Below are 43,755 nucleotides of genomic sequence, written 5' to 3' on the forward strand. Positions count from 1 at the left end.
GCAGAAGACGGCATACGCGGTTACTACGCGTCTCGTGGGCTCGGAGATGTGTATAAGAGAACGGTACCAGCCGGAGTTGCCGGCGCCCTGGGTGATCTGGAAGCCGCCGCCCACGCAGTTGTGCATCGGGTTGCTCTGCGCGATGTTGGTGGCCCGTACGTTGGTGAACGACACCTGGCTGGGTGCCTGCACCTGGAGCGCGTACGTGCCGGCGCCGTCGATCCGCACGTTGTTGAGGTTGATGCCGTTGGTCTGGCCCTCGATCCAGTGCAGCGCCGCGTACGAGCTGTCCAGGATGTCGGTGTCGGTGATGTTGATGGTCGGGTTCTGGAACGCCTCGTTGAGCGCGGAGAACCAGATCGCCCCGACACCGAAGTTCCAGTTGTAGTCCGAGTTGCCGTTGCGGATCAGCGTGTTCCGGGCGATCGTCCAGGTGCCCTGGACGCCGGTGGCGCCCTGCACGCCGGGATAGCGGTTGGCGACGTGGATGCCGCCGCCGTTGGTCAGCGAGTCGGCCGTCACGTTGTCAGTGATCTTGATGTCCCGGCCGCCGTAGCTGACCAGGTGGTTCGCCAGCAGGGTCACGCCGATGGTGTTGCGCGTGAAGGAGTTGTTGACGTTCGGCACGTTCTGCGCCCACATCGCCAGCGCGTCGTCGCCGGTGTTCCGGACGAAGGTGTTGGTCACCGTCGAGTTGGTGACTCCGGTGTGGAAGTTCACCCCGTCGGCGGTCTGGTCGAGGATCCGGCTGTTGCGGATGGTGAAGTTGTCCATCGGGCCGTCCATCCACGCCCCGACCTTGGTGTTCTCCAGCCAGAGGTTGTCCACCACCGAGTTGGTCATCGCCCCGCCCAGGGCGTTGACCTGGTCCTCGTCGACCCGTTCCCGGATGTCGCCGATGATGGCGAAGTCCCGCAGCGTGACGTTCCGGCTCGGCCCGCCGGCCTCGTGCGGGCGGACCCCGCCGGTGTAGCCGCCGCCGGGGACGTACTTGCCGTAGATGCCGGCGGCCCGCTTACGGTCGGTGGGGTGCCGGCCGCCGAGCACCGAATACCACGGGCCGGCGCCGCGCAGGGTCACCCCGTCGACCACCACGTGGTCCCAGAGGGTGAAGGTGCCGGTCGGGATCCAGACCGCCCGACCCTGGGCCCTGCCGGCGTCGACCGCCGCCTGGAACTTCGCGGTCGAGTCGGTCGCGCCGCTCGGGTCGGCGCCGAAGTCGGTGACCACGTCGAGCACACCGGCGGGCTTGTCGATCGGCGCGCCGACCAGCTCGAAGTCGGCCAGGTCGATGGTGAAGCTGGGCGACTGGGCGGTCGAGGAGACCTGCAACCGGATCTTCGTGCCGGCCGGGTAGGTGCCGCCGAACATCGCCCGCGTCTCGTCGTAGAAGTGGTGCGGGTTGGTGTCGCCCGGGTTGTTGTTGAACGGGTAGCCGCCGTAGTACCAGCCGTACCTCGACGTCACCGGGACCGACCTCAGCACGGTCCCGTTGGCCCGCAGGTCGATGGCGGCGTCCCGGCCGGTGCCGGCCGGGCTGTCCGGCAGGCTGATTCGGAAGGTGACCGCGTTGGCCGGGGCGGTGAGGGTGAACTCGACGTACTCGCCGACGGAGTCGAGGGTGACCGCCTCCCGGCCGGACGCCTCGGACGGCAACGTGCCGTATCGCCGGTCGGGGCCGATCTTCGTGCCGTTGTGGGCGGCCTTCTCCGCCTCCTGCTCCACGAACGGGACGGTCGCGCCCCGGCCCGGGATGTCGAAGGGGGACAGCCCGGCCGCCTCGGCAGGGGTCGCGGTGCCGGTGACCGCCAGGGCGGTCAGTGATGTCGCGGCCAGCAGGGTGGCGGCGATCGCGGCCAACCCTGCCCGGGCCGGGTGTCGAAGGTGGTGCGGGGTGCCGGTGGTGTGGTTGGCCATGAGCTGTGCTCTCCCTTTCGTCAGGCAGGCCAGATCCCCCCGTGTCCGTGCGGCGTGGCGTATCCCCCTCGTTCCTCCTTCCTCTGGCGGCCCCACGCAGGGCCGGGGTGGGTGGCGTGGCGCCGGCGGCCGGGACGGGCCGCCGGCGCCACGGCGGTCAGGTCAGGCGCGGTCCGTCCGCCGCGCGCGGCGCGTGCGCCGGTTCGGCGGTACGCAGCCAGACGGCGGTGTCCGATGGCAGCAGACCCTCGTCGAGTGGCCCGCTGGCCAGCAGCAGGTCCCCGTCGCCGGGCAGCGGCACCGGCCCGTCGGTGAGGTTGACCAGGCAGCGGAAGCCACCGCCACGGCTGAAGGCGAGCACGCCGTCGGGGGCGGGCAGCCAGCTCATCTCGCCGTCGCCGAGCGCCGGGTCGGCCCGCCGGATCTGGATCGCCGCCCGGTACAGCTCCAGCATCGAGGCGGCGTCGCCGGTCTGCGCCCGGACGGTCCGGTCCTTCCAGTCGGCCGGCTGGGGCAGCCAGGGCGTTGCGGCGCCGTCGGGGCTGAACTCGAACGGGGGTTCGTCACCGGCCCAGGGCAGCGGCACCCGGCAGCCGTCCCGACCGGGGTCGACCCGGCCGGAGCGTTCCCACATCGGGTCCTGGCGCAGCGCGTACGGGATGTCCTCGACCTCGTAGAGGCCCAGCTCCTCGCCCTGGTAGACGTAGGCGGCGCCGGGCAGCGACAGCGACAGCAGCGCGGCGGCCCGGGCACGGCGGGTGCCCAACTCCAGGTCGGTGGGGGTTCCCTCGCGCTTCGCGGCGAAGCTGAACGTGGTGTCCGCCCGACCGTAGCGGGTGACGTGCCGGGTGACGTCGTGGTTGGAGAGCACCCAGGTGGCCGGCGCGCCGACCGGCGCGTGCGCGCTCAGCGTCCCGTCGATGCTCTCGCGCAGGGCCGAGGCGTCCCAGGCGCAGCCGAGGAAGTCGAAGTTGAACGCGGCGTGCAACTCGTCCGGGCGCAGGTAGTTGGCGAACCGCTGCCGGTCCGGCAGCCACACCTCACCGATCAGGGCCCGCTCGCCGGCGTACTCGTCGGCGACCCGCCGCCAGCCCCGGTAGATGTCGTGCACCCCGTCGAGGTCGTGGAACGGGTGCGGCTGGCCCGGGTGGACCTCGGGCAGCGTCCCGTCCTTGACCAGCAGCCCGGCCGAGTCGATCCGGATGCCGTCCACCCCGCGGTCGAACCAGAACCGCAGGATGTCCTCGAATTCCGCCCGCACCCGGGGGTGGTCCCAGTTGAAGTCCGGCTGCTGCGGGGCGAACAGGTGCAGGTACCAGTCGCCGGGTGTGCCGTCCGGGTTGGTGGTGCGCGTCCAGGTCTCGCCGCCGAACTCGCCGACCCAGTCGGTGGGCCGCTGGTCACCGTTCGGGCCCCGGCCGGGGCGGAACCAGAACAGGTCCCGTTCGGGCGCGCCGGGCCCGCCGGCGAGCGCGGCCTGGAACCACGGGTGCTCGTCGGAGCAGTGGTTGGGCACCACGTCGACGATGGTCCGGATGCCGAGCGCGTGTGCCTCCGAGATCAGCGCCTCCGCCTCGGCGAGACTGCCGAAGACCGGGTCGATGTCGCGGTAGTCGGACACGTCGTAGCCCGCGTCGGCCATCGGTGAGGGATACCACGGACTGAACCAGATCGCGTCGATGCCGAGCGCGGACAGGTGATTCAGCCGGGACCGGATGCCGGCGATGTCGCCGATGCCGTCGCCGTTGCCGTCGGCGAAGCTACGCGGATACACCTGGTAGATCACCGCTCCACGCCACCACGGACTGCTGTCTGCTGTGGACACGAGCACCTGCTTTCTGGGTCAGTACGTCGGCGGGTTCGCCGGACCTGGAGGTGTGTCGGGCGAACGGCCGTTGTCCGCCACGGGAGGTTGCGCTGGTGGCTACCCCTTGAGGCTGCCGGTGGTCAGTCCGGACATGATGTTCCGTTGGAAGATCAGGAAGACGATGACGGTCGGGATCGCCGCGATGACCGACGCGGCGATGACCACGTTCATGGGCGTGCCACCCGCGAAGGCGTAGATGCCGACGCTGACGGTCCGGGTCTCGGGCGACGGCATGACCAGCTTCGGCCACAGGAAGTCCTTCCAGACCGCCGTCACGGCGAAGATCGACACTACGCCGAGGATGGGGCGCGACATCGGCAGGATGATCGACCACAGCGTGCGCAGCGGCGTCGCCCCGTCCACCAGGGCCGCCGACATCAGCTCCTCGGGAATCGAGTCGAAGAACCGCTTCAGCAGGAAGATGTTGAACGCGTTCGCGACCAGGGGCAGCCAGATCGCGAACGGCGAGTCGAGCAGGTTGATGTGCAGGATCGGCAGGTCGATCACCGTCACGTACTGCGGGACGATGAGCACCATCGCCGGGATCATCAGCGTTGCCAGCATCAGCGCGAGGATCACGTTGCCGAACATCGGCCGGAGCTTGGACAGGGAGTACGCGGCGGCGGTGTCGAGGACGAGCTGGAACACCACCGCGCCGGCCGCGTAGTAGAACGTGTTGAACAGCAGCTTGGCGAGGTCGAGGTTGTTCCACGCGTCGACGTAGTTCTGCGGCTGCGGGTCCTTCGGGAACAGCGACGGCGGCGTCTGCGCGATCTCCTGACCGGACTTGAGCGCGCCGGTGACCATCCAGTAGAGCGGCCCGAGGAAGACGAGCGTGAAGCCCACGACGACGACGGTGAGCAGAGCCCAGTAGATGAACCTGCCGCGCCCACGGCGGAGCTGCGCGTGAGAGATGAGGGTCCGGGTGCCGGAGTCCTGTGCCATGTCTCGCCCGTCCTAGTCCTGTTTCGCGCTCAGCCGCAGGTAGGCGGCGGAGAAGCCGGCCAGCACCACGAGCATGATCACGCCGAGCGCCGCAGCGCCGTTGAGGTCGTTCTGGAAGAAGCCGTGCTGGTAGATGAGGTACGCCACGGAGGTCGCGGAGTCCTCCGCGCCCGCGCCGTTGGCGAGGATCAGTGGCTCGATGAAGAGCTGCATCGTGGCGACGATCTGGATCATCGCCAGGAGCGCGAGGATCAGCCGGGTCTGCGGGATCGTCACGTGGCGGATCCGCTTCCAGATCCCGGCGCCGTCGAGCTCGGCAGCCTCGTAGAGTTCGCCCGGGATGTTCTGCAGCGACGCCAGGTAGATCAGCACGGCGCCGCCCATGTTCATCCAGGTCGACGCGATCACCATCGCCGGCATCGTCATCTCGGGGGACTGCATCCACTGCGACGTGGGCAGGTGCAGCGCCTTGAGGATCGCGTTGAAGAGACCCGCCTCGCTGGGGTCGTACGCGTAGAACTTGAAGAGGTACAGCGCCGAGGCCGGCGGCAGCATCACCGGCAGGTAGACCAGGATCCGCAGGTACCCCTTGGCGTGGCGGAACTCGTTGAGCAGGATCGCCACGAAGAACGGCACCGCGTAGCCGAGGGCGAGCGCGAGCACCGTGAAGTAGAGCGTGTTCTGCCAGGCCGGCCAGAAGCTGGGGTCGGCGATGATGCGGGAGTAGTTGTCCCAGCCCACCCAGGTGGTCTCACCGCGTCGTGTGCGCTGGAAGCTCATCACGATGCCGCGGATCATCGGGTACCAGGAGAAGACGACGAAGCAGAGCACCGCCCCGATCAGGAACGCGTGACCGGTGAGGTTGTCCCGTACCTTGCGGCCGAGGCTCGTGCGTTGCGGCCCCGTGTGGGGCGGCGTGGGACGTCCCGGCTTTCTGGTGGTACCCGGGACGGTGGTGATCGCCAAGGCAACTCCTGGGTGAGTCAGTGACCGGACGGTGCGGCGCGGACGGGGGTGGGGGCCGGCTCGGCGTACCGGCCCCCACCTGACCGGATCAGCTCTCGGCGGCCAGGAGCTGGTTGACCTTTTCCTCGGCCGTCTTGAGCAGCGCGTCGATGTTCGAGTTCGGGTTCGTCAGAACCCCGGACATCGCCGCGTCGAGCACCGCGTAGACCGCCTGCGCGTTGCGCGGCTCACCCTTGATCGGAACCGGGGTCGCCTCGAAGATCGCGAAGTTCGCGGTGTCGACGTTCGCGTTCGCCTTGCGCAGTTCGAGTTCCTGCTTCTGCGCCTCGCTGCCGTTGGCGAAGAGCAGCGGCTGGGGCAGACCCACCGGGTAGTTCTGCGGCTTGGCCCGGACGTAGTCGAACTGACCCTTGCCCGGCGTCAGCTTCTGGTACGCGATCCACTTCAGACCGGCCTTGACCTGCTCGGGGGTTAGGTCCTTCTTGAAGAAGTAACCCTCGCCACCACCGAGCGTGCCCTTCGCAAGGCCGTCCTGGCCGGGCAGCGGGCTCATCGCCCAGTCCTGGAACTTGCCCTGGAACTGGCTCACGATCGCCTGGGTGGCGTCCGGCGCGCCGATGAACATGCCGACCTTGCCCGCACCCGCGTTGGTCAGCAGGTCGCCCCACTGCAGCAGCTGCCGCGAGCCCATGCTGTTGTCGCCGTACCGCATGTCCTTGAGGTTCTGCAGGACCTGCTTGCCCATCGGGTTGTTGAAGTCGGCCTTCTTGCCGTCGGCACTCAGCACCTGGCCGCCCTGCGAGTAGAGCAGGGAGGTGAAGTGCCAACCGCCGGTGTTGCCGGCGCTGTACTCCGAGTAGCCGGCGATGCCGTTGCCGAGCGCGGAGATCTTCTTGGCGGCGGCCCGCACCTCGCCCCAGGTCTTGGGCGGGTTGTTGACGTCGAGCCCGGCCTGCTGGAACAGGGCCTTGTTGTAGACCAGGCCCATCGAGTAGTTCTTCACCGGGACGGCGTAGAGCTTGCCGCCGTCGGTGAAGACCTCCTTGAGCGCCGGGTCGACGCTGTCCCAGGTCGGGATCGTGTTCTTGTTGACGTGCTGGGAGATGTCCATCGCCTGGCCGGAGTCGAGCACCTGCTGGAGATCGGTCATGTACCCGTAGAACACGTCGGTCACGGTGCCGCCGGCGAGGCGGGCGGTGAAGTCCGGCGGGTTGTTGCACTGCTCGCCGACGCTCACGCTCTTGATGACGATGTCCGGGTTCTGCCGCTGGAACTCGGCGACATCGTCGTTCCAGTTCTTCAACAGCTCTTTCTGCGCGCCGACCGGCTGGCAGTCGACCGTGATGGTGACCTTGCCGCCTGCGTTCGTGTCCTTGTCATCGCTCTTCGTGGAGCATGCCGTGAGGCTGAACCCCAGGCCGGCCACGAGCGCTAACGCCGCAGCCTTTCGGTATTGCGGTACGGACATCTGTCCATCCCTTCGGGAACGGGTGTCTCCATGACCTTCGCTGATCTGCGTGATGCGACCTGACGGCCAGTAGCTGCGCCGGAGCCAGGTGTGAGTGGAGTCACTGTAACGAGGCCGACTCATTTCGGCAAGGTATCGATGCGGCTGTGAAAGGACACGACTTCTTAACGGCAAATGTAGACAGGATCTTGAAACACGCCCGGGATGGTGGCCTTTAGTCCCTTATGGCCCATCGGCAGATCAGGTCCGCCCTGCCCGACCGGAGCAACGACGAAAACGGCCGCCGACCGCGCGAAGCGGTCGACGGCCAGAGCGTCGTTTCAGTGACCTGGGGGCGGTCCGGCGGCGGGGACGGCCGCGTCAGCGGCGCGGGGCGGGGGCCGTGGAACCCCGCACCACCAGCTCGGGCTCGAACAGCAGCTCGTCCTGCAGCACGCCGACACCCTCGATCTGCGTGACCAGCAGATCGACGGCGGCCTGCCCCATCGTCTCGATCGGCTGCCGCACGGTCGTCAACGGCGGGTCGGTGCACGTCATGAACGCGGAGTCGTCGAAGCCCACCACCGACACGTCCGTCGGCACCACACGACCCAGCCGGCGCGCCGCCCGGATGGTGCCCAGGGCCAGCACGTCGCTGGCGCAGATGATCCCGGTGACGCCACGCTCGACCAGCTTCGTGGCGGCGACCCGCGCCCCCTCCATGGAGAAGCTGGAGCGCTCGACGCAGTCGCTGTCGTCGGTCCAGCCCGCGGCCCGGACCATCGCGTCCAGCTTGCGCCGGGACGGCACGTGACCTTCCGGGCCGAGCACCATCCCGATCCGGTCGTGCCCGAGCGAGCGCAGGTGCCCGTACGCCTGCTCCACGGCCACCGCGTCGTCGGTGGACACCCGGGGGAAGCCCAACTCGTCGACACCCGCGTTGACCAGTACCACCGGCAGGCCCCGGTCGGTCAGCCGGCGGTAGTGGTCGTGCCGCGCGTCGGCGAGCGCGTACGAGCCACCGGCGAAGATCACCCCGGAGACCTGGTGATCGAGGAGCATCTCCACGTAGTCCATCTCGGAGACGCCACCGATGGTGCGGGCGCAGAGCGCCGGGGTGTAGCCGCGCTGGGCGAGGGACCCGGTGACCACCTCGGCGAGCGCCGGGAAGATCGGGTTCTGCAACTCGGGCAGCACCAGCCCGACCAGCCGGGCCCGCTCGCCGCGCAACTTGGTCGGCCGCTCGTAGCCGAGCACGTCCAACGCGGTCAGCACTGCCGTCCGGGTCGCCTCGGAGACGCCGTCCCGACCGTTGAGCACCCGGCTGACGGTGGCCTCGCTGACGCCCGCCTTCTTCGCAACTTCAGTCAACCGCTTGGTCACGGTCGCAATCCTACGTCAGTCTGCTGCAAGAAATGAACAGCCAAAAGTCGCGCCTCGACCGCTTCCCGTCACCGCTCGACCGTCACCTGAGGTTGCGCAGCGCGTCCTCGATGGCCCGGTGGAAGGTCGGGTACGCGTAGATCATGTGCCGGAGCTGGCTCAGCGGCACCGCGGCGTGCACCGCCACCACCAGCGCGGAGAGCACCTCGCCGCCGGCCGGGCCGACCGAGGTCGCGCCGATCAGCACGCCCTGGTCGGCGTCCGCGATCAGCTTGATGAACCCCTCGTCGCCGACCTGGTGGATCCAGCCCCGGGTCGAGCTGCCCAGCTTGGTGAAGCCGACCTGCACGTTGATGCCGCGATCCCGGGCCTGCCGCTCGGTCAGCCCGACCGCGCCGACCTCGGGGTCGGTGAAGGTCACCCGGGGCAGCGCCCGGTAGTCGGCGCGCGGGACGCTGCCGGCCGACCCACTCGACCCGCTGGCACCCAGCGAGCTGGCCGCGCCCATCGCGCCGCCGACCACGCTGGCGGTGCCGCTGGCGTCCGGTCCCGCGTTCGTCTGCCGGGCCTGGGCGAGCACGTCCGCGATCACGATGGCCGCCTGGTACATGGCGATGTGGGTGAACGCCCCCTCGCCGGTCACGTCGCCGACCGCCCAGATGCCGTCCGTGACGCGCAGCCGGTCGTCCACCGGCAGAAAGCGCTGGGCGGCGTCCACGCCGACCGAGTTCAGTCCCAGCTCCTCCAGGTGTGCCCGCCGCCCGGTCACCACCAGCAGGCGCTCGGCGGTGAACTCCGCGCCGCCGTCGCCGTGCAGGGTGAACCGGGTCCCGTCGTGTTCGACCCGTTCGGCGCGTACCCCGGTGTGGATCTGCACGCCGTCGGCGCGCAGCGCCGCGGCGGCGACCTCGGACGCCTCCGGTTCCTCGACGGCCAGCACCCGGTCCAGTGCCTCCACCACCGTGACCCGCACGCCGAACCGGGCGAAGACCTGGGCCAGCTCCAACCCGATGGCGCCGCCGCCGAGCACCAGCAGCGACTCGGGCAGCTGCTCGACCTCGATCGCCTGGTGGTTCGTCCAGTACGGGGTGTCGGCCAGCCCGTCGATCGGCGGCACCGAGGGCCGGGTGCCGGTACCCAGGACGATCCCGTGTCGGGCCTGGAACACCTGGTCGCCGACCCGGACCCGGCCGGGGCCGTCGAGCCGGCCGCTGCCCCGCACGAACCGGCCGCCCCGATCCGTGAACCGGCGAACCGCGACCGTGTCGTCCCAGGTGTCGGTGGCCTCCTCGCGGATCCGCTTGGCAACCGGCGCCCAGTCCGGCTGGACCTGCGCCGTCCCGGCCAGCCCGTCGACCCGGCGCGCCTCGGCGAGCGCGTTGGCCGCCCTGATCATCATCTTGCTCGGGATGCAACCCCAGTACGGGCACTCACCGCCGACCAGGTCCCGTTCGACGCCGACGACGCTCAGGCCGGCCTCGGCGAGCCGGCCGGCAACCTCCTCGCCACCGACCCCGAGCCCGACCACGACCACATCCACCAGCTCCGGCTCCGTCACCTGGACAGCATCCTCCAGCGACCCCGACCCGAGCACCGAGGTCCGGGAAAAGTCGGCGCGCTCACCGGGCCGGGCCGCTTACGGTGGCCGGATGCAGACACGCTTCACCCCGGTCCGGGACTGCTTCCACGACCTGTTCGCCGCCGGTCGGGAGACCGGCGCCAGCCTGACCGTCTGGTACGACGGCCACCCGGTGGTCGACATGGTGGGCGGGAATGCCAATGCCGGGGCCGACGCCGGGCCGGCGGGCGGCGACCCGTGGCGACCCGACACCCTGGTCAACGTCTACTCGGTCGGCAAGCCCGTGGCCGCGCTCTGCCTGTTGGTGCTGGTCGACCGGGGACAGGTCGACCTCGACGCGCCGGTCGCCCGGTACTGGCCGGAGTTCCGCACGCCGGCCACCGTGCGTCAGGTGCTGTCGCACACCGCCGGACTGCCGGCCTTCCCGGTGCCCCGACCGGCCACCGCGATCAGCGACTGGGCGCTGCTCGCCGGCGACCTGGCCACCGCCGAACCCGAGTGGACGCCGGGCTCGGTGGCCGGAGAGCACGCCTGGACGTACGGGCACCTGGTGGGTGAGCTGGTCCGCCGGGTCGACGGTCGGTCGATGGGCCGGTTCCTGGCCGAGGAGATCGCCGACCGGTGGCAGCTCGACCTCGGCTTCGGGCTGGCCGCAGCCGACCAGCATCGCTGCGCGGACCTGCGCTACGGCGACCCCGGGTGGCCGACCCGGGCGCTCGGCGAGCCGGGCTCACTGCGGGCCCGCGCGATGGGCAACCCGGCCGGCGGGCAGGACCTGGCCGTCCTGAACAGTCCGCTCTGGCGGGGAGCCGAGATGCCCGCGGTCAACCTGCACGCCACCGCGCCCGCCCTGGCCCGGCTCTACGCCGGTCTGCTGGCCGGCGGGGTCCTGGACGGCGTCCGGCTGGTCAGCCCGGAGCTGGTGGCCGAGGCCACCCGGGTCCAGTACGACGGGCCGGACCTGGTGCTGGACCGGCAGGTCCGGTGGACGCTGGGCATGCAGTGGGAGCCGGACGGCAGCTGGGGCATGGGCGGCCTCGGCGGCAGCAGCGCGTGGGCGGACCCGGAGCGCGGGTACGTCTTCGCGTACACCACGGCCCAGCTGGCCGAGCACGACCGGGTGGACGAGCTGGTCGAGGCGCTGAACTCCTGCCTGTGACCGGGTCCGTCGGGCGGGCACGCAGCGGGGGTGCTCGCGGTCACCGGGCCAGCGGGTGGACCGTCGGCCCGGGGATGGTGACCGGGGTACCGGTCGACGTGAGCAGCGCACGGGCGGCCACCGCCATCCGGCGCCGTTGCGGCACCAGTGCCCGCCGGGCGAACACGTCGTAGCCCTGCGCGGCAACCTCGTCGAGGATGCCGCCGTAGAGCGCGTACGCGGTGCGCATGCAGGCCTGCGAGGCCGGCGCGAGCATGGTGATGCCCGGCGCGGCAGCGGCGTAGTGCGCCTGGGCGCGGGTCACCTCGTACTCGATCAGCTCGCGGATCCGGGGCGTGCCGCGCCGCCGGGCGCGGGCCTGGGCCAGCTCGTCGTGGGTGACTCCGAACTTCGCCAGGTCCTCGTCCGGGAGGTAGGTGCGGCCCCGGTCGAGGTCCTCGGCGACGTCCCGGATGAAGTTGGTGAGCTGGAAGGCGAAGCCGAGCTGCCGGGCCGGCTCCCGGGCCGCGGCCGGGTCGGAGCTGCCGAGGATCGGCAGCATCATGGTGCCGATGGCCGCCGCCGAGCCCTCCATGTAGTCGAGCAGGTGGTCGTAGGTCGGGTACGCGGTGACCGTGAGGTCCATCGCCATGCTCCTGAGGAACGACGCGAAGTCATCCCGGTCGAGATCGAAGATGGCGATCGTGTGGAGCACGGCCGGCAGCAGCGGGTCCTCGACCGGCGCGCCGTGCAGGCCGGCGACGAACCGGCTGGCCCAGTCGTCGAGCCGGGCGGCCCGCTCGGCCGTTGGCAGGTCCTCGGTGCGGTCCACGATCTCGTCGGCGTACCGGGTGAAGCCGTAGAGGGCGTGAACGTGCCGCCGTTTCCAGGCGGGGAGCAGCCTTGTGGCGAGATAGTAGGTGCGGCCGTGACGTCTGTGCAGCTCGCGACACCGGTCGTAGGCAGCGGTGAGATCCGTGTCCACCGGCCCTCCTCGTTTATCGACGCACCAATCGACGCAACTCGTCACCCTAGGGTACGCTCGGCCGCATGGCCAACGACGCAGTTGCGGGTAACGCGATCCGCGTGGCGACGGCACGGCCAGGCGACGGGGACGATCCGGTCCGCGCCGTGCTGGCCGCGTACACCCAGGACCTGATCACCTCGTTGGACGACGCCCTGGCCACCTTCCTCGACGCCGAGGTCGACTCGCTCGCCGGGATCGACGCGGCGATGGGCGACTTCGCCGCCTCCGCGCGGGCGGCGGTCATGGCGGGCGGCAAGCGGATCCGGCCCACCTTCGCGTACTGGGGCTGGCGCGGGGCGATCGGCGGCAACGAGCCTCTGGCGCCGGTGCTGCCCGCGTTGGCCGCCCTCGAACTGCTGCACACCTTCGCGCTCGTGCACGACGACGTGATGGACTCCTCCGCCACCCGGCGCGGCCGGCCCACCGTGCACGTCGCCCTCGCCGCGCAGCACGTCGCCGCCGGCCACCGGGGCGACCCCGACCGGTTCGGCGAGGCGGCCGCTGTGCTCGTCGGCGACCTCTGCATGGTCTGGGCCGACCGCCTGCTGGCCCACGCCACCGTGTCGCCGGCCCGGCTGTTCGAGGTCCGCCGCTGCTACGACCAGATGCGGGTGGAGACGATCGCCGGGCAGTATCTCGACGTGCTCGGCGAGAACGACGCGGCCAACTGGTCGGTCGACCGTGCGCTGCGGGTGGCGCGCTACAAGACGGCGAGCTACACCGTCCAGCGACCGCTGCTCTTCGGCGCCCGCCTGGCCGGGGTGCCGGCCGACGCGCCGTTGGTCTCCGCGTACACCCGCTACGGCCTGGCCGTCGGCGAGGCGTTCCAGCTCCGCGACGACCTGCTCGGCGTGTACGGCGATCCCGCCGCAACCGGCAAGCCGGCCGGTGACGACCTGCGCAGCGGCAAACCGACCGTGCTACTCATGCTGGCCCGACAGTTGGCCACGCGGTCCCAGCTCAGGGCGCTGGAACGGGCCGACGCGGGGCCGGCCGACCGGCTCGCCGAGCTGGTCGCCGACACCGGGGCGGCGGCCCGGGTGGAGCGGATGATCGCTGAGCGCGTGGGTGACGCCCTGGCGGCGCTCGACGCCGCACCCGTGGACCGGACGGCGCGGACCGCGCTGACCGGACTGGCCACCGCCGCCACCAACCGGCGGGCCTGATGGACGGATCTTTCGAGGAGGTGGGCGCGTGCGGACGGTGACGGGACGGACGGACCGGGTGGTGGTCGTCGGCGCCGGGCTGGGCGGGCTGGCCTGCGCGCTGCACCTGGCGGGCAGCGGCCGGCAGGTGACCGTGCTGGAGCGCGAACCGGTGCCCGGCGGGCGGGCCGGCCGACTCGCCGTGGACGGCTACGACTTCGACACCGGCCCGACCGTGCTCACGATGCCCGAGCTGATCGCCGAGGCGCTCGGCGCCGTCGGCGAGGAGCTGCGGGACTGGCTCGACCTGACCCCCCTCGACCCGGCCTACCGGGCGTACTACCCGGACGGCTCGACCCTCGACGTGCTCACGGACACCACCCGGATGGCGGCGGAGATCTCCCGGGTCTGCGGGCCGCGCGAAGCCGACGGCTACCTGCGCTTCGTCGACTACGCACGGGAGCTGTGGCGGCTGGAACGAGCCGACTTCATCGAGCGCAACCTGGACGCGCCGACCGACCTGCTCACCGGCAACCTGCTCAAGCTGCTCGCCGGCGGGGCCTTCCGCCGCCTCCAGACGAAGATCAACCAGTTCTTCCGGGACCCGCGCACCCAGCGCGTCTTCTCCTTCCAGGCGATGTACGCCGGGCTCGCCCCACACGACGCGCTCGCCATCTACACGGTCATCGCGTACCTCGACTCGGTGGCCGGGGTCTACTTCCCCCGCGGCGGCATCCACGCGGTCTCCCGGGCGATGGCCGGCGCCGCCGAGAAGCACGGCGTGCAGATCCGGTACGACACCACGGTGACCCGGGTGGAGACCGCGAACGGTCGAGCCACCGGAGTGCTCACCGCCGACGGCGAACTGGTGCCGGCGGACGTGGTGGTGCTCAACCCCGACCTGCCGGTCGCGTACCGGGATCTGCTCCCCGCGGCCCGCCAGCGCCGGCTCACCTACTCGCCGTCCTGCGTCGTCCTGCACGTCGGCTCCCGCCAGGGATATGCGAAGATCGCCCACCACAACATCCACTTCGGACGCGCGTGGAAGGGCACCTTCGATGAGGTCATCCGTCGGGGCGAGCTGATGACCGACCCGTCGCTGCTGGTCACCAACCCGAGCCGCACCGACCCCTCGGTGGCCCCACCGGACCGGCACACCTACTACGTGCTCGCCCCGGTGCCCAACCTCGACCGGGCCCCGTTCGAGTGGCGCGGCGACCTGACCCGGCGCTACGGCGACCAGCTGATCGGCACCCTGGAGGAACGCGGCTACGTCGGCTTCGGTGCCGGCGTGGAGGTGCTGCGGGCGATCACCCCCGCCGAGTGGGCGGAGCAGGGGATGGCCGCCGGCACCCCGTTCGCCGCCGCGCACAGCCTCTTCCAGACCGGTCCGTTCCGCCCGTCGAACCTGCACCGCGACCTGGCCAACGTGGTCTTCGTCGGCTCCGGCACCCAGCCCGGGGTCGGCGTACCGATGGTGCTGATCTCCGGCAAGCTGGCCGCCGGCCGGATCACCGGGGAGGGCCGATGAGCAGTCGCGAGGAGCATCTCGTCGAACTGGTCGACGACGCCGGCCGGGTCCGCGGGGAGACCACCGTCGCAGCGGCCCACCAGCCGCCGGGCCAGCTGCACCGGGCCTTCTCCGTGCTGCTGATGGACCCGGACGGCCAGGTGCTGCTCCAGCGGCGGGCAGCGGTCAAGACGAGGTTCCCGCTACGCTGGGCCAACTCCTGCTGCGGGCACCCCCGGCCGGGCGAACCGCTCGCCGACGCGGCCAACCGACGGCTGCGCGAGGAACTGGGCACCGGCCCGGTCGAGCTGACCGAGGTGGGCGTCTACGTCTACTACGCCGAGGACCCCGCCACCGGGCGGGTCGAGTTCGAGTACGACCACGTGCTGCGCGGCGAGTTCCGCCCCGCCGCCCCGCTGCTGCCCGACCCGGACGAGGTGGCCGAGCTGCGCTGGGCCGACCCCGCCGCCCTCGAGGACGAGCTCAACCGGGACTCCCTGTCGTACGCACCCTGGCTGGGCGGGGTGGTGAACCGGCTGCTGCGCCCCTCGGGGTCGACGTCGGGCGCACCCGGTCGGGCCGTGACCCCGTCCGGATCGTCGGCGGATGACGCGGCGGAGCGGTCGGGTGGTCGATGAGGCGCTGAGCGCGGGCGCCGTGGCGCGCCGGCTGGGGGTGGCGGTCACCACGCTGCGCACCTGGCACCAGCGCTACGGGCTCGGGCCCAGCGAACACGTCCCGGGCCACCACCGCCGGTACACGCCGGCCGACCTGGCCCGCCTCGAGATCATGCGACGGCTCACCGCCGAGGGGGTGAGCCCCGCCGAGGCGGCACGGTGGGCCGGCCAGGCGCCGGATCCGCAGCCCGCCGACGCCGCCCGGAGCGGGGTCCGCCCCCCGCCGGGCCGGGACGGTGGCGGAACCATCCCGGTGGGCCGCGCCGGACCGGCCGCCAGAGGGCTGGCCCGGGCCGCCATGCGACTGGACGCGGCGGCGATCAGCGAGACGATCGCGCACGCCGTGGCCGCTGGCGGGGTGGTGGCGACCTGGGACAGTCTGCTGCGCCCGGTGCTCGCCGGCATCGGCGAACGGCACGCCACCACCGGCGCCCTGATCGAGGTGGAACACCTCCTCTCCCGCTGTGTCTCGGAGGCGTTCGCGGCGGCCGGCCGCGCCGGCGCGCCCACCGGACCTGCCCGGATCCTGCTCTCCTGCGCCGACGAGGAGCAGCACACCCTGCCGCTGGAGGCGTTGGCCGCCGCACTCGCCGAGCGCGGGGTCGGTTACCGGATGCTCGGCGCCAGGGTGCCGGTGGCCGCCCTCGTCGAGGCCGTGATCCGGACCGGGCCGGCCGCGGTGGTGCTCTGGTCGCACATCCGGGCCACCGCCGACCCGGCCCAGCTCAGCGCGGTGCTCGCCGCGCCCCGCCGCCCGCTGCTGGTGCTCGCCGCGGGCCCCGGCTGGCAGGCCGACACGCTGCCCGCCGGGGTGGTACGCCCGATCGACCTGGCCGAGGCGGTCTCGCTCGCCGTCGCGGTCCGCGACTCCCTGGACCAGTCGAGGGAGGGCTGACCGGGGCTGTTGGTCCCCGGAGACGTCCACTAGCGTCGGGGCGTCCGCCTGCCCCGACCCCCCCGGGAGCGAACAGATGCAAGCCCGCGCCGTCCTGGCGTCCGTTCTCGCCGTGGTGCTGACCCTGGCCGGCTGCGCCCAACCGGGCACCATCGCTCCCGTCCAGGCGCCCCAGCCGGTGGAGTCGACGGCGCCGCCCACCCCGAAACCCTCGCCGCTCCCGACCCGCACCAAGCCGCCAAAGCCCACCCTTCGGCCGCTGCCGGCCAAGCTGCCGGCCGGCCTGCGACGCAGCACCGGCGTACGCCCGGTGGCCCTGACCTTCGACGACGGCCCCAGCCCGGCCTGGACGCCCAAGGTGCTCGACCAACTGCGCGCGGCCCGGGTGACCGCCACCTTCTGCCTGGTCGGCCGGGAGGTGCAGCGACACCCGGAGCTGGTCCGGCGGATCGTCCGGGAGGGGCACCAGCTCTGCAATCACAGCTGGCGGCACGACCTCGAGCTGGCCCGGCGACCGGTCGCCGAGATCCGGGCCGACCTGATCCGGACCAACAAGGCCATCCAGGCTGCCGCCCCGGGCGCACCGGTGCCCTTCTACCGGCAGCCGGGCGGCCGGTGGACGCCGGAGGTGCTGGAGGTGGCGAAGGACCTCCGCATGCGCCCGCTGCACTGGAACGTCGACCCGCAGGACTGGGACAAGCCGACCGCTGCCACGATCGCCAAGCGGGTCCACTCCGCCGCCCGTCCCGGCGCTGTCGTGCTGCTGCACGACGGCGGCGGCAACCGGGCCGCGACACTCGCCGCCTGCCCGCACGTGATCGCCGACCTGAAGCACCGCTTCGGCATCACCCGACTCAAGTAGACCGGACCTGACCTGCGGTTTTGTGTCGACCGGCGGTCCACGCCATACCGGTTTTGTCGACCGACCAGGCATCACGTATGCTTTCCAAGCCTCCGGCGGGGCCGGATGGGAGCAAGTCCGCTTGAAGTTGCGAATGTGCAATGATGGCGGGGCCGCCCTCATCGTCTAGCGGCCCAGGACGCCGCCCTTTCAAGGCGGTAGCACGGGTTCGAATCCCGTTGGGGGCACGACCGGCGCAAGCCGGAGCAACACAAGCTAGGTCCTGTGGAGCAGTTGGAGTGCTCGCCGCCCTGTCAAGGCGGAGGTCGCGGGTTCAAGTCCCGTCAGGACCGCAGCGCCGACGCCGCGCCCAGCGCGGCGTTCTGCGTATCGGAGCGTGTGACCCTGCCAGCGGTTCACCCTGCTGACGGGTAGCATGAGCCGAGCAGTACGGCCAGGTAGCTCAGTTGGTACGAGCGTCCGACTGAAAATCGGAAGGTCGGCGGTTCGACCCCGCCCCTGGCCACATAGCCTTTCGCCGGGCTACAGAGGTCCCCACCAGCGGAAACGCAGGTGGGGATCTTGCTTTTCGCACCCCCGGCACCACCGATCACGCGCTGCCCGGCAGGCACCGTCTCTGGCCGCTGATGACCGGCTCTTGTCGCACGCAGGACGCTCAGCGCGCCCGGCACATCATCATGCGCAGCCAGCGACCGAGCAGCGAAAACGCTCCGGCCGCCGTCAGCAGCAACAGCAGTGAGACCGCGAACAGGGCGCGTCCGAGCGGAAGGGGCATGGAGACGAAGAACGGCGCCTGCTGGATCAACAGGCCCGCGCCGATCATGGCCTGGGCGATGCCCACCCGCACGGGCTGGGACCGCTCTCCCGGCTTCAGACGCGCAAGCCGAACCCAGGCTTCGGGAAACCGTCGTGACACGGCCACACGCACCCCGAGTACCACCGAGCCCAGGCTGACGACCACGACTCCCACCCGCAATGCCATCGTGACCGGGTCCTCGGCATCCAGGCTCATGCGCCCATCATGGGAGGGGCGTCAAGCGCGCAATGGCACGGCAATCTCCGACGGCTTCCTGACCTGCCGAATTGCACGACGCGGCTGCACGACCGCCCCGGCACACCACGATGGCGGAACCAGTTGCCAGGCGACCTCACGAACTGGAGGCGCCGCCCCCGCCGTAGCCCACCCGCCGCCAACGGAAGCTGTCCGGGCGCACCTGCCACAAGCGCCCGCAGCGGGGACACTCCTCCCACCGCGAGAAGCGCCGACCGCTGTGGTCCACCACCGGGTCCGGCGGGGGAAGATGCCGACGACACCAACAGAACAGATATGTGGGACTGCCCATGAGTCCTGAGTATCCGCGCCCGGCTGGCGCCCCGACCTTTTCGACTCCGCCATGGCGATGCTCCGCCTGAACTCTTCCGGGCAGCCGCGCACCCGGAATCAACCGCGCCTCGGATCAGAGCCGCTGGACGATCTGGATCGGATTGCCGTCGGGCTCGGCGGTCCACGCGATCAGCAGGCGACCGAGCCACTCGTGGGGCGACGCCAGGGCGGGAGCGCCCGTTGCGGTGATCTCCGCGTACGCCGCGGCCGTGTCGTCGGTCCACAGGATCACGGCGGCCCGCTGACCCTCGGGCACCGGGTCGAGGCCGTGATCATCACGAGTGGAGGCGACGGAGGCGATACCGATCTTGTAGCCGTCGAGCACCAGGTCGACGTGAATCGGCTCGCCCTCGGTGGGCACCCGGAACGTCTCGGTGAAGCCAAGACGCGAGTAGAACGCGACGGCGCGCGGGACGTCCGCACTGAAGAGAATGATCTGCGGGGTACGGAACACCGACACGGCGCGACGCTATCAGCGCTCACACATCGGTGCAGCCGAGGCGAGCCTCCACGCCGGGTGCCACGACCGACCGCGGTCACTGATCCCGGCGCCCCTGCTGGCGGTGCTGGGCCATACCGCCCTGGATCGCCTCCCACACGCTGCGCCCGGCCTGCCGCAGCGTCTCCCCCGCCTGCTCGGCGAGCTGCGCCGCACTCTGGGCGGCGGCGTGCGCCCCACCCCCGCCCTGACCGCCGTCACCATTCCCGGACGGCCTCCGGCCCGACGACGCATCAGGTTCGTTGCGAGGTCTTCCCTGCTGCTTCTGCCCCTCCGGCGGCTGACCCTCGGGCCGCTGCCCCTGAGGCTGCTGTTCCTGAGGCTGCTGCCCCTCAGGCCGCTGACCCTCAGCCCGCTGACCCTCAGCCCGCTGCCCCTCAGGCTGCTGCCCCTCAGGCCGCTGACCCTCAGGCCGCTGCCCCTCAGGCCGCTGACCCTCAGCCCGCTGACCCTCAGGCCGCTGACCCTCAGGCCGCTGCCCCTCAGGCCGCTGACCCTGAGGCTGCTGCCCCTCAGGCCGCTGCCCTTGAGGCTGCTGCCCCTCAGGCGGCTGGCCCTGAGGCTGCTGGCCCTGAGGCTGCTGGCCCTTCGGGCGTCCCGTTGGGCCGGTGGGTTCCGCACGGCCCTGCTCGCCCGTACCGGGACGGCCCGGTCGCGGCCGGTCGGCGGCCGCGTCGGCCTGCCGACCCCGATCATCGGGTACGCCGGAGCGCTGCGCCGACGTGGTGACCTCGGCGGCGCCCGCGGCCAGCTGCTGCCTGCTGCGATTGACGTCGTCGATCGTGGCGTCGGCCGTCCGGGAGAGGGAGTCGATGATCTGCGGGTTGTTGTCGATCGTCTCCAACGCCCGGCCCAGGATCGCCACCACCTGCTCCAGCCGTACCCGTAGCTGCGCCTCGGCCTGCACCCCGTTGATGTCCAGCTCCACGCCGTGCAGGTGCACACGGACGCCGGCGTCGAGCTGGAGAAGGTTGGCCAGCCGGGCCCGCAGCGAAAGGTCCGCGTCCAACCCGTCCACCACGACCCGGATCGAGTCGACCGAGACTCTGGGAATGTCGAGCAGGACGTCCGGATCTTCACCGCCGTTGGCCCGGCCCGGCCGGTCGACCGCACGGTCCCGCTGCTGCGCGCTCTCGCTCATGCTCTCCCGCTCCGTCGCAGACCGGCCCGGTCGTCCGGGCCGTCGGGCGCGGTTACCCGCTTTCCCGCGGGGCATCCCGTCCGTGACGGACCGGCGACCCAGTGTCCGGAACCGGGCACCGCGCGAAGCTGCACAGCGGGGCATCAGCCGGTATGGTCCGGGCCTATGGGACAGGGGATGGATGGTCCGGCCGACATCCGGCAGGACATGGAACGGTTCTCCTTGCGATCCACCCTCCTCGTCCCAGGCTCCGCCGAGCACGCGTTCGCGGTCTTCACCGGCGAGCTGACCGAGTGGTGGGTCACCGAGTACACCTGGTCCGGTCCGGAGGCTCTCGCCGAGCTGGGCATGGAGCCGCGAGCCGGCGGCATGCTCTACGAGATCGGCCCGTACGGCTTCCGCGCCGACTGGGGCCGCGTGCTCACCTGGGACCCGCCCCGCCGACTGGTCTTCGTCTGGCAGATCGGTCCCGACCGGGTGCCGGTGCCGGACCCGGCCCGGGCCAGCGAGGTCGAGGTCCTCTTCCTTCCCGACGGGCCCGAGCGCACCCGGGTCGAGCTGGAGCACCGGCACTTCGACCGGCACGGCGAGGCGGCGGAGGGCTACCGCAAGGCGCTCACCGCGGGCTGGCACGAGCTTCTCACCCGCTACCTCGCCACGGTGTCGCGCCGGCACCCCACCACACCGGCCTGACCCTCACCCGCCCGCTGCCGGTTGACGCGGTGGCGAAGCCGTCAGCGGCCGAGCTGTCGTTCGGCCGTCGGGGCGCCGAGGTTCGGGCCGCCCAGGTTGGCGCGGCGCCCTGCCTCCGCCCCGGGGCCGAAGCCGGTGCCGGCCAGCCGGCGCGGCGGTGCGGTGCGCAGCCGCGGGTACTGCTCGGCGAGTCGTCGCTGCACCCGGTCGGAGCGGTCGGCCAGCACCAGCGCCACCGAGGGCGTGCCCGGCTCGCTGGCCGCCGCCGTCTCGGCCGCCCAGAGCCGTCCGCCGATCACCTGCGCGAAGCCGGCGAGCCAGGATCGGCGGAAGGCCGCGGGGTGCTCGCCGGCCGGCACCGCCGTGCCGGCCAGGCCGTGCGCCGCCTGCACGAGCAGCGAGGTGAAGAGCAGGTCGACCCGTTCCAGGTCGCTGGCGAAGCCGAACAGGTGAAGTGCGAACCCGCTGCCCTGCCGGCGGCGTACGCAGCGGCAGCGCAGCGGTTCGGCGACGGCGGCGAGCAGGCCGACCTTGTCCCGGGCGTACGGGGCCACGATGTCCACCACCCGGTCGCCGACGGGGTCGGTGGCCGGGTCCCGCGCGGCGAGCAGCGCCCGGTCCACGCCGTAGCGGGCGATCAGCTCGGTCGCCTTGGCGGTGAACGCGGCCGACTCAGCGGGCGTGCAGGCCGGGTCCTCGGCCTGGGCCAGCAGCTTGCGCACCTTGCTGAGCATGGCCTCGGACATGCCCCCAGAGCTATCACATCCAGCGGCCGGAGCGCGCGTGGCCACTGCCCGTCGATCGGTGTCGCCGTCGCGCTCGGCTCCTCAGCCGGCCCGGCTGCGCAGGGTGGCGATCGTCGAGCCGGCGAGCGTGAGCAGGCAGTCGGGGAGCAGCCCGTCGGCGTCGGCCGCGCCGAACAGCGCCTCTCCGGTCGGCACGTCCCGGTTGGCGTACGCGCTGACGAAGCGGGCCACCCAACGGGTGTCGTACCCCGCCTCGTCGATCCCCGGGAAGTCCAGCGCACACCCGCTGCCCGACGGCGCGTCGCCGACCATCGTCGCGGCGAGGCACCAGGCGACCCCGTACGCACCGCTCAGGCCGGCGCGGTCGACGACCGCGTCGAACGCCCCGACCACCGCGTCCCCGTCCCCGGCGAGCGCGGAGCGGAGCACGGCGGCCGCGTCGTCGAACGTCTGCTGTGGTAGGTCCGTCACCCAGCGCACAGTAGGACGGCTGGTCAAGCCCCCCGACGACCGTCACTCTCCGTGTTCAACGCGGGCGACCTGCGCATTACGTCCCCTCCACGGTCCCGCCGCCAGCGCCGGCACGCTAATGTGCGCAGCGGACCTTCGCCGGAGGAAGGACGACCATGCTCGTATCACGCCGTTCGCGGGTGGCCTCACTGGCCGCCTGCGCGACGATCCTGCTCGCCACAAGCGCCTGCGGGAATGACAAAGCCGAGGAGGGAAGCGCCCAACAGGTGCGCCTCTATGGCACGGACGGCAACATGCTCAACTCCTACCCTGCGGAGTTGAAGGAACGTGCCAACCTCGTCGACGGGATGAAGGGGACCACGCCACTCACCCCGTTGCCGGAAGACTTCAAGAGCCGGCTACGGTCCGTCGACCCGGCGCTGACGGACTACCTCTACTCCGCCGAGACGTACGACGCCGTGGTGATCGGGGCGCTCGCCGCCCAACTCGCGGGGAGCAACGACCCGGCGGCGATCGCGAAGCAGATCGTCGGCGTGACCAACGGCGGCCAGCGCTGCGAGAACGTGGCGAGCTGCCTGACGCTGGCCCGCGCCGGGCAGGACATCGAGTACCGCAGCGTGTCGCTGACCCGGGCCGGTTTCACCGACAAGGGCGAGCCGGCCACCGCGAGCTACGCGACGCTGACCTTCGACGGCCAGCAGATCAACGACGGCAAGACCGAGTTCGTCGGGGCGGGCACCGAGTCGGCGGCGAGCACGAAGGCGCCGCCGAAGCCGAGGAAGCAGCCCGCGGGCGACGACCCCGACCAGAAGCCGCTGGTCATGGGCGGCCTGCTGCCGAAGACTGGTGACCTGGCGATCGCCTACCCGCCGATGGCGGCCGGCGCGACGCTGGCGATCAGGGAGATCAACGCCGCTGGCGGCGCGCTGGGCAAGCCGGTGACGTGGATGGACGGCGACGACGGCACCAGCCCGGCGGTCGCCAAGGCGACCGTGGCCAAACACGTGGCGGACGACGTCAGCGTGATCATCGGCGCTGGCGGCTCGGGCATCTCGCGCGAGGTGCTGCCGGACGTGGTGAAGGCCGGAAAGATCCTCTTCTCGCCGTCCAACACCGACAGCGGCCTGACCGACGTCGAGGACAAGGGTCTCTACTTCCGGACCGCCCCGCCGGACAGCCTCCAGGGCCGGGCGCTGGCCGACGTGATGCTCCGCGACGGGTCCCAGAAGATCGCCATCGTCGCCCGTAAGGACTCCTACGGCGAGGGCCTCCAGGCCACCGTCCGGGAAGAGCTGGAGAAGGCCGGCATCGCCGGCGACCGGCTCAAGCTCCTCACCTACGAACCGCCGGCCGACGCCAAGGCTCCCCCGGTGGACTTCACCGGTGGCGCGAAGGAGATCAAGGACTTCGGCGCGGACGCCGTACTGATCATCGGCTTCGGCGAGTCCGCTCAGGTGATCCGGGCGCTCGCCGACAGCGGGGTGCAGATCCGGCACTGAGCACCCACCCGTGGACCACACGGCCGCACCGGCATCCCGCCGGTGCGGCCGTTTCCGTCCCGAGGGTCAGCGGGGCCGGCGGCGCTCCAGGAACTCGGTCATCCGGCGGTGCTTCTCCTCGTCCTCGAAGAGCACCGCCTGGCTGACCAGGTCGAGCTGCGGGTGCGCGGCGGCCGGTGCGTCCACCGCCAGTTTGGTCAGCCGCAGCGCCAGCGTCGAGCCCTGGGCCATCTCGTCCAGCAGCCCGTGCGCCACCGCGAGCAGCTCACCAGGCTCGTCCACCACCCGGTTCACCAGACCGATCCGCAGCGCCTCCGCGGCGTCCACCCGCCGGCCGGTGAAGAGCAGCTCCTTGGCCCGGGCCTCACCGATCAGCGCCGGCAGCCGGTGGGTCGCGCCGGCGCCGGCCAGGATGCCCAACCGGACCTCCGGCTGGCCGAAGACCGCCCGCGCCGTGCACACCCGCAGATCGCAGGCGTACGCCAGTTCCGCGCCACCGCCCAACGCCGGACCGTCGACGGCGGCCACGCTCGGCATCGGCAGCGCCCTGACCCGGGCGAAGGCGGCCGAGTTGATCGCGGCCAGCGCGTCGGTACGGCCACGCTCCCGCAGCTGACCGATGTCGGCGCCACCGGCGAAGATGCCCTCCGCGCCGCCGGTGAGCAGCAACAGCCGGGGACGCGCCTCCAACTCGGCGCAGACCTGGTGCAGCTCCGCGATCAGGTCGGCGTCGATGGCGTTGCGTTTCTCGGGCCGGTCCAGCGTCACCACCAGCCGGTCCGGCCGCTCCTCGATCCGAAGCCCACTCACTGCTTGGCACCGCCTTCCCACCGGTAGAAACCGTGCCCGGACTTCTTGCCCAGCCGTCCGGCGGCCACCATCTCCACGAGCAGCGGCGGCGGCGCGAAGCGGTCCCCGTACGCGGCCTGGAGGGTACGGGCGATGTCCAGCCGCACGTCCAGGCCCACGAGGTCGGTCAGCTCCAGCGGCCCGATCGGGTGCCGGTAGCCCAGCACCATCGCCTTGTCGATGTCGGCCGGGCTGGCCACCCCGTCGGCGACCATCCGGATCGCCTCCAGGCCCAGGGTGACCCCGAGCCGGGAGGTGGCGAAGCCGGGCATGTCGCGTACCACGACCGGGTCCTTGCCCAGCCGGGCAGCGAGCGCCACGGCCGCCGCGGTGGTCTCCTCGGTGGTGGCCGGGCCGACGACGATCTCCAGCAGCGCCATCGCCCAGACCGGGTTGAAGAAGTGCAGACCGAGGAAGCTCTCGGGCCGGTCCAGCCCGGCGGCCAGCTCACCGATGGCGATGCTGGACGTGTTGCTGGCCAGTAGCGCCGGGCGCAGCGCGGCGGCGTCGCGCAGCACCGCCCGCTTCAGGTCGAGCCGCTCCGGCACCGCCTCCACGATCACCTCGGGCGCGGGGGCGACCTCGGCGAGCGCGGGGCGCAGTGTCACCCGCTGGCGGTTCGCCGCGGCCTCGTCGGCGCTCAGCTTCCCGCGCTGCACCGCGCGCTCCCACAGCTCCGCGAGCCGGTTCAGCGCGGTCGCGCCCCGGCCGGGGTCCACCTCGACCAGCTCGACGGCGTATCCGGCACCGGCCGCCACGTACGCGATGCCGAGCCCCATCGTGCCGGCACCGACGACCACGAAACGATCGCTCATCACGCCTCCCTGTCCCGCCCGGCGGCGCGCGGGGTCCCCGCCACGCCGGCCCGGGTGATCCGCCCGCTCCGCTCGCTCATGGTGCGACCCTATTCAGCACGGAGAGCCGGCCCATGCGTGGGGGAGCGCCGGATCGGGTACAAACGGCCGCAACCGAGGGAAGGACCAGTCGACATGAGCCAGGCACCGGAGAGCGTCACCGACCCGGGCAGCACCGACGGGGAGACCGTGGAGACCCGGGGCGATGAGCGGGTCGACCTGCTGCGCGCCGACACCAACAACGACGGCAAGACCGACGTGTGGGTGGCCGACACCGACGGCGACGGCAAGGCCGACCTGTTCCAGTTCGACACGAACGGTGACGGCAAGGTGGACATCACCATGGTCGACATCGACGAGGACGGCACCCCGGACGAGGTGGTCGACGGCGACGGCGGTCTCCCGCCCGAGCAGCTTCCCCCGACCGTCCAGGTCTGAGATGTACGGGAGGGCTCCTTGTCGCCAGGCGATGACAGGGGCCCTTCCGCACGTCCGGATGCTCAGCCGGCGAGGCGCAGGGTGGCCAGGTAGTACGGGGCGTCCCGGTCGTCCACATCGGTCAACCGCCAGGCGCTGCCCCGCACCAGCGCCGCGAACTCCTCCGCCGAGCAGACCAGGTAGTCGAACCACTCCGTGCCCAGCTCCCGGTAGCGCAGCCGGAGCCGTAGCTGGCCGCCGAGCCGGCCCCGGCGACGGTTGCGCTCGTGGTAGCCGGTGTGCAGCGGGTCGCGGGTGCCGTACGGGTCGGTGCCGTGCGCGATGATCTGCGCCCCCGGCCGGGCCAGCGCGGCGAGCGCGGCCAGGAACTCCGGGGCCCGCTCCCGCCCCTCGAACAACCCCAGGTTGTTGCCGAGCAGGAGGAACGTGTCGTACCGGTGGCCGTCGGCGACGTGCGTGTCCACGGTGCCGTGGACGAGCCGCCGGACCCCGCGGCGCCGGCTCACCGCCAGGGCGCCCGCCGAGGTGTCCAGTCCGGTGACGGGTACGCCCCGCTCCTGGAGCAGCAGAGCGATGCGGCCGGCGCCGGTGCCGACGTCCAGCGTCTCGCCCCGGACCCGGTCCACCGCCCGGTGGTCGTACGGCTGCCAGTCCGCCGGCCCGTCCAGGTAGTGCGCGGACGGGGCGCCGTTGATCAGCCCGTCGTCCCGCTCAATGATCTCGATGACCGGTCGGGGCAGTCGCCCGCCGACCAGCGGTCGCGGACCCACCCCGGTGGCGACGGCGAACGTGTCCCGCAGCAGTTCGCCGACCACGTCACCGATTAGAGGCTCCCCCGTCATGACCTCACGCTATCCGGACACTCAGCGGCCCGTGGCAGCCGTATCCTGGCGGCGTGACCACGTTGGACCGGCTGTCGGCCGAGAAGTACATCCTGCTCACGACCTTCCGCAAGGACGGTCGTGCGGTGCCGACTCCCGTCTGGTCGGTGCGGGACGGCGAGGCGTTGGCGGTCTGGACCCGGGCCGACTCGGGCAAGGTGAAGAGGATCCGCCGCAACGGCGACGTCACCGTGGCGCCGTGCGACGTGCGGGGCCGACCGCACGGGGCGGAGGTGCGTGCCCACGCGACGATCTACGGCAACGGCGACACCGGTCGCGTGCGCGACCTGCTCAAGCACAAGTACCGGCTGATCGGTCGGCTGAGCCTGCTCGGCAGTCGGCTGCGCCGGGGCGAGGGCGGCACGGTCGGCATCCGGGTGACGCTGGCCGAGGGTCAGGGCTGACGGGGGCGACGCCGAGGCCGGGTGACGCCGGCGGACAGAAAGAGGGACGGTGGACCGAGATCCACCGTCCCTCTTCGGAAAAACCTTGCCGGCTCAGTCGCCCTGCCGCTGCTGCGGGATCTGCCCCTGCAACAGCGCCCTGACCTCCGACTCGCGGTATCGACGGTGACCACCCAGCGTGCGAATGGCGCTGAGCTTGCCCGCCTTGGCCCACCGGGTCACCGTCTTCGGGTCGACACGGAACATCGACGCCACCTCGGCCGGTGTGAGTAGCGGCTCTGGTTCGTGCGTTCGCGATGCCATCGGTCACTCCTCCACGTTTATAGACATCGGCCGGGGTCCCGCCGGCCGACGCGTCTCCCATGGTCCGGCTAGTCCCCGATGTCCGACATGGGCCGAACGGATGAAGGTCCCTAGACGGACGGATGAACCATGCCCGATTTTTACGACTTTTACACGGCAGAAACTACCTTATTCGGACTCATGATCACGGTTCGTGATGCGTCAATTACGAGGGCACCTCGCCTTGGGAGCGCTCCTCGGGTGATTTGCCCTAGTTGCACCGCTCCAGCAGCTGCACGGCGCGCCACCGGGCCACCAGCTTGTCGTACGCGGCGGACGCCTCCTCGGCCTCGCCGCGGGACAGCCCCGCGAGACCGCTGGCGACCAGCTCGGGCGAGTCGTCCGAGGTCAGCGTCTCGTCGGAGAGCAGGTCGACCAGGCCGCCGTAGTCCAGCTCCACCACCGAGCGCGGGTGGAACTCCTCCAGCCAGCGGGCCGCCTCCTCCACCGCCTCCGTGATCGGCGCCTCGCCCACCGACTTGCGCAGGACGGCGAGCGCCCGCGACGAGCGACGGCGGGCCTTGGAGATCTCGGTGCGGTAGCGCAACGCCCGGCGGCCCGGCTGGGTGACCAGGTCCCGCTCCGCCGGATCGAAGAGCACGAACCAGCGCAGCGGGACACCCCAGGTGGCGATCTGCTCGTGCACCCGGGGCACGCCGTGCTCCAGCACCCGGGCGCCGCTGCGCCAGTCGTCCACGACCGCCTTGGCCTGCCCGGCGAGCACCGGCGGCACGAAGGCGTCGGCGAGCACCGAGGGCACCCCGTCCCGGGCGCTGAGCGCCGCCTCGGCGACTCGGATCCGCAGGTTCCACGGGCAGACCAGCAGGCTGTCGTCCGTCTCCAGGACGTACGCCTCCTCGGGCAGGTCCGGCAGCCGGGTCCAGCCCGCGCCCAGCGCCTCGATCACCGCCGTCCGCTGCCGGCCGGGCCCCTCCATGGGAGCCACCGCCCGCCCCTCGGAGACGTAGCGACGCCAGTAGCCCTGACGGTCCCGGTCGAAGGCGGTCAGCGGTTCGTACACGCGCAGGTAAGAAGCGAAGAGCGACGGCACGGCGCGATCCTCCCACGAACCGCACCCGGAGGCGGTCAGCGGCCGGGACCACGCGCGCCGCAACGTGAGACGGCGGCGGCGCGTCGGGCGGCGCCACGGCGGCCGATACTAGGCTCGACGACACCGGCAGCATCCCCGCCGGGGTCCACCAGGTCCGCGTCCCACAAGGGCGCACACCACTCCAGGAGCCAGTCATGGGCGTATTCGCGAGCACCGACGACCCGGTATCGACCGGTCACGAACAGATCGTGTTCTGCCAGGACAAGCAGAGCGGCCTGAAGGCGATCATCGGGATCTACTCCACCGCGCTGGGGCCGGCGCTGGGCGGCACCCGCTTCTACCCGTACGCCAGCGAGGACGCCGCGCTCGCCGACGTGCTCGACCTGTCGCGCGGGATGGCGTACAAGAACGCTCTCGCCGGGCTGGACCTGGGCGGCGGCAAGGCGGTCATCTGGGGTGACCCGGAGCAGATCAAGAGCGAGGCGCTGCTGCGCGCGTACGGCCGCTTCGTGGAGTCGCTGGCCGGCCGCTACTACACGGCCTGCGACGTCGGCACCTACGTGGCGGACATGGACATCGTGGCACGGGAGACGCGCTACGTGACCGGCCGCAGCGTGGAGCACGGCGGTGCCGGGGACTCGTCGATCCTGACCGCCTGGGGTGTCTTCCAGGGCATGCGGGCCGCCGTCGAGCACGTCTGGGGCACCCCGAGCCTGCGCGGCCGCCGGGTCGGTGTGGCCGGGCTGGGCAAGGTCGGCAAGTACCTGACCGCGCACCTGCTGGAGGACGGCGCCGAGGTGGTGGCCACCGACGTCAACCCGAAGGCGCTCGAGTGGGTGCGCACCAACCACCCGCAGGTCACCCTGGTCGACGACGCCGCCGCGCTGGTCGCCGCGGACATCGACGTGTACGCCCCGTGCGCGCTGGGCGGCGCGCTGAACGACGAGACCGTGCCGGCGCTGCGGGCAAAGGTGGTCACCGGCGCGGCGAACAACCAGCTGGCCCACCCGGGCATCGAGAAGCTGCTGGCCGACCGGGGCATCCTGTACGCCCCCGACTACGTGGTCAACGCCGGCGGCGTGATCCAGGTGGCGGACGAGATCGAGGGCTTCAACTTCGACCGGGCGAAGCTGCGGGCCACCCGCATCTACGACACCACCCGCGAGATCCTGCACCTGGCCGACTCCGAGGGCGTACCGCCGGCGGTGGCCGCGGACCGGCTGGCGGAGCGGCGGATGGCCGAGGTCGGCCGCCTGCGCACGATCCACCTGCGCTGAGCGTTCCCGGAGGCGGGTCGACCAGATCCGCCTCCGGGCCCTCCCCGCGGGCCCCGCTCGGTAAGCTGAGCCCGGGTCAAGTTTGGCGCGTTTTGTCCCGCGTCACGGGCGCTCTCGGTTCCGCTCCTTACCAGGTACACTGGGTGACGGCCGGATCGCCGCGACGCGCAGAGCCGGCTGGCGGTAACCCGAGGTGCCGAACGATGGCATCCCCATGTACCGTAAGAGCCACGAGAGATGCCTGACGTCATCGGGGCCCGCCTTCGGGCTGCCCCGCATTCTGTGCGAGGGGGTCGAGCCATGGGGCGCGGCCGTGCTAAGGCCAAGCAGACAAAGGTGGCCCGGGAGTTGAAGTACCACTCCCCGAACACCGACCTCACCGCCTTGCAGCGTGAACTGGCGGGTGCTGGTAAGTCTGAGCACCACTTCGACGACGACTCTAAAGAGTTCGTCGACGACGATGATGAGGATCACGCGGACGACGACCCGGATCCCTGGATCCGTCCGACCCGCTGACCTCTCGACGTAGCTGAGCACGCGGTGACCCCCGCGTGCTCACGCATGTGCCCCGTCGGGAGCGACACCGTGCCGACGATCAGGGGCCTGTCCTGGCCAGAGACAACTCCGGCCGGCCGACAGGCCCCTGATCGCGGTCACCGTCAGCGCGGTCGGTTGTTCCAGTTGTAGAAGGTCGGGATGTTCTCGAAGTGGTTCCAGGCGCAGACGGCGCTGGCGCCGCCTCCGCCCGGCACCTCCGCCCGCAGTCGTCGCGCGTCCTCGGCCTCCTGAAGGAGCGCGATGAGCCCGGGGCCCACCTCCCGCACCCGTTGGGCGACTCCGTCCGGTACGACATCCTCTTCGCGCTCAGGGCGCCGGTGACTGGTGGTCTCGGGCATGCTCCAACACTCCCTCCAATAGGCGGATCTTGCTGTTGCGGCAGTGCTCGGTCTCCGTACCGTCAAAACGCCCCAGCTCGAAGTAGCGGTTGGCCGCGTGACCACCGCCGCAGAAGCCGAAGTACGGGCAGGACGCCCGGCAGGCCTCCACCCCGGCCAGGAATTCGGCCACCCAGGGCGTCGCCGCGGCGCCGGTGAGGATCTCGGCCAGCGGGGTGGTCAGCACATTGCCGCTGCTGAAGTCGCCGTAGCGGAGATCGGTGAAGCCGGCCAGCTCCGGGGAGAGCACCGTCACCGAGCCGTCGTGCCCGATCGTCGGGATCGGGTCCAGCTGACGGGGCAGCAGGCCGTCCGCCGCGTCGTCGAGCACCGCCGCCGCATAGCGCAGCGACCACTCGACCTCGCGCAGGTGGATCCGGGGTTCCCGGCGCCAGGCCGCGACCAGCTCGGCCCAGAACGCGTTCACCGCCGCCGGGTCGTGGCGGTTGTCGCGGGTGTTGACCCCCTCAAGCTCCTCGATGTTGATGCCCAGCACGTCGCAGCCCAGCCCGAGGAAGTAGTCGTACAGCTCGGTGGCGAGCCCCGGCTCCGGCCGGGACACCACGGCCAGCGCGGAGAACGGCAGCCCTTGTCGGCGCAGCGCCTCCACCCCGCGCAGGATCCGGTCGTACGCGGGCTGACCGCCCCGGTTGACCCGGTCACCGTTGCGCTCCCGGGGCCCGTCCACGCTGACGCTCACCCGCACGTCGTGCTCCGCGAAGAAGGCACACCAGTCGTCGTCGATCAGCGTGGCGTTGGTCTGCACGTGGTGCTCGACCTCGGGCGCGAACGGCGCGATCAGGTCGGCCAGGTACTCCCGGCCGGCCGCCAGCGGCTCGCCACCGTGCCAGACGACGGAGAAGCGGCCGGTGGCCGCCCAGGGGTTGACCGCCACCGCCACCGCCTCGGCCACCGGTACCGGCATGCGCCGATCGGCGGCCCGGAAGGGCAGGTAGCAGTACGCGCAGTCGAGGTTGCAGAGGGTGGTGGGCTGCATGACGACGTACGACGGGACCGCAGCCAGGCCACGCATCCCGCTGAACGACTGTCCCCGAGCAGCCATCGCCCTCCTCCGTCCAGCCTGAGAGGCGGTCGGGAAGCCGCGAGGCGTCCCGCGACCGTCTCCGAAGGGTGCCCTTCAGGCTAGGCGGCGTTGGCCACTCGGGTGAAGCCCTGATCAGGTGCCCGTACGATCACCAGAGTGTGATCATCCGCGGGTGTGCTGGCCAACCATCTGCACGTTGCCGGTGCCCTCGATGATTTCGCCGGCCTGCCACGCCTCGACCCCACGGCCGGTCAGCGTGGCCAGCGCCCGGTCGGCGTCCTCGGCCGAGACGATCGCGAACATGCCGACGCCCATGTTGAAGGTCGACTCCATCTCGGGGTCGTCGATCCGACCCTTCGACTGGATCAGGTCGAAGACCGGCTGCGGCTTCCAGGTGGACCGGTTGACCACCGCGTCGACGTGCTCCGGCAGCACCCGGACCAGGTTGCCGGGGATGCCACCGCCGGTGACGTGGGCGAACGCCCGCACATCGGTCTCGGCGATCAACTTCAGGCAGTCCTTGGCGTAGATCTTGGTGGGGGTGAGCAGCTCCTCACCAAGGGTCCGCTGACGGCCGAAGTCGTCGATCACGATGTCGAGCCGCATGCGGGCCGCGCCGAGCAGCACGTGCCGGACCAGCGAGTAGCCGTTGGAGTGCAGCCCGGAGGAGCGCATGGCGATCACCACGTCGCCCACCTCGACCCGCTCCGGGCTGAGGATGTCGCTCTCCTCGACCACGCCGACGCCGGTCGCGGAGATGTCGTACTCGTCGGGGCGGAGCACGCCTGGGTGCTCGGCGGTCTCCCCGCCCAGCAGCGCGCACCCGGCGTAGCGGCAGCCGTCCGCGATGCCCGCGCCGATCTCGGCGACCTTGTCCGGAACGACCTCGCCGGTGGCGATGTAGTCGAGCAGGAACAGCGGCTCGGCGCCGCAGGCCACCAGGTCGTCGACGACCATCGCGACCAGGTCGATGCCGACCGTGTCGTGGATGTCCATCTGCTGGGCGATCACCAGCTTGGTGCCCACACCGTCGGTGGAGGAAGCCAGGATCGGGTTCTTGTACTTCGTCGTGTCCAACCGGAACAGGCCCGCGAAGCCGCCGAGGTCACCCAGCACCTCGGGGCGGCGGGTCTGGCGCACCTTCGACTTGAGCAGCTCCACCGCGCGGTCGCCCGCGTCGATGGAGACCCCGGCGTCGGCGTACGAGAGCGAGCGTTTGCGCGCCTGACGGCTCACGCCGGCCGTCCAGGGCTGGCGGTCCCCGCCGGCGCCGGTCGGGCTGCTTCCTGCGCCGCTGCGCTCGGACACGTGCGTCACGGTTCTCCCCTTTGTGGTTCTCGGTGCCGCGCCGGCGGTGGCCGGGCCGCGCCGGTTGGTGCTACGGGCGGTTTGCGGTCACGCCACCAGGAGTGGCGACGAGCGAGCCGTTGGTGTGCGGGGCCTCCGGCGCCGAGTTGGCGACCCGTCGGCCCACCCCTTCGAGCACGTGCTTGCCGATCAGGTTGCCGGCCGGCAGCTCGATCGGGTACTCCCCATCGAAACACGCCCGACACAGCCGGGTCTTCGGCTGCTCGGTCGCGGCGATCAGGCCGGAGAGCGACACGTAACCCAGCGTGTCGGCGCCGATGGAACGCCGGATGCCGTCGTTGTCCAGCCCGTTGGCCAGCAGCTCCGCCCGCGTGGCGAAGTCGATGCCGTAGAAGCACGGCCAGCTGACCGGCGGGGACGAGATCCGGACGTGCACCTCCAGCGCGCCCGCCTCGCGGAGCATCCGCACGATGGCCCGCTGGGTGTTGCCGCGGACGATCGAGTCGTCCACCACCACGAGCCGCTTGCCGCGGACGTTCTCGCGCAGCGGGTTGAGCTTGAGCCGGATGCCGAGCTGGCGCAGGGTCTGCGACGGCTGGATGAAGGTGCGCCCCACGTACGGGTTCTTCATCAGGCCCGCGCCGTAGGTGATGCCGGACGCCTCCGCGTAGCCGATCGCGGCCGGGGTGCCCGACTCTGGCACCGGGATCACCAGGTCGGCCTCGACCGGGTGCTCCTTGGCCAACTGCCGGCCGATCTGCACCCGCGCCGAGTGCACGTTGCGCCCGGCGATCGTGGCGTCCGGGCGAGCGATGTAGACGTACTCGAAGAGGCAGCCCTTCGGCTCCGGCGCCGCGAACCGGGTGGACCGCAGCCCGTTCTCGTCGATGGCGATCAGCTCGCCGGGCTCGACCTCGCGCACCACGCTGGCGCCGACAATGTCGAGCGCGGCGGTCTCGCTGGCCACCACCCAGCCGCGCTCCAGGCGGCCGAGCACCAACGGGCGCACGCCGTGCGCGTCGCGAGCCGCGTAGAGCGTCGACTCGTCCATGAAGACGAAGCTGAACGCGCCCCGCAGCTGCGGCAGCACCTCCAGCGCCGCCGCCTCGACCGACAGGTCCGGGCGGCTGGCCAGCAGCATGGTCACCAGCGAGGTGTCGTTGGTCGAGCCGTCCGCGACGAGGCCGCGCTCGGCGACCTCCTTCTCCAGCTCGGCGGTGTTGACCAGGTTGCCGTTGTGGGCCAACGCGATCGTCGTGCCGGAGCTCGTCGACCGGATCGTCGGCTGGGCGTTCTCCCAGTTCGAGGCGCCGGTCGTGGAGTAGCGGGCGTGCCCGATGGCCAGGTGGCCGCGCAGGCTGGCCAGGGTGGGCTCGTCGAAGACCTGGGCCACGAGGCCGAGGTCCTTGTAGACCACCACGCCGGAGCCGTCGCTCACCGCGATGCCCGCCGCCTCCTGGCCGCGGTGCTGGAGTGCGTAGAGACCGAAGTAGGTCAGATTGGCAACCTCTTCGCCGGGGGCCCAGACGCCGAAGACGCCGCAGGCGTCCTGGGGGCCGGGTCGTTGGGGATCAAGGTCGTGGCTCAGCCGGCCGTCGCCTCGGGGCACCTACCGCTCCCTCATGCTGGTCTGGACCGGCCTGGCGGGGATCACGGGCGGATCCACACTCCTCTGCCGGGACCACTGTCGTCGCCTGACAGTGTACGCGAATCGTCGTCAATACAGAAAGTCACGGTTCGCCTTCCGACCGTTACGGTCAGGCGGACATCCGGGCAGCTAGAGGGGCAGATATGCCGAGAGGTCCGCGCGGACCCCGCTCACCTGGACGCGACCGTCGGTGACCGCGTCGGCCCAGCCGATTCGCCCGGTGGCCAGCGCGAGCCACGTGTCCGGCGACATCTCCACCACGTTTGGCGGGGTTCCCCTGGTGTGTCGGGGACCGGGAACGCACTGGATCGCACCGTATGGTGGGACGCGCACCTCCACCGATCGGCCGGGGGCGCGCTCCGCGAGGACGGCCAACAACGACCGGACCGCCTCCCGGAGTACCGGCCTTTCGGGCGTACGCCCCTCGTCGAGCGCCGACAAAGCCGCCGCAACGGCGGCGGACTTACTGTACGGAGAGGACACGACGGGACGATACGGCCCGCAGGCAGAGCACCCGACGCTGGCCCTGGGTCGCGCCGATCCAGTCAGACAAGGCATAGTTGCCGACGGCGTATTCGAACCGTGATGATCCCGGGCCCGGCGCCCCGCCGGTCAAAGGGAAGTCAGTCCGGAAGGCGGTGGACGTGTCAACACACCGACGTGCCTGGCAGCAGCGGGCCGGTGTGGTCGTAGCGCTGGTTGCCGGCGCTCTGCTCGCCGTCCCCGCCACACCAGCCCTGGCCGCGAGCGTCGACGTGTCGCCCGGCTCGGTCAGCGTGAACGCCGGCAGCGACGCCACGATCACTGTGCGGGTCACTCCTGAGGACAACGACGACGAGGCGAAGATCAGCCTTTCCGGGCTGCCGTCGGGCGTCAGCTGCGCCAGCGGGTGCGGCGACGTCAATTTCCCCGGCCTGTCGAAAGAGGCCAGGTCGGTGCTTGTCCGCATCGCGGCCAACGACAACGCGGGCGACGCGACCGCCACCGTGACCGTCGCGGTCGAGGCCGAGTCCGGCCCGGCCACCAAGACCTTCTCGCTGACCGTCAAGGGCAAGGCCGCGCCACCGCCGCCGCAGACGCAGACCGTGCGGTCGATCTCCGGCAAGGTGGTCGCGAAGGCCAACGGCAAGTCGGTGCCCAACGCCGTGGTCGCACTGCAGGACAGCACGGGCCGGCGCTACGACACCACCAGCGACGGCAGCGGCAACTTCCGCTTCACCGGCACCACCGAGAAGCCGATCGCGCCGGGCCGGATCGACCTGGGCGCCAGCTTCGACAACGTGCTCGCCACCAAGAGCCTCAACGCCAGCGCCGGTCAGGCCATCACCGGGCAGCGGATCAGCCTGGAGATCAAGGTCGAGGTGACGCCCAGCCCCACCCCGTCCGCAAGCGCCGAGGCCGTCCCCACCGAGGAGGCGACCGAGGAGGGCACCGAAGAGGAGCCGACCGAGGAGGCCAGCGCGGGCGCCCCGGCGAACGCCTCCAACGAGGACGAGGGTGGCGGCTTCAGCTCGTACCTGATCATCCTGCTCGGCGGCCTGCTGGTTGCCGCGGGTGTCGGCACGATCGTGCTGCTGTGGATGAGGCGCAAGGAGAACGGCGACGAGGATGACGACCCGGCGGGTGCGGCCGGCGCGGTGCCGGCGGCACGTGGCGGGTTCCGCGGGGCCGACGACCAGACCCGGGTGGTCAACCGACCCCTCGGCGCACCCGATCCGACGATGGTCGGTGGCGCTGCGCTGAGCGAGGCGCCGACGATGATGCACCGCCCGGTGGTCGACGACGTCCCACCGGACCCGTACGCTGCGCCGGCGCAGCCGTACGGCGCTGCCGGCCAGCAGAGCTGGGGCGGCACCGGCTACGGCGACGAGCCGGCGCCCGGTGGCTACGGCGCCGGCGGGTACGGCAACGCCCCCGCGTCGGGTGGCGGCTACGGCACGGCGGCGACCCCCGAGGGTGGCTACGGTGCCGGCGCGGCCGGTGACGGCTACGGCGCCGCGCCCGGTTCCGGTGCGGGCTACGGTGGCGCACCGTCCTCCGGCGGTGGCTACGGCAGCCGCGACTACACGGCCCCGGCGGGTGCCGCCGGCTACCCGCCGGCTCCCGCTGGCGGCGCTGGCTACGGCGAGCGCTTCGACGAGCCGACCGGCCGGTACACCGGCGACAGCACGCAGTACCCGGCTCCGGCCGACCCGTACGCCACCGGCGTCTACCAGCCGGAGCAGGGCCAGGGCTACGGCCAGCCCGACGCCGCCCCGTACGGCGGCCGGGCTGCGGAGCCGACCGGCGGCTACGGCCAGCAGGCGGGTGGCTACGAGCAGGGCGGCTACGGCCAGCAGGCCGGCGGTTACGAGCAGGGTGGCTACGGGCAGGAGCCTCCGCCGCAACGCGGCGGCTACGACGAGCGCGGCTACGAGCAGGGCGGCTACGGCCAGCAGGCCGGCGGTTACGAGCAGGGCGGCTACGGCCAGGAGCCTCCGCCGCAACGCGGCGGCTACGACGACCGCGGCTACGAGCAGGGCGGCTACGGCCAGCAGACCGGCCGGGCCCGGCCGGACGGCCCGCCGCCGACCGAGCGGGGCGGCCGGCGCCTCGACTGGCTGGACGATTGACCAGAACGCCACAGCACGGAAACGGCCGCCCAGAGAGATCCGGGCGGCCGTTTTCTGTGCCGAGATCCACTCGTGGTCCAGGAAATCGGTCATGGACATTCCGATCTCGACGACGTCGAGTCGATCAGACCCTGGGGCCGGCGGCGGCGGGCAGGAGGCGTCCAGCCGTGGTCAGGCGGCGGAGAACACGCCGTTGCGGAGCACCGGAACGACGTCCGACACGCCGACCTGGACGGCGACCTCGACGTCCTCGGCGAAGCCACTCTCGGCCAACTCCCGGCCGGAGACGCTGCCGCGCACCGCGGCGGGAACGTCGGGCGTGCTGGCCAGCGCGGCGAGCGCCATGGCCGCTTCCACGGAGAGCCCGCCCGGCACGCCGGAGAGGGCGTCGAGCACGCTCGCGGCGCCGAGTTGGTCCTCCACCGACGGGCGCAGCGACCCGTCCGGCCACCGCTCCCCCGAGGCGATCACGCCGACCGGGGCATCCGTCGTGCCGTACCCCTGGCGGCGCAGCCAACGCCCGACGGCGCGGGCGTTGCGCAGGCACGCCGCGACCACCGGTAGCCCGGTGGCGCTGGCGGCGGCGCTGATCGCCGAGCCGTTGGGCGAGGGCAGCACCAGGTCGGCGACCACCGGCGCGGTGCTCAGCGCGGCGGGCGACAGCGACCACGGATGCTCCGCCGTCGTCCGCCGGCGGCCCACCGCGGCCACCGCGCCGACCCGCAACGCGTACTCGGCGGCCTGCTCACCCCAGGGGAACGGGTGCACCCGCATGCCGCGGCCGACCGCCACCTCCACGGAGGTGGTGAACGAGAGCACGTCCACCACCACCAGCACCGAGCACACCCGACCGAGTTCGGACGCCCCGGTCAGCCCCCAGTCGAACCGCGCACCGGTGCCGGGCTGACCGTAGACGGCCGCGGTCAACGCCTCAGCGCTCGTCAGGCGACGGCTCTGCGACACCGGAGCCAGACTCTGACGACCCGCCGGGCCCTGCCGGCCCGGCGGTGGTCGGCTGCTCCGACTCGCCGTGCTCGACCGGCGCCTCGGCGGCCCCCGCCTGCGAGACCGGACCGGCCGGCGCGATCGGCTCGACGGCCCCGGTCTGCGGGACCGGACCGGCCGATGCGATCGGCTCGACGGCCACCGCCGCCGGGTCCACCGGCTCGGCCTGCGCGACCGGCAGCGGCACGGCCTCGACCGCACCCGCGACGCCAGCCGCCGGGGCGGGCACCTCGACGGCGGCCGCGCCGCCGAAGAGACGCGGCAGCGTCGCGGTGTGCGCGGCCCGCAGCTCGTCCAGGCCGATGCGGAACTGGCCGTGCACCTCGAGCGCGCCGCCAGCCGGGTCGGTGACGCCGATCAGCTCGAACGGCACCCCGCGCTCGGCGCAGAGGGCCGCGAACGCCTTGTCGTGGCCACGCGGCACCGACACCAGCGCCCGCGTTGCGGACTCGCTGAACAGGTAGACGAACGGCATCGAGCCGTCGGCGAAGTGCTCCGGCACCGCGATCCGGGCGCCGACCCCGCGACGGAGGCAGGACTCGACCAGGCTCTGGGCGAGGCCACCGTCGGAGAGGTCGTGCGCCGAGGCGAGGTGACCGACCCGGGCGGCCTCGGCCAGCAGGTCGGCCAGCGCCTTCTCCCGGGCGAGGTCGACCTGCGGCGGGATGCCGCCGAGGTGCTCGTGCGTCACCCAGGCCCACTCCGAGCCGGACAGTTCGACGTTCGTCTCGCCGAGCAGGTAGAGCTGGTCGTGGTCGCCACCGGGCCGCGGGACGAAGCCCATCGGCACCCGGTCGGCGACGTTGTCCAGCACGCCCAGCACGCCGACCACCGGGGTCGGGTGGATGGCCGCCGCGCCGGTCTGGTTGTAGAAGCTGACGTTGCCGCCGGTCACCGGGATGCCCAGCTCGAGGCAGCCGTCCGCCAGGCCGCGCACGGCCTCCGCGAACTGCCACATCACGCCCGGGTCCTCCGGGGAGCCGAAGTTGAGGCAGTTGGTCACGGCGATCGGCTTCGCGCCGGTCACCGCCACGTTCCGGTACGCCTCGGCCAGCGCCAGCTTGGTGCCGTTGTACGGGTCGAGCCGGGTGTACCGGCCATTGCCGTCCACGGACAGCGCCACGCCGAGCCCGGTCCGCTCGTCGATCCGGATCACGCCGCCGTCCTCCGGCTGGGCGAGCACGGTGTTGCCCAGCACGTAACGGTCGTACTGCTCGGTGACCCAGGTCTTGTCGGCCAGGTTGGGCGACGCGATCATGCGGAGCACGGTCTCCCGCAGCGCCTCCGGGTCGGCCGGGCGGGGCAGCGTCTCGGCGCGGTCGGCCTGGAGCAGGATCAGGTCGGCCGGCTCACGCATCGGCCGCGCGTAGACCGGGCCGTCGTCGACGAGCGAACCCGGCGGCACGTCGACCACCAGGTGGTCCTGCCAGGTGATCAGCAGTCGGCCGGGGCTGCCGTCCGGCTCCGGTGCGGTGACCTCGCCGATCGCGGTGGCCAGCACGCCCCACTTCTCGGCGGTCTTGAGCACCGCGTCGAGCTTGTCCGGCTCGACGACCAGCAGCATGCGCTCCTGGGACTCGCTGGCCAGGATCTCGTGCGGGTCCATCGACGGCTCGCGCAGCGGCACCCGCTCCAGCCAGACCCGCATGCCGGTGCCGGCTGCGGCGGCGGTCTCGGTGAGCGCGCAGGTCAGCCCGGCGCCGCCGAGGTCCTGGATGCCGACCACCAGCTGGCCGTCGTACAGCTCCAGGCAGGCCTCGATGAGCAACTTCTCGGTGAACGGGTCGCCGACCTGCACGGCCGGGCGACGCTGCTCGCTGCCCTCGTCGAAGGTGGCGCTGGCGAGCACCGAGACACCACCGATGCCGTCCCGGCCGGTCTTGGCGCCCATCAGGACGACCACGTTGCCGGGGCCGGCGGCGGCCTTGTTCTGCAGACGGTCGACCGGCAGCACGCCCAGGCAGAGCGCGTTGAGCAGCGGGTTGCCCTGGTAGGAGGGGTCGAAGACCAGCTCCCCACCGATGTTGGGCAGGCCGAGGCAGTTGCCGTAGCCGCCCACGCCGGCGACCACGCCGGTGAGCACGCGGGCGGTGTCCGGGTGGTCCGCGGCACCGAAGCGCAGCGGGTCCATCACCGCGATCGGGCGGGCACCCATGGCGAGGATGTCCCGGACGATGCCGCCGACGCCGGTCGCCGCGCCCTGGTACGGCTCGACGAAGCTCGGGTGGTTGTGCGACTCGACCTTGAAGGTCACCGCGAGCTCGTCGGAGACCCGCACCACACCGGCGTTCTCGCCGATGCCGGCGAGCAGCCGGTCGCTGTGCGGGGCCTTCTCACCGAACTGGCGCAGGTGCACCTTGCTCGACTTGTAGGAGCAGTGCTCGCTCCACATGATCGAGTACATCGCGAGCTCGGACTGGGTGGGCCGGCGGCCGAGGATCTGCCGGATCCGGTCGTACTCGTCGTCGCGGAGCCCCAGCTCGGTGTACGGCTGGAGCTCTCCCGGGGTGCCACCGGCGCGCGGCACGGTGTCCACGCCCTCGGTCCAGTCGACCGTGGCCGGCTGGACGGGAGCGGTCGCCGGGGTGGCCGGCTCCGCCGGGCGCGGCTCGGTCGGCTGCGCCGGGGCGGAGTACGCCTCCGGTGTGTCCCGTACCGGGTCCGGATGGGTGGTCATGACCTCTCCTCGCTGCGCTCGTGCCCGCCCGAACGGCGGTTGAGCTGACCGATGATCGTGCCGCCGGTCATGCCGGCGCCCCCACCAGGTGCTTGAGGACCGACGTGAAGAAGCCGAGGCCGTCCAGCGAGGGACCGGTGAGCGCCTCCACCGCGTGCTCGGGGTGCGGCATGATGCCCACCACGTTGCCGGCGGGGTTGGTGATCGCGGCGATGTCGCGCTGCGACCCGTTCGGGTTGCCGCCGACGTAGCGGGCGACCACTCGACCCTCGGCTTCGAGCTGGTCCAGCGTCGCGGTGTCGGCGACGTAGCAGCCCTCGCCGTTCTTCACCGGGATGAGCACCTCCTGGCCGGGCTGGAACGCGTTGGTCCACGCGGTGCCGGCCGACTCGATGCGCAGGATCTGGTCCCGGTTGCGGAAGTGCAGGTGCTGATTGCGGGTGAGCGCGCCAGGCAGCAGGTGCGCCTCGCAGAGGATCTGGAAGCCGTTGCAGATGCCGAGCACCGGCAGACCGCCCTGGGCGGCGTCCACGATCGTCTCCATCACCGGTGCGAACCGGGCGATGGCGCCGCAGCGCAGGTAGTCACCGTAGGAGAAGCCGCCGGGCAGGACGACCGCGTCCACCCCGTGCAGCGCCGGGTCACCGTGCCAGAGCCGGACCGGCTCCGCGCCGGCGATCCGGACGGCTCGGGCCGCGTCCCCGTCGTCGAGCGAGCCGGGGAAGGTGACCACACCGACCCGGGCGGTCACGAGCGGGCGTCCGCGGTCTCGTCGGCCTCGACCAGGCGGACGGTGAAGTCCTCGATGACCGGGTTGGCGAGCAGCTTGTCGGCGATCTCCCGGGCCCGGGCAAGGTCCGGTTCACCGGTGAACTCGATCTCGATCCGCCTGCCGATCCGAACCGAGGCGACGTCGCTGACGCCGAGCCGGGGCAGCGCGTTTGCGACGGCCTGGCCCTGCGGATCGAGGATCTCGGGCTTGAGCATGACGTCGACGACGACGCGAGGCACTGGGCACTCCTGACTGTGTACGCAGTTGGGTGCCGACCCACAACGGGCGAGCGGAGCCAGCCTACCTGGCAGATTCCGTCGCGGGCGCACCGGCCGGTTGCAGTTCAGGCAGTGATCAACACAACCGGCGGCCGGGACGGGTCGCCAGGCGGGACACGCGCTCCCACCAGGGCATATACAGCGCAGACGGTAGCCGAACCGTTACATTGGTAAACCTCGATCAAATTCTTGAAAACGGCCGCCGCGGGTCCTACTGTACATCGACACCGTTCAATGTCAGTGCCAGCGGGGACCCCCGCTGGCGCCCTCCCGCACCCGGCGATCCCGGGTCCGCCCCGTCCAAGGAGTCCCCCGATGCGCATCCGTCCCCTGCTCGCCCTGCTCGGCGTGGCGCTCGCCGGCGCCCTCGGCGCCGCCTCCGGCGCCTCCGCCGCCCCGGCCGGCCCGCAACCCATCATCGGTGGCGGCACCGTCTCGTCCGCCCCCTGGGCCGCCGCGGTGATGAGCAACGGCTCGTTCACCTGCTCGGGCAGCGTGATCGCCCCGCAGTGGGTGCTCACCGCCCGGCACTGCATCAGCGGCACCATGTCCGTTCGGGTCGGCAGCGTCTACCGCGCCTCGGGCGGGGTCACGCGTACCGTCAGCGCCACCTACACCCGTAACGACCTTGCCCTCATGCGGCTCTCCAGCACCGTCAGCACCTCGGCCGTGAGCCTGGCCAGCAGCAACCCGCCGATCAACTCGACCAACTCGATCTACGGCTGGGGCATGACCTGCTACAGCGGCTGCTCCGCGTCCAGCCAGCTCAAGACCGCCACCGTCCGGGTCACCAGCAACAGCGCCACCGACGCGTACGGCGGCCAGGCGATCCGCAGCACCAGGATCAACGGCAACGCGTGGCGGGGCGACTCGGGCGGCCCGCAGTTCTACAACGGCCAGCAGGTCGGGGTGGCCTCCACGGCCGACGGCTCCAGCATCCAGAACTACGGCAGTGTCGCGTACAACCGGGCCTGGATCACCTCGGTGGCCGGTGTCTGACGGTTAGCGCCCTGCGCGGCGCGGATGGCCGGCGGAGTGCCGGCCGTCCGCGCCGCGTCGTTTTGCAGCATCCGATCAGGTGAACAATGCACACGATCGGGTCGCGCCGCTCCTGACAGCATCGGAGTCGTGCTGGTCGTGACGACGGAGCAACTGCCCGGCTACGAGATCCGCCAGATTCTCGGTGAGGTGGTGTCATCGATGGCCAGGACGCGCAACCCGTACCGCGAGGGGGTCAAGAACCTGCGCGGTGGCGCGTACGACCCGATGGCCCCGGACAACCTGACCCGCTGGCGCACCGACTCGGTGGCCCGACTGGGCGAGGAGGCCCTGCGGCTCGGCGCGAACGCGGTGATCGGCATGCGGTTCGACAGCCGGGACTGCGGCGAGATGTGGATGGAGATCTGCGCGTACGGCACGGCGGTGATCGTCGTACCCAAGGTGCCCGACGTCATGCCGAGCGACCAGCCGGCGGTCGCCGCGGAGACCGCGCACGACGCGGGCTTCACGGGGTCGCCCGGCGGCATCGCCGAACCGGCGAGCGCCCCCAACCTCCGCACCGCCGCCGAAACCCCGACCGGCGAATAAC

General features: G+C 71.8%; 42 protein-coding genes and 3 tRNA genes. 18 read left to right on the forward strand and 27 right to left on the reverse strand.

The window, feature by feature from the left end; genetic code table 11:
* From DKT68_RS24120 to DKT68_RS24150, 7 genes are all read right to left on the reverse strand, one after another.
* A partial coding sequence (locus DKT68_RS24120) for a glycosyl hydrolase family 28-related protein (RefSeq protein ID WP_269089873.1) occupies window positions 1-1,917 on the reverse strand: 1,917 nt, incomplete at its 3' end.
* 157 nt (window positions 1,918-2,074) lie between these two features.
* Window positions 2,075-3,742, reverse strand: a complete 1,668-nt coding sequence (locus DKT68_RS24125; protein WP_109819706.1) for a glycoside hydrolase family 13 protein — start codon at window positions 3,740-3,742, stop codon at window positions 2,075-2,077.
* Between the two features lie 99 nt (window positions 3,743-3,841).
* Window positions 3,842-4,729: a carbohydrate ABC transporter permease gene (locus DKT68_RS24130; protein ID WP_109819674.1), complete on the reverse strand. Its 888-nt coding sequence runs from the start codon at window positions 4,727-4,729 to the stop codon at window positions 3,842-3,844.
* Between the two features lie 12 nt (window positions 4,730-4,741).
* A complete protein-coding gene (locus DKT68_RS24135; protein WP_109819675.1) occupies window positions 4,742-5,695 on the reverse strand; it encodes a carbohydrate ABC transporter permease in 954 nt (317 codons plus the stop codon).
* Between the two features lie 88 nt (window positions 5,696-5,783).
* Complete coding sequence (locus tag DKT68_RS24140; RefSeq protein WP_109819676.1) at window positions 5,784-7,163, reverse strand: ABC transporter substrate-binding protein; 1,380 nt, start codon at window positions 7,161-7,163, stop codon at window positions 5,784-5,786.
* Between the two features lie 360 nt (window positions 7,164-7,523).
* Window positions 7,524-8,525 carry a LacI family DNA-binding transcriptional regulator gene (locus DKT68_RS24145; protein WP_109819677.1) on the reverse strand — a complete coding sequence of 334 codons (1,002 nt, stop codon included), beginning with the start codon at window positions 8,523-8,525 and terminating at the stop codon, window positions 7,524-7,526.
* An 82-nt stretch (window positions 8,526-8,607) separates the two neighbouring features.
* Window positions 8,608-10,083, reverse strand: coding sequence for a dihydrolipoyl dehydrogenase family protein (locus DKT68_RS24150; RefSeq protein ID WP_109819678.1), 1,476 nt, complete (start codon window positions 10,081-10,083; stop codon window positions 8,608-8,610).
* Window positions 10,084-10,174: 91 nt separating this feature from the next.
* On the opposite strand from DKT68_RS24150, the gene DKT68_RS24155 reads away from it, so the two are divergent.
* A complete protein-coding gene (locus DKT68_RS24155; protein ID WP_109819679.1) occupies window positions 10,175-11,263 on the forward strand; it encodes a serine hydrolase domain-containing protein in 1,089 nt (362 codons plus the stop codon).
* A 40-nt stretch (window positions 11,264-11,303) separates the two neighbouring features.
* On the opposite strand, the gene DKT68_RS24160 is transcribed toward DKT68_RS24155, so the two are convergent.
* Entirely contained in the window at window positions 11,304-12,227 is a 924-nt protein-coding gene (locus tag DKT68_RS24160; protein WP_109819680.1) for a phytoene/squalene synthase family protein, read from the reverse strand.
* 65 nt (window positions 12,228-12,292) lie between these two features.
* Here DKT68_RS24160 and DKT68_RS24165 point away from each other — a divergent pair, with 65 nt between their 5' ends.
* From DKT68_RS24165 to DKT68_RS24200, 8 genes are all read left to right on the forward strand, one after another.
* Complete coding sequence (locus DKT68_RS24165) at window positions 12,293-13,435, forward strand: polyprenyl synthetase family protein (RefSeq protein WP_109819681.1); 1,143 nt, start codon at window positions 12,293-12,295, stop codon at window positions 13,433-13,435.
* Between the two features lie 28 nt (window positions 13,436-13,463).
* A complete protein-coding gene (gene crtI, locus DKT68_RS24170; RefSeq protein WP_109819682.1) occupies window positions 13,464-14,945 on the forward strand; it encodes a phytoene desaturase family protein in 1,482 nt (493 codons plus the stop codon).
* The gene (idi, locus tag DKT68_RS24175; protein WP_109819683.1) at window positions 14,942-15,562 is read left to right on the forward strand and encodes an isopentenyl-diphosphate Delta-isomerase; all 621 of its coding nucleotides are present in this window, start codon (window positions 14,942-14,944) and stop codon (window positions 15,560-15,562) included. The genes crtI and idi overlap by 4 nt, the downstream gene beginning before the upstream one ends.
* Window positions 15,552-16,496 (forward strand): MerR family transcriptional regulator, encoded by a 945-nt coding sequence (locus tag DKT68_RS24180; protein ID WP_109819707.1) that lies wholly within the window; start codon window positions 15,552-15,554, stop codon window positions 16,494-16,496. Before idi ends, DKT68_RS24180 begins: the two co-directional genes overlap by 11 nt.
* 76 nt (window positions 16,497-16,572) lie before the next feature.
* The gene (locus tag DKT68_RS24185) at window positions 16,573-17,358 is read left to right on the forward strand and encodes a polysaccharide deacetylase family protein (protein WP_109819684.1); all 786 of its coding nucleotides are present in this window, start codon (window positions 16,573-16,575) and stop codon (window positions 17,356-17,358) included.
* A 154-nt stretch (window positions 17,359-17,512) separates the two neighbouring features.
* Window positions 17,513-17,585, forward strand: a tRNA-Glu gene (locus DKT68_RS24190).
* Window positions 17,586-17,616: 31 nt separating this feature from the next.
* Window positions 17,617-17,690 (forward strand) — tRNA-Asp (locus DKT68_RS24195).
* A 99-nt stretch (window positions 17,691-17,789) separates the two neighbouring features.
* Window positions 17,790-17,863: transfer RNA gene (locus DKT68_RS24200), tRNA-Phe, on the forward strand.
* Between the two features lie 150 nt (window positions 17,864-18,013).
* On the opposite strand, the gene DKT68_RS24205 is transcribed toward DKT68_RS24200, so the two are convergent.
* From DKT68_RS24205 to DKT68_RS32175, 3 genes are all read right to left on the reverse strand, one after another.
* A complete protein-coding gene (locus tag DKT68_RS24205) occupies window positions 18,014-18,370 on the reverse strand; it encodes a hypothetical protein (RefSeq protein ID WP_109819685.1) in 357 nt (118 codons plus the stop codon).
* Window positions 18,371-18,815: 445 nt separating this feature from the next.
* Window positions 18,816-19,202 (reverse strand): VOC family protein, encoded by a 387-nt coding sequence (locus DKT68_RS24210; RefSeq protein WP_109819686.1) that lies wholly within the window; start codon window positions 19,200-19,202, stop codon window positions 18,816-18,818.
* A 76-nt stretch (window positions 19,203-19,278) separates the two neighbouring features.
* The gene (locus DKT68_RS32175; RefSeq protein WP_236647050.1) at window positions 19,279-20,382 is read right to left on the reverse strand and encodes a hypothetical protein; all 1,104 of its coding nucleotides are present in this window, start codon (window positions 20,380-20,382) and stop codon (window positions 19,279-19,281) included.
* Window positions 20,383-20,547: 165 nt separating this feature from the next.
* Here DKT68_RS32175 and DKT68_RS24220 point away from each other — a divergent pair, with 165 nt between their 5' ends.
* Window positions 20,548-21,075 carry an SRPBCC family protein gene (locus DKT68_RS24220; protein ID WP_109819687.1) on the forward strand — a complete coding sequence of 176 codons (528 nt, stop codon included), beginning with the start codon at window positions 20,548-20,550 and terminating at the stop codon, window positions 21,073-21,075.
* A 41-nt stretch (window positions 21,076-21,116) separates the two neighbouring features.
* On the opposite strand, the gene DKT68_RS24225 is transcribed toward DKT68_RS24220, so the two are convergent.
* Both DKT68_RS24225 and DKT68_RS24230 read right to left on the reverse strand, forming a co-directional pair.
* On the reverse strand, window positions 21,117-21,821 hold the full coding sequence (locus DKT68_RS24225) for a DUF2786 domain-containing protein (RefSeq protein WP_109819688.1): 705 nt from the start codon (window positions 21,819-21,821) through the stop codon (window positions 21,117-21,119).
* Window positions 21,822-21,902: 81 nt separating this feature from the next.
* Window positions 21,903-22,292 carry a hypothetical protein gene (locus DKT68_RS24230; RefSeq protein WP_109819708.1) on the reverse strand — a complete coding sequence of 130 codons (390 nt, stop codon included), beginning with the start codon at window positions 22,290-22,292 and terminating at the stop codon, window positions 21,903-21,905.
* A 155-nt stretch (window positions 22,293-22,447) separates the two neighbouring features.
* Between DKT68_RS24230 and DKT68_RS24235 the strand changes: the two genes are divergently transcribed.
* Complete coding sequence (locus DKT68_RS24235) at window positions 22,448-23,791, forward strand: ABC transporter substrate-binding protein (protein WP_109819689.1); 1,344 nt, start codon at window positions 22,448-22,450, stop codon at window positions 23,789-23,791.
* Window positions 23,792-23,857: 66 nt separating this feature from the next.
* Here the strand turns inward: DKT68_RS24235 and DKT68_RS24240 are convergent, their stop codons facing one another.
* Together DKT68_RS24240 and DKT68_RS24245 are read right to left on the reverse strand one after the other, a co-directional pair.
* Entirely contained in the window at window positions 23,858-24,601 is a 744-nt protein-coding gene (locus DKT68_RS24240; protein ID WP_109819690.1) for an enoyl-CoA hydratase/isomerase family protein, read from the reverse strand.
* Window positions 24,598-25,455, reverse strand: coding sequence for a 3-hydroxyacyl-CoA dehydrogenase family protein (locus DKT68_RS24245; RefSeq protein ID WP_109819691.1), 858 nt, complete (start codon window positions 25,453-25,455; stop codon window positions 24,598-24,600). Before DKT68_RS24245 ends, DKT68_RS24240 begins: the two co-directional genes overlap by 4 nt.
* Window positions 25,456-25,629: 174 nt before the next feature.
* Between DKT68_RS24245 and DKT68_RS24250 the strand changes: the two genes are divergently transcribed.
* Window positions 25,630-25,932 (forward strand): hypothetical protein, encoded by a 303-nt coding sequence (locus tag DKT68_RS24250; RefSeq protein WP_109819692.1) that lies wholly within the window; start codon window positions 25,630-25,632, stop codon window positions 25,930-25,932.
* A gap of 62 nt (window positions 25,933-25,994) precedes the next feature.
* Here the strand turns inward: DKT68_RS24250 and DKT68_RS24255 are convergent, their stop codons facing one another.
* Window positions 25,995-26,774, reverse strand: coding sequence for a class I SAM-dependent methyltransferase (locus DKT68_RS24255; protein ID WP_109819693.1), 780 nt, complete (start codon window positions 26,772-26,774; stop codon window positions 25,995-25,997).
* Between the two features lie 53 nt (window positions 26,775-26,827).
* Here DKT68_RS24255 and DKT68_RS24260 point away from each other — a divergent pair, with 53 nt between their 5' ends.
* Complete coding sequence (locus DKT68_RS24260; protein ID WP_109819694.1) at window positions 26,828-27,217, forward strand: PPOX class F420-dependent oxidoreductase; 390 nt, start codon at window positions 26,828-26,830, stop codon at window positions 27,215-27,217.
* A 93-nt stretch (window positions 27,218-27,310) separates the two neighbouring features.
* Here the strand turns inward: DKT68_RS24260 and DKT68_RS24265 are convergent, their stop codons facing one another.
* A complete protein-coding gene (locus tag DKT68_RS24265) occupies window positions 27,311-27,520 on the reverse strand; it encodes a BldC family transcriptional regulator (protein ID WP_007073996.1) in 210 nt (69 codons plus the stop codon).
* 250 nt (window positions 27,521-27,770) lie between these two features.
* Window positions 27,771-28,610 (reverse strand): hypothetical protein, encoded by an 840-nt coding sequence (locus tag DKT68_RS24270; protein WP_109819695.1) that lies wholly within the window; start codon window positions 28,608-28,610, stop codon window positions 27,771-27,773.
* Between the two features lie 194 nt (window positions 28,611-28,804).
* Here DKT68_RS24270 and DKT68_RS24275 point away from each other — a divergent pair, with 194 nt between their 5' ends.
* Together DKT68_RS24275 and DKT68_RS24280 are read left to right on the forward strand one after the other, a co-directional pair.
* Window positions 28,805-29,887, forward strand: a complete 1,083-nt coding sequence (locus tag DKT68_RS24275) for a Leu/Phe/Val dehydrogenase (RefSeq protein ID WP_109819696.1) — start codon at window positions 28,805-28,807, stop codon at window positions 29,885-29,887.
* A 300-nt stretch (window positions 29,888-30,187) separates the two neighbouring features.
* A complete protein-coding gene (locus DKT68_RS24280; RefSeq protein WP_074315844.1) occupies window positions 30,188-30,403 on the forward strand; it encodes a DUF3073 domain-containing protein in 216 nt (71 codons plus the stop codon).
* 143 nt (window positions 30,404-30,546) lie between these two features.
* Here the strand turns inward: DKT68_RS24280 and amcA are convergent, their stop codons facing one another.
* The 5 genes from amcA to DKT68_RS24305 form a co-directional block, all read right to left on the reverse strand.
* Complete coding sequence (gene amcA, locus DKT68_RS24285) at window positions 30,547-30,783, reverse strand: multiple cyclophane-containing RiPP AmcA (RefSeq protein WP_109819697.1); 237 nt, start codon at window positions 30,781-30,783, stop codon at window positions 30,547-30,549.
* Window positions 30,752-31,855 (reverse strand): cyclophane-forming radical SAM peptide maturase AmcB, encoded by a 1,104-nt coding sequence (amcB, locus tag DKT68_RS24290; protein ID WP_330848947.1) that lies wholly within the window; start codon window positions 31,853-31,855, stop codon window positions 30,752-30,754. Before amcB ends, amcA begins: the two co-directional genes overlap by 32 nt.
* Window positions 31,856-32,029: 174 nt before the next feature.
* Window positions 32,030-33,184, reverse strand: a complete 1,155-nt coding sequence (purM, locus tag DKT68_RS24295) for a phosphoribosylformylglycinamidine cyclo-ligase (protein WP_109819699.1) — start codon at window positions 33,182-33,184, stop codon at window positions 32,030-32,032.
* Window positions 33,185-33,245: 61 nt separating this feature from the next.
* On the reverse strand, window positions 33,246-34,784 hold the full coding sequence (gene purF / locus DKT68_RS24300) for an amidophosphoribosyltransferase (RefSeq protein ID WP_109819700.1): 1,539 nt from the start codon (window positions 34,782-34,784) through the stop codon (window positions 33,246-33,248).
* 168 nt (window positions 34,785-34,952) lie between these two features.
* Window positions 34,953-35,306 (reverse strand): sterol carrier family protein, encoded by a 354-nt coding sequence (locus DKT68_RS24305; RefSeq protein ID WP_236647051.1) that lies wholly within the window; start codon window positions 35,304-35,306, stop codon window positions 34,953-34,955.
* 161 nt (window positions 35,307-35,467) lie between these two features.
* Here DKT68_RS24305 and DKT68_RS24310 point away from each other — a divergent pair, with 161 nt between their 5' ends.
* On the forward strand, window positions 35,468-37,435 hold the full coding sequence (locus tag DKT68_RS24310) for a carboxypeptidase-like regulatory domain-containing protein (protein ID WP_109819709.1): 1,968 nt from the start codon (window positions 35,468-35,470) through the stop codon (window positions 37,433-37,435).
* A 171-nt stretch (window positions 37,436-37,606) separates the two neighbouring features.
* Here DKT68_RS24310 and DKT68_RS24315 read toward each other — a convergent pair whose 3' ends face one another.
* The 4 genes from DKT68_RS24315 to purS form a co-directional block, all read right to left on the reverse strand.
* Window positions 37,607-38,362: a 2-phosphosulfolactate phosphatase gene (locus tag DKT68_RS24315; RefSeq protein WP_109819701.1), complete on the reverse strand. Its 756-nt coding sequence runs from the start codon at window positions 38,360-38,362 to the stop codon at window positions 37,607-37,609.
* A gap of 4 nt (window positions 38,363-38,366) precedes the next feature.
* A complete protein-coding gene (purL, locus tag DKT68_RS24320) occupies window positions 38,367-41,117 on the reverse strand; it encodes a phosphoribosylformylglycinamidine synthase subunit PurL (protein ID WP_109819702.1) in 2,751 nt (916 codons plus the stop codon).
* Between the two features lie 67 nt (window positions 41,118-41,184).
* Complete coding sequence (gene purQ, locus DKT68_RS24325) at window positions 41,185-41,868, reverse strand: phosphoribosylformylglycinamidine synthase subunit PurQ (RefSeq protein ID WP_089018244.1); 684 nt, start codon at window positions 41,866-41,868, stop codon at window positions 41,185-41,187.
* Window positions 41,865-42,128, reverse strand: coding sequence for a phosphoribosylformylglycinamidine synthase subunit PurS (purS, locus tag DKT68_RS24330; RefSeq protein WP_109819703.1), 264 nt, complete (start codon window positions 42,126-42,128; stop codon window positions 41,865-41,867). Before purS ends, purQ begins: the two co-directional genes overlap by 4 nt.
* Before the next feature lie 354 nt (window positions 42,129-42,482).
* Here purS and DKT68_RS24335 point away from each other — a divergent pair, with 354 nt between their 5' ends.
* Both DKT68_RS24335 and DKT68_RS24340 read left to right on the forward strand, forming a co-directional pair.
* On the forward strand, window positions 42,483-43,166 hold the full coding sequence (locus DKT68_RS24335) for a S1 family peptidase (protein WP_109819704.1): 684 nt from the start codon (window positions 42,483-42,485) through the stop codon (window positions 43,164-43,166).
* 24 nt (window positions 43,167-43,190) lie between these two features.
* A complete protein-coding gene (locus DKT68_RS24340) occupies window positions 43,191-43,754 on the forward strand; it encodes a YbjQ family protein (protein WP_109819705.1) in 564 nt (187 codons plus the stop codon).
* Window position 43,755: the final 1 nt, after the last annotated feature.

The organism is Micromonospora acroterricola (genome assembly GCF_003172955.1).
In the GTDB taxonomy this organism is placed as follows: domain Bacteria; phylum Actinomycetota; class Actinomycetes; order Mycobacteriales; family Micromonosporaceae; genus Micromonospora; species Micromonospora acroterricola.

Coding starts and splice junctions, on each gene's coding strand:
- DKT68_RS24130 (WP_109819674.1), bottom strand. CDS start 4,729: ATGGCACAGGACTCCGGCACCCGGACCCTCATCTCTCACGCGCAGCTC.
- DKT68_RS24140 (WP_109819676.1), bottom strand. CDS start 7,163: ATGTCCGTACCGCAATACCGAAAGGCTGCGGCGTTAGCGCTCGTGGCC.
- DKT68_RS24155 (WP_109819679.1), top strand. CDS start 10,175: ATGCAGACACGCTTCACCCCGGTCCGGGACTGCTTCCACGACCTGTTC.
- DKT68_RS24165 (WP_109819681.1), top strand. CDS start 12,293: ATGGCCAACGACGCAGTTGCGGGTAACGCGATCCGCGTGGCGACGGCA.
- idi (WP_109819683.1), top strand. CDS start 14,942: ATGAGCAGTCGCGAGGAGCATCTCGTCGAACTGGTCGACGACGCCGGC.
- DKT68_RS24185 (WP_109819684.1), top strand. CDS start 16,573: ATGCAAGCCCGCGCCGTCCTGGCGTCCGTTCTCGCCGTGGTGCTGACC.
- DKT68_RS24205 (WP_109819685.1), bottom strand. CDS start 18,370: ATGAGCCTGGATGCCGAGGACCCGGTCACGATGGCATTGCGGGTGGGA.
- DKT68_RS32175 (WP_236647050.1), bottom strand. CDS start 20,382: ATGAGCGAGAGCGCGCAGCAGCGGGACCGTGCGGTCGACCGGCCGGGC.
- DKT68_RS24220 (WP_109819687.1), top strand. CDS start 20,548: ATGGGACAGGGGATGGATGGTCCGGCCGACATCCGGCAGGACATGGAA.
- DKT68_RS24225 (WP_109819688.1), bottom strand. CDS start 21,821: ATGTCCGAGGCCATGCTCAGCAAGGTGCGCAAGCTGCTGGCCCAGGCC.
- DKT68_RS24235 (WP_109819689.1), top strand. CDS start 22,448: ATGCTCGTATCACGCCGTTCGCGGGTGGCCTCACTGGCCGCCTGCGCG.
- DKT68_RS24245 (WP_109819691.1), bottom strand. CDS start 25,455: ATGAGCGATCGTTTCGTGGTCGTCGGTGCCGGCACGATGGGGCTCGGC.
- DKT68_RS24250 (WP_109819692.1), top strand. CDS start 25,630: ATGAGCCAGGCACCGGAGAGCGTCACCGACCCGGGCAGCACCGACGGG.
- DKT68_RS24255 (WP_109819693.1), bottom strand. CDS start 26,774: ATGACGGGGGAGCCTCTAATCGGTGACGTGGTCGGCGAACTGCTGCGG.
- DKT68_RS24265 (WP_007073996.1), bottom strand. CDS start 27,520: ATGGCATCGCGAACGCACGAACCAGAGCCGCTACTCACACCGGCCGAG.
- DKT68_RS24275 (WP_109819696.1), top strand. CDS start 28,805: ATGGGCGTATTCGCGAGCACCGACGACCCGGTATCGACCGGTCACGAA.
- DKT68_RS24280 (WP_074315844.1), top strand. CDS start 30,188: ATGGGGCGCGGCCGTGCTAAGGCCAAGCAGACAAAGGTGGCCCGGGAG.
- amcA (WP_109819697.1), bottom strand. CDS start 30,783: ATGCCCGAGACCACCAGTCACCGGCGCCCTGAGCGCGAAGAGGATGTC.
- amcB (WP_330848947.1), bottom strand. CDS start 31,855: ATGCGTGGCCTGGCTGCGGTCCCGTCGTACGTCGTCATGCAGCCCACC.
- purL (WP_109819702.1), bottom strand. CDS start 41,117: ATGACCACCCATCCGGACCCGGTACGGGACACACCGGAGGCGTACTCC.
- DKT68_RS24335 (WP_109819704.1), top strand. CDS start 42,483: ATGCGCATCCGTCCCCTGCTCGCCCTGCTCGGCGTGGCGCTCGCCGGC.
- DKT68_RS24340 (WP_109819705.1), top strand. CDS start 43,191: ATGGCCGGCGGAGTGCCGGCCGTCCGCGCCGCGTCGTTTTGCAGCATC.